57 protein-coding genes and 3 tRNA genes (2 of these 60 only partly in view) are annotated in these 55,332 nt (G+C 58.9%); 23 read left to right on the forward strand and 37 right to left on the reverse strand.

Going from position 1 to position 55,332, the window contains the following annotated elements:
• Window positions 1-863, reverse strand: the 5' portion of a protein-coding gene (hrcA, locus tag K3555_RS20240; RefSeq protein WP_259988619.1) for a heat-inducible transcriptional repressor HrcA. Its footprint begins 202 nt before the window's first position; the window shows 863 of its 1,065 coding nt (coding positions 1-863); the start codon lies at window positions 861-863; the stop codon falls past the left edge of the window.
• Between the two features lie 143 nt (window positions 864-1,006).
• On the opposite strand from hrcA, the gene rph reads away from it, so the two are divergent.
• Genes rph through K3555_RS20260 form a run of 4 tightly spaced genes read left to right on the forward strand, consistent with a single transcriptional unit; the run spans window position 1,007 to window position 3,836 of the window.
• The gene (rph, locus tag K3555_RS20245) at window positions 1,007-1,720 is read left to right on the forward strand and encodes a ribonuclease PH (RefSeq protein ID WP_259988621.1); all 714 of its coding nucleotides are present in this window, start codon (window positions 1,007-1,009) and stop codon (window positions 1,718-1,720) included.
• Window positions 1,717-2,331 (forward strand): RdgB/HAM1 family non-canonical purine NTP pyrophosphatase, encoded by a 615-nt coding sequence (gene rdgB, locus K3555_RS20250; RefSeq protein ID WP_260006807.1) that lies wholly within the window; start codon window positions 1,717-1,719, stop codon window positions 2,329-2,331. Before rph ends, rdgB begins: the two co-directional genes overlap by 4 nt.
• Window positions 2,324-3,478 carry a radical SAM family heme chaperone HemW gene (gene hemW, locus K3555_RS20255; protein WP_260006808.1) on the forward strand — a complete coding sequence of 385 codons (1,155 nt, stop codon included), beginning with the start codon at window positions 2,324-2,326 and terminating at the stop codon, window positions 3,476-3,478. Before rdgB ends, hemW begins: the two co-directional genes overlap by 8 nt.
• A 4-nt stretch (window positions 3,479-3,482) precedes the next feature.
• A complete protein-coding gene (locus K3555_RS20260) occupies window positions 3,483-3,836 on the forward strand; it encodes a YbaN family protein (protein ID WP_260006810.1) in 354 nt (117 codons plus the stop codon).
• On the opposite strand, the gene K3555_RS20265 is transcribed toward K3555_RS20260, so the two are convergent.
• The 7 genes from K3555_RS20265 to K3555_RS20295 form a co-directional block, all read right to left on the reverse strand.
• On the reverse strand, window positions 3,826-4,719 hold the full coding sequence (locus K3555_RS20265) for a ParB/RepB/Spo0J family partition protein (RefSeq protein WP_260006811.1): 894 nt from the start codon (window positions 4,717-4,719) through the stop codon (window positions 3,826-3,828). The genes K3555_RS20260 and K3555_RS20265 overlap by 11 nt on opposite strands.
• A gap of 26 nt (window positions 4,720-4,745) precedes the next feature.
• Window positions 4,746-5,555, reverse strand: coding sequence for a ParA family protein (locus K3555_RS20270; protein WP_259988631.1), 810 nt, complete (start codon window positions 5,553-5,555; stop codon window positions 4,746-4,748).
• The gene (gene rsmG / locus K3555_RS20275) at window positions 5,548-6,165 is read right to left on the reverse strand and encodes a 16S rRNA (guanine(527)-N(7))-methyltransferase RsmG (protein WP_260006812.1); all 618 of its coding nucleotides are present in this window, start codon (window positions 6,163-6,165) and stop codon (window positions 5,548-5,550) included. Before rsmG ends, K3555_RS20270 begins: the two co-directional genes overlap by 8 nt.
• Complete coding sequence (mnmG, locus tag K3555_RS20280) at window positions 6,162-8,036, reverse strand: tRNA uridine-5-carboxymethylaminomethyl(34) synthesis enzyme MnmG (RefSeq protein ID WP_260006813.1); 1,875 nt, start codon at window positions 8,034-8,036, stop codon at window positions 6,162-6,164. Before mnmG ends, rsmG begins: the two co-directional genes overlap by 4 nt.
• Before the next feature lie 13 nt (window positions 8,037-8,049).
• Window positions 8,050-9,336 (reverse strand): tRNA uridine-5-carboxymethylaminomethyl(34) synthesis GTPase MnmE, encoded by a 1,287-nt coding sequence (mnmE, locus tag K3555_RS20285; protein ID WP_260006814.1) that lies wholly within the window; start codon window positions 9,334-9,336, stop codon window positions 8,050-8,052.
• A 31-nt stretch (window positions 9,337-9,367) separates the two neighbouring features.
• Window positions 9,368-10,639 carry a transcription termination factor Rho gene (rho, locus tag K3555_RS20290; protein WP_259988637.1) on the reverse strand — a complete coding sequence of 424 codons (1,272 nt, stop codon included), beginning with the start codon at window positions 10,637-10,639 and terminating at the stop codon, window positions 9,368-9,370.
• Window positions 10,640-10,813: 174 nt separating this feature from the next.
• On the reverse strand, window positions 10,814-11,269 hold the full coding sequence (locus tag K3555_RS20295) for a CopD family protein (protein ID WP_260006815.1): 456 nt from the start codon (window positions 11,267-11,269) through the stop codon (window positions 10,814-10,816).
• Window positions 11,270-11,678: 409 nt separating this feature from the next.
• Between K3555_RS20295 and K3555_RS20300 the strand changes: the two genes are divergently transcribed.
• Genes K3555_RS20300 through dnaQ form a run of 4 tightly spaced genes read left to right on the forward strand, consistent with a single transcriptional unit; the run spans window position 11,679 to window position 14,416 of the window.
• Entirely contained in the window at window positions 11,679-12,278 is a 600-nt protein-coding gene (locus tag K3555_RS20300) for a nucleoside triphosphate pyrophosphatase (protein WP_260006816.1), read from the forward strand.
• Window positions 12,275-13,108, forward strand: coding sequence for a shikimate dehydrogenase (locus K3555_RS20305; RefSeq protein ID WP_260006817.1), 834 nt, complete (start codon window positions 12,275-12,277; stop codon window positions 13,106-13,108). The genes K3555_RS20300 and K3555_RS20305 overlap by 4 nt, the downstream gene beginning before the upstream one ends.
• Window positions 13,105-13,698: a dephospho-CoA kinase gene (gene coaE, locus K3555_RS20310; protein ID WP_260006818.1), complete on the forward strand. Its 594-nt coding sequence runs from the start codon at window positions 13,105-13,107 to the stop codon at window positions 13,696-13,698. The genes K3555_RS20305 and coaE overlap by 4 nt, the downstream gene beginning before the upstream one ends.
• Window positions 13,691-14,416, forward strand: coding sequence for a DNA polymerase III subunit epsilon (gene dnaQ / locus K3555_RS20315; protein WP_260006819.1), 726 nt, complete (start codon window positions 13,691-13,693; stop codon window positions 14,414-14,416). Before coaE ends, dnaQ begins: the two co-directional genes overlap by 8 nt.
• 72 nt (window positions 14,417-14,488) lie before the next feature.
• Here the strand turns inward: dnaQ and secB are convergent, their stop codons facing one another.
• Together secB and K3555_RS20325 are read right to left on the reverse strand one after the other, a co-directional pair.
• The gene (gene secB, locus K3555_RS20320; protein WP_259995804.1) at window positions 14,489-14,977 is read right to left on the reverse strand and encodes a protein-export chaperone SecB; all 489 of its coding nucleotides are present in this window, start codon (window positions 14,975-14,977) and stop codon (window positions 14,489-14,491) included.
• A 56-nt stretch (window positions 14,978-15,033) separates the two neighbouring features.
• Window positions 15,034-15,534 (reverse strand): FxsA family protein, encoded by a 501-nt coding sequence (locus tag K3555_RS20325; RefSeq protein WP_260006821.1) that lies wholly within the window; start codon window positions 15,532-15,534, stop codon window positions 15,034-15,036.
• 114 nt (window positions 15,535-15,648) lie between these two features.
• Between K3555_RS20325 and K3555_RS20330 the strand changes: the two genes are divergently transcribed.
• The 3 genes from K3555_RS20330 to K3555_RS20340 are packed head-to-tail and all read left to right on the forward strand — an operon-like array spanning window position 15,649 to window position 17,942.
• A complete protein-coding gene (locus K3555_RS20330) occupies window positions 15,649-16,305 on the forward strand; it encodes a Tim44/TimA family putative adaptor protein (RefSeq protein ID WP_259988653.1) in 657 nt (218 codons plus the stop codon).
• The gene (locus K3555_RS20335; protein ID WP_260006822.1) at window positions 16,302-17,354 is read left to right on the forward strand and encodes a murein transglycosylase A; all 1,053 of its coding nucleotides are present in this window, start codon (window positions 16,302-16,304) and stop codon (window positions 17,352-17,354) included. The genes K3555_RS20330 and K3555_RS20335 overlap by 4 nt, the downstream gene beginning before the upstream one ends.
• Window positions 17,355-17,942: a Smr/MutS family protein gene (locus tag K3555_RS20340; protein ID WP_129372673.1), complete on the forward strand. Its 588-nt coding sequence runs from the start codon at window positions 17,355-17,357 to the stop codon at window positions 17,940-17,942. It begins immediately after the preceding gene.
• 6 nt (window positions 17,943-17,948) lie between these two features.
• Here K3555_RS20340 and K3555_RS20345 read toward each other — a convergent pair whose 3' ends face one another.
• From K3555_RS20345 to hslV, 4 genes are all read right to left on the reverse strand, one after another.
• Window positions 17,949-19,064 (reverse strand): alpha/beta hydrolase, encoded by a 1,116-nt coding sequence (locus tag K3555_RS20345; RefSeq protein ID WP_260006823.1) that lies wholly within the window; start codon window positions 19,062-19,064, stop codon window positions 17,949-17,951.
• A gap of 77 nt (window positions 19,065-19,141) precedes the next feature.
• Window positions 19,142-20,452 carry an ATP-dependent protease ATPase subunit HslU gene (hslU, locus tag K3555_RS20350; protein ID WP_260006824.1) on the reverse strand — a complete coding sequence of 437 codons (1,311 nt, stop codon included), beginning with the start codon at window positions 20,450-20,452 and terminating at the stop codon, window positions 19,142-19,144.
• 13 nt (window positions 20,453-20,465) lie between these two features.
• Window positions 20,466-21,536 carry a hypothetical protein gene (locus K3555_RS20355; RefSeq protein WP_260006825.1) on the reverse strand — a complete coding sequence of 357 codons (1,071 nt, stop codon included), beginning with the start codon at window positions 21,534-21,536 and terminating at the stop codon, window positions 20,466-20,468.
• Between the two features lies 1 nt (window position 21,537).
• Window positions 21,538-22,101, reverse strand: a complete 564-nt coding sequence (hslV, locus tag K3555_RS20360) for an ATP-dependent protease subunit HslV (protein WP_259988675.1) — start codon at window positions 22,099-22,101, stop codon at window positions 21,538-21,540.
• A 220-nt stretch (window positions 22,102-22,321) separates the two neighbouring features.
• On the opposite strand from hslV, the gene K3555_RS20365 reads away from it, so the two are divergent.
• Complete coding sequence (locus K3555_RS20365; protein ID WP_260006827.1) at window positions 22,322-22,513, forward strand: DUF1127 domain-containing protein; 192 nt, start codon at window positions 22,322-22,324, stop codon at window positions 22,511-22,513.
• A gap of 52 nt (window positions 22,514-22,565) precedes the next feature.
• Here K3555_RS20365 and K3555_RS20370 read toward each other — a convergent pair whose 3' ends face one another.
• From K3555_RS20370 to regB, 10 genes are all read right to left on the reverse strand, one after another.
• On the reverse strand, window positions 22,566-22,937 hold the full coding sequence (locus tag K3555_RS20370; protein ID WP_260006828.1) for a Lin0512 family protein: 372 nt from the start codon (window positions 22,935-22,937) through the stop codon (window positions 22,566-22,568).
• Complete coding sequence (locus K3555_RS20375; protein WP_260006829.1) at window positions 22,934-23,281, reverse strand: Lin0512 family protein; 348 nt, start codon at window positions 23,279-23,281, stop codon at window positions 22,934-22,936. Before K3555_RS20375 ends, K3555_RS20370 begins: the two co-directional genes overlap by 4 nt.
• Window positions 23,282-23,439: 158 nt before the next feature.
• On the reverse strand, window positions 23,440-23,760 hold the full coding sequence (gene trxA, locus K3555_RS20380; RefSeq protein ID WP_027256960.1) for a thioredoxin: 321 nt from the start codon (window positions 23,758-23,760) through the stop codon (window positions 23,440-23,442).
• A 62-nt stretch (window positions 23,761-23,822) separates the two neighbouring features.
• Window positions 23,823-27,176, reverse strand: a complete 3,354-nt coding sequence (addA, locus tag K3555_RS20385) for a double-strand break repair helicase AddA (RefSeq protein ID WP_260006830.1) — start codon at window positions 27,174-27,176, stop codon at window positions 23,823-23,825.
• On the reverse strand, window positions 27,173-30,106 hold the full coding sequence (gene addB / locus K3555_RS20390) for a double-strand break repair protein AddB (protein ID WP_260006831.1): 2,934 nt from the start codon (window positions 30,104-30,106) through the stop codon (window positions 27,173-27,175). Before addB ends, addA begins: the two co-directional genes overlap by 4 nt.
• The gene (locus tag K3555_RS20395) at window positions 30,096-30,788 is read right to left on the reverse strand and encodes a nucleotidyltransferase family protein (protein ID WP_260006832.1); all 693 of its coding nucleotides are present in this window, start codon (window positions 30,786-30,788) and stop codon (window positions 30,096-30,098) included. The genes addB and K3555_RS20395 overlap by 11 nt, the downstream gene beginning before the upstream one ends.
• Entirely contained in the window at window positions 30,788-31,786 is a 999-nt protein-coding gene (locus K3555_RS20400) for an aminoglycoside phosphotransferase family protein (RefSeq protein ID WP_260006833.1), read from the reverse strand. The genes K3555_RS20395 and K3555_RS20400 overlap by 1 nt, the downstream gene beginning before the upstream one ends.
• Complete coding sequence (gene tsaE / locus K3555_RS20405; protein WP_260006834.1) at window positions 31,783-32,259, reverse strand: tRNA (adenosine(37)-N6)-threonylcarbamoyltransferase complex ATPase subunit type 1 TsaE; 477 nt, start codon at window positions 32,257-32,259, stop codon at window positions 31,783-31,785. Before tsaE ends, K3555_RS20400 begins: the two co-directional genes overlap by 4 nt.
• A 49-nt stretch (window positions 32,260-32,308) precedes the next feature.
• Complete coding sequence (locus K3555_RS20410) at window positions 32,309-33,856, reverse strand: PAS-domain containing protein (protein ID WP_260006835.1); 1,548 nt, start codon at window positions 33,854-33,856, stop codon at window positions 32,309-32,311.
• A gap of 89 nt (window positions 33,857-33,945) precedes the next feature.
• A complete protein-coding gene (gene regB, locus K3555_RS20415) occupies window positions 33,946-35,340 on the reverse strand; it encodes a sensor histidine kinase RegB (RefSeq protein ID WP_259988696.1) in 1,395 nt (464 codons plus the stop codon).
• A 116-nt stretch (window positions 35,341-35,456) separates the two neighbouring features.
• Here regB and K3555_RS20420 point away from each other — a divergent pair, with 116 nt between their 5' ends.
• Together K3555_RS20420 and K3555_RS20425 are read left to right on the forward strand one after the other, a co-directional pair.
• On the forward strand, window positions 35,457-36,077 hold the full coding sequence (locus tag K3555_RS20420) for an SCO family protein (protein ID WP_259988698.1): 621 nt from the start codon (window positions 35,457-35,459) through the stop codon (window positions 36,075-36,077).
• 80 nt (window positions 36,078-36,157) lie between these two features.
• Window positions 36,158-36,712 (forward strand): ActR/PrrA/RegA family redox response regulator transcription factor, encoded by a 555-nt coding sequence (locus tag K3555_RS20425; protein ID WP_129372688.1) that lies wholly within the window; start codon window positions 36,158-36,160, stop codon window positions 36,710-36,712.
• A gap of 3 nt (window positions 36,713-36,715) precedes the next feature.
• On the opposite strand, the gene K3555_RS20430 is transcribed toward K3555_RS20425, so the two are convergent.
• Window positions 36,716-37,312 carry an HD family hydrolase gene (locus K3555_RS20430; protein WP_260006836.1) on the reverse strand — a complete coding sequence of 199 codons (597 nt, stop codon included), beginning with the start codon at window positions 37,310-37,312 and terminating at the stop codon, window positions 36,716-36,718.
• Between the two features lie 235 nt (window positions 37,313-37,547).
• Between K3555_RS20430 and K3555_RS20435 the strand changes: the two genes are divergently transcribed.
• Together K3555_RS20435 and ahcY are read left to right on the forward strand one after the other, a co-directional pair.
• Window positions 37,548-37,862 carry a hypothetical protein gene (locus K3555_RS20435; protein WP_259988702.1) on the forward strand — a complete coding sequence of 105 codons (315 nt, stop codon included), beginning with the start codon at window positions 37,548-37,550 and terminating at the stop codon, window positions 37,860-37,862.
• Window positions 37,863-38,013: 151 nt separating this feature from the next.
• On the forward strand, window positions 38,014-39,402 hold the full coding sequence (ahcY, locus tag K3555_RS20440) for an adenosylhomocysteinase (protein WP_260006837.1): 1,389 nt from the start codon (window positions 38,014-38,016) through the stop codon (window positions 39,400-39,402).
• Window positions 39,403-39,473: 71 nt separating this feature from the next.
• On the opposite strand, the gene K3555_RS20445 is transcribed toward ahcY, so the two are convergent.
• From K3555_RS20445 to tsaD, 6 genes are all read right to left on the reverse strand, one after another.
• Window positions 39,474-40,121 (reverse strand): DUF899 family protein, encoded by a 648-nt coding sequence (locus tag K3555_RS20445; RefSeq protein ID WP_260006838.1) that lies wholly within the window; start codon window positions 40,119-40,121, stop codon window positions 39,474-39,476.
• Window positions 40,122-40,422: 301 nt separating this feature from the next.
• On the reverse strand, window positions 40,423-40,818 hold the full coding sequence (locus K3555_RS20450; protein WP_260006839.1) for a DUF1761 domain-containing protein: 396 nt from the start codon (window positions 40,816-40,818) through the stop codon (window positions 40,423-40,425).
• 46 nt (window positions 40,819-40,864) lie between these two features.
• Window positions 40,865-41,287, reverse strand: coding sequence for an EVE domain-containing protein (locus K3555_RS20455; protein ID WP_259995744.1), 423 nt, complete (start codon window positions 41,285-41,287; stop codon window positions 40,865-40,867).
• On the reverse strand, window positions 41,287-41,559 hold the full coding sequence (locus K3555_RS20460; protein ID WP_065268630.1) for a YciI family protein: 273 nt from the start codon (window positions 41,557-41,559) through the stop codon (window positions 41,287-41,289). The genes K3555_RS20455 and K3555_RS20460 overlap by 1 nt, the downstream gene beginning before the upstream one ends.
• Before the next feature lies 1 nt (window position 41,560).
• On the reverse strand, window positions 41,561-42,523 hold the full coding sequence (locus tag K3555_RS20465; protein ID WP_260006841.1) for an NAD(P)H-dependent glycerol-3-phosphate dehydrogenase: 963 nt from the start codon (window positions 42,521-42,523) through the stop codon (window positions 41,561-41,563).
• The gene (tsaD, locus tag K3555_RS20470) at window positions 42,520-43,617 is read right to left on the reverse strand and encodes a tRNA (adenosine(37)-N6)-threonylcarbamoyltransferase complex transferase subunit TsaD (RefSeq protein WP_260006842.1); all 1,098 of its coding nucleotides are present in this window, start codon (window positions 43,615-43,617) and stop codon (window positions 42,520-42,522) included. The genes K3555_RS20465 and tsaD overlap by 4 nt, the downstream gene beginning before the upstream one ends.
• An 88-nt stretch (window positions 43,618-43,705) precedes the next feature.
• Between tsaD and K3555_RS20475 the strand changes: the two genes are divergently transcribed.
• The 3 genes from K3555_RS20475 to K3555_RS20485 are packed head-to-tail and all read left to right on the forward strand — an operon-like array spanning window position 43,706 to window position 47,273.
• Window positions 43,706-44,416 (forward strand): uroporphyrinogen-III synthase, encoded by a 711-nt coding sequence (locus K3555_RS20475; RefSeq protein WP_260006843.1) that lies wholly within the window; start codon window positions 43,706-43,708, stop codon window positions 44,414-44,416.
• Between the two features lie 51 nt (window positions 44,417-44,467).
• Window positions 44,468-45,787, forward strand: a complete 1,320-nt coding sequence (locus K3555_RS20480) for a hypothetical protein (protein WP_260006845.1) — start codon at window positions 44,468-44,470, stop codon at window positions 45,785-45,787.
• Between the two features lie 10 nt (window positions 45,788-45,797).
• A complete protein-coding gene (locus K3555_RS20485; protein ID WP_260006846.1) occupies window positions 45,798-47,273 on the forward strand; it encodes a heme biosynthesis protein HemY in 1,476 nt (491 codons plus the stop codon).
• Window positions 47,274-47,415: 142 nt separating this feature from the next.
• On the opposite strand, the gene K3555_RS20490 is transcribed toward K3555_RS20485, so the two are convergent.
• The 3 genes from K3555_RS20490 to K3555_RS20500 form a co-directional block, all read right to left on the reverse strand.
• Window positions 47,416-47,502, reverse strand: a tRNA-Leu gene (locus K3555_RS20490).
• A gap of 446 nt (window positions 47,503-47,948) precedes the next feature.
• A tRNA-Thr gene (locus tag K3555_RS20495) sits at window positions 47,949-48,024 on the reverse strand.
• 38 nt (window positions 48,025-48,062) lie between these two features.
• The gene (locus tag K3555_RS20500; protein WP_260006847.1) at window positions 48,063-49,115 is read right to left on the reverse strand and encodes an AraC family transcriptional regulator; all 1,053 of its coding nucleotides are present in this window, start codon (window positions 49,113-49,115) and stop codon (window positions 48,063-48,065) included.
• 125 nt (window positions 49,116-49,240) lie between these two features.
• Here K3555_RS20500 and K3555_RS20505 point away from each other — a divergent pair, with 125 nt between their 5' ends.
• Window positions 49,241-49,684, forward strand: a complete 444-nt coding sequence (locus K3555_RS20505) for a cupin domain-containing protein (RefSeq protein ID WP_129372702.1) — start codon at window positions 49,241-49,243, stop codon at window positions 49,682-49,684.
• A gap of 11 nt (window positions 49,685-49,695) precedes the next feature.
• A complete protein-coding gene (locus tag K3555_RS20510; protein WP_260006848.1) occupies window positions 49,696-51,183 on the forward strand; it encodes an NAD(P)/FAD-dependent oxidoreductase in 1,488 nt (495 codons plus the stop codon).
• A gap of 92 nt (window positions 51,184-51,275) precedes the next feature.
• Here the strand turns inward: K3555_RS20510 and K3555_RS20515 are convergent.
• Together K3555_RS20515 and K3555_RS20520 are read right to left on the reverse strand one after the other, a co-directional pair.
• Window positions 51,276-51,362: transfer RNA gene (locus tag K3555_RS20515), tRNA-Leu, on the reverse strand.
• A gap of 98 nt (window positions 51,363-51,460) precedes the next feature.
• On the reverse strand, window positions 51,461-51,871 hold the full coding sequence (locus K3555_RS20520; protein ID WP_259992707.1) for a globin domain-containing protein: 411 nt from the start codon (window positions 51,869-51,871) through the stop codon (window positions 51,461-51,463).
• A gap of 228 nt (window positions 51,872-52,099) precedes the next feature.
• On the opposite strand from K3555_RS20520, the gene K3555_RS20525 reads away from it, so the two are divergent.
• Window positions 52,100-53,089 (forward strand): complex I NDUFA9 subunit family protein, encoded by a 990-nt coding sequence (locus K3555_RS20525; protein ID WP_260006849.1) that lies wholly within the window; start codon window positions 52,100-52,102, stop codon window positions 53,087-53,089.
• A gap of 61 nt (window positions 53,090-53,150) precedes the next feature.
• Here K3555_RS20525 and K3555_RS20530 read toward each other — a convergent pair whose 3' ends face one another.
• A complete protein-coding gene (locus K3555_RS20530) occupies window positions 53,151-53,957 on the reverse strand; it encodes an undecaprenyl-diphosphate phosphatase (protein ID WP_260006850.1) in 807 nt (268 codons plus the stop codon).
• Between the two features lie 241 nt (window positions 53,958-54,198).
• Here K3555_RS20530 and K3555_RS20535 point away from each other — a divergent pair, with 241 nt between their 5' ends.
• Window positions 54,199-55,332, forward strand: the 5' portion of a protein-coding gene (locus tag K3555_RS20535; RefSeq protein WP_260006851.1) for an NAD(P)-dependent oxidoreductase. The gene runs 306 nt beyond the window's last position; the window shows 1,134 of its 1,440 coding nt (coding positions 1-1,134); its start codon is at window positions 54,199-54,201; its stop codon lies off the right edge, out of view.

Below are 55,332 nucleotides of genomic sequence, written 5' to 3' on the forward strand. Positions count from 1 at the left end.
ACTCCATCGCCGTCTTCGGTCAGTTCCAGAAATTCGGCGATATCACGCTTGCGCTCTAAATCGTCAAACAAGGTCCGTATCCGCTCCAGCTCCTCCGCCGCACCAGTTTCGGCCAGAAGATTCGCCCGCCCGCGTACAATCAGCCGGGCCTGATCACTGTCGTCATCCTCCCAGACGGCCAGCCCGCTTTCGATCATCGCATGTGCCAAGCTATCGATTTCCTGCCGCCGTGCCGAGATCTCTTTTTGGATCTCCCGCTGCACCTCGCTCAGCGTGCGCCCTTCAATCAGGGCATTAAGGAAATTCGCAGCCTCGCGCATCGAACTGGGTGTCTGTCCCGGCGGCGGCTTAAACAGGCGGTTTTCAACATGGCCATCTGAGAACACCAGCACCACCAGCGCCCGGTCGTGCGCCAAAGAGACAAACTCGATATGCCGGATCTCCGCCTCATGTTTGGGCGTCAGCACCAATGAAGCACCTTGCGTCACACCGGACAGCGCCGCTCCGACCCGGTCCAGCATGCCTCCCACATCGCCGGCATTTTTGCCCAGCGTCGCGTCGATCTTCTTCCGGTCGTTTGCGTTCAGGTCGCCAACCTCCAGCAACCCATCGACAAACATCCGCAAGCCCATCTGAGTGGGCACCCTGCCAGCGCTTACATGCGGGCTATCCAGAAGGCCAAGGAATTCCAGGTCCTGCATTACGTTGCGAACCGTGGCTGCACTTACCTTTTCGCTCAGTGAGCGTGTCAGCGTGCGGCTGCCAACCGGATCGCCGCTCTCCAAATAGCTTTCGACCACCGTCCGGAAAACTTCCCGCGAGCGGTCATTCAGGTCTTGCAGGATATTGTTCGCGTCGCTCATCGATTTTCCAGCGTTTCTTGCGGATTCAACATAAGAACCCGAAGCTAGGTTGTCATTAAAGAGCAGCGTGGGAAAAGGTCAATCGGGCTTGCATAGCTTGGCGTCCGGGGGATATCCCCAAGCCAGCAAATAAAGGATGTGCCATGCGACCCTCAGGACGAGAACTGAATGAAATGCGCGCCGTGTCGATTGAGACCGGCTTCACCAAACACGCCGAGGGCTCCTGCCTGATCAAGATTGGCGATACCCACGTCCTGTGCACCGCCACCATCGAAGACCGGGTGCCGCCCTTTATCAAGGGAACCGGCCTTGGCTGGGTCACCGCTGAATACGGTATGCTTCCACGCGCCACCAATACCCGTATGCGCCGCGAGGCTGCATCGGGCAAGCAAGGCGGCCGCACGGTTGAAATCCAGCGTCTGATCGGCCGCGCATTGCGGGCCGGCGTCGACCGCGTCGCTTTGGGCGAGCGTCAGATCACCGTCGACTGTGACGTTCTGCAGGCCGATGGCGGCACCCGTTGCGCCTCGATCACCGGCGGCTGGGTCGCCCTGCGCCTGGCGGTTAACAAGCTGATGAAAGCCGGCGACGTCCACATCGACCCGCTGATGGATCCTGTTTCGGCCGTCTCCTGTGGTATCTATGCAGGCCAGCCGGTGCTGGATCTGGACTACCCGGAGGATTCCGAGGCCGGCGTTGACGGCAACTTTATCATGACTGGCTCGGGCAAGCTGATCGAAGTGCAGATGTCCGCCGAAGGCTCCCTGTTCTCCCGCGATCAGATGAACCAGCTGATGGATTTGGCCGCCAAGGGCACCACAGAGCTGGCAGAGATGCAAAAGGCCGCCTGCAAATGATCCGCAAACTGGAAGGCGGCAAGCTGCTTGTCGCCACCCACAACAAGGGCAAGCTGAACGAGATCACCGAGATACTCGCTCCCTTTGGTGTCAGCGTTGCCGGCGCCGGCGAAATGAACCTGCCGGAGCCGGAGGAAACCGAAGACACCTTTGTCGGCAATGCCCGCATCAAGGCCCATGCCGCGGCCAAGGCAACCGGCCTGCCAGCCTTGTCCGACGATTCCGGGATCACTATCGACGCTCTGAACGGTGCCCCGGGTGTCTACACCGCCGATTGGGCAGAAACCCCTAATGGCCGTGACTTCCAAATGGCGATGACCCGCGCCAATGACGAGCTGAACGCGGCCGGCCCCGAGGCCCCCCGCACGGCCCAGTTCCGCTGCACCCTTGTCATCGCCTGGCCCGACGGCCACGACGAGGTGTTCGAAGGCGTGATGCCGGGCCAGCTGATCTGGCCGATCCGCGGCGCGCATGGGTTTGGTTACGATCCGATGTTCCAGCCGGACGGTTACAGCATCACTTGCGCCGAAATGGATCCAGCGGAAAAGAACAGGATCAGCCATCGCGGCAAGGCAGTTGCCCAGTTCATCCGGGGCTGTTTCGGTGGATGACTGGCGCAACGGGGGCTTTGGCCTCTATGTGCACTGGCCCTTTTGTCAGGCCAAATGCCCCTATTGCGACTTCAACAGTCATGTCTCCGCAAAAATAGACCAAAAGCTGTGGGTTAGAGCCTACCTGAGCGAACTCGACAGACTCTCGGAACAGCTCTCAGGCCGTGTCCTCAACTCAATATTCTTCGGCGGCGGCACTCCCTCTCTGATGCAGCCGGAAACTGTCGCCGCTGTTATCGATCGGGCACGTGAAATCTGGCCCTTTGCCAATGACATAGAGATCTCTCTTGAAGCAAATCCCGGCTCGGTTGAGGCAGGTCGCTTTGCCGGCTACCGCGACGCCGGAGTCAACAGGATCTCTATGGGTATTCAAGCCCTGAATGACGAGGACCTGCGCCGGCTGGGACGTATTCACAGTGTCTCCGAAGCCAAAGCAGCCTTTGATATCGCCCGCAAATGCTTTGACCGGGTCAGCTTTGATTTGATTTATGCCCGTCAGGGCCAAACACTGAAAACCTGGGAAGCGGAACTTCGCGAAGCACTTTCCATGGCTATTGACCACCTGTCGCTCTACCAGCTGACAATTGAGGACGGCACCGCTTTTGGTGATCGCTACGCCCGGGGAAAACTGCGCGGTCTGCCGGCCGACGACACCTCTGCGGATATGTATCAGGCGACCCAGGACATCTGCGCGTCTTTTGGCATGGCTGGTTATGAAATCTCCAACCACGCCAAGCCGGGTTCGGAGTCCCGGCATAACCTGATCTACTGGCGATACGGTGACTACGCCGGGATCGGCCCCGGCGCTCATGGCCGTTTGAGTATTGATGGTACCCGGTACGCCACGGAAACCCATCTGGCCCCAGGTGCCTGGCTGGAAGCAGTCAGTAAGGGAAATGGAGAATCCCTACGCGACTCTCTTTCGCAGGAAGATGCTGTGGCTGAATACATGATGATGGGGATGCGCCTATCCGAAGGTCTGGATTTAGCACGGTACACTCAACTTTCAGGCGTTAATCTCCCCGTGAGTCGACTTAAGGATCTTGTACAGATGGGCATGATCACTATCTCAGAGAAGAGGCTTCGCGCGACTGATCAAGGACGCGCACTATTGAATGCAGTGCTCCGCGAACTGTTGATGGATTGAAACAATGCGTTTTATCTATGCCGGCCTAGGACTGTTCTGTGTCGGCTTGGCCGTCATCGGTATTGTTCTGCCCTTGCTTCCAACTGTCCCCTTCCTTCTCCTTGCCGCGTTCTTTTTTGCGAACTCATCTGAACGCCTGCACAGTTGGATCGTTGATCACAACATTTTTGGTCCTATGATTCTGGATTGGCGCGACCACGGCGCCATCCGGCCAGGCGCAAAAAAGGCGGCAACCGTTTCGATTGCCGCCGTCTTCGGACTATCTCTGCTTCTTGGTGCCCCTAGCTACATAGTAGGGATCCAGGCGGTTGTTCTCTCTTCTGTACTTCTCTTCATCTGGACCCGGCCTAGCGGCTGAGCAGATTGCACAGCTCATCCAGTTGATCCAGGTTTTCGTAGCTGATCGTTACGGCGCCCGCCTCCCCGCCAGGCTTATGATCGATAGCCACTTTCATTTTCAGAACTGCCGAAAGATCTCCTTCAAGAGCACGGGTATCTGCGTCCTTTTCCTGAGGCTTTCTCGATCTCCTTTCGGCAGACGTCTGAACTCCAGCGGCATCTTTCTTAACCAATGCTTCGGTCGCGCGGACAGACAGCCCACCCTTGACGATCTTCATGGCAAGATCTGAAGCATTGTCCGAAGTGATCAGTGCCCGGGCATGGCCAGCCGACAGCTTACGCTCCTGCACCAGGTTTTGAACATCATCCGGCAGGTGCAACAAGCGCACTAGATTAGCAATATGGCTCCGGCTTTTACCAAGTGCTTCGGCCATCCGTTCTTGCGTATGGCCGAACTTTTCCATCAGTTGCTTGTAGCTTTGCGCCTCTTCCAGCGCATTAAGATCCGAGCGCTGGATGTTTTCGATGATGGCCACTTCCATCATTTCAAGATCCGAGTAGTCCCGGATCAGTACTGGAACTTCATGCAACTGCGCGGCCTGTGAGGCGCGCCAGCGGCGTTCCCCCGCCACAATCTCGAATTTTCCGCCCGGCCGCGGCCGAACGATCAGCGGCTGCAGAACGCCCTTTTCCTTAATCGAGGCCGTCAGATCATCCAAATCTTCTTGCAAGAACTGCCGGCGCGGCTGATTTGGATTGGCAACGACATTTTCAATTGGCACCAGAATTTCTGCATTCCGTGGTGCCTCTGCCTGCGTGCTCACCGGTGCAGGGTTCACATCTGCCATCAACGCTGACAATCCCCGGCCCAGTCCGCGTGGTTTTGTTTTTTTGTCTGCCATGATTGCCTCCGGTAAGTATTCTGCATTTACGCCGCTATCTTGTGATGTTTAGTGAGGATTTCCTCTGCCAACGCCCGGTATGCCTGTGCGCCAAGAGAGTTTGTGTCATAGTTTAGAACCGGTTGCGCATAAGAAGGTGCCTCGCTCACCCGGACATTGCGGGGGATTTTTGTTTGAAACACCAAATCACCCAGATTATCCCGGGCGTCCTGTTCCACCTGCTGCGACAAGTTGTTGCGACGATCAAACATTGTCAGGACAATTCCTTCGATTCGAAGGTTTGGATTCGCTGACTGCCGAACTTCTCTAATTGTCAGCATGAGCTGGGTCACCCCTTCCAAGGCAAAAAACTCACTTTGCAACGGAACCAGAACCGAATGTGCCGCGACCATTGCGTTGACCGTCAATAGGTTCAGAGAAGGCGGACAATCAATCAGAACGTAGTCCCAGTCATATTCGTCCATCGCGGTTTGGCGTAGAGCATCATGCAGAAGGAAACTGCGCTTTTCATTGGTAAACAGTTCTATATCAGCCGAGCTGAGATCGACAGTCGCTGGGATGATACACAGATCCTCAATCTCCGTCGTTTGAATGACGTCACTCAGAGATGAGTCTTCAACCAAAAGATCATATGTAGTCAGATCCCGATCCGACGGTTCAATCCCAAGGCCAGTTGAAGCATTCCCTTGCGGGTCAAGGTCGACGACCAATACACGAAGCCCGGTTTCCACCAAAGCGGCCGCCAGATTTATGGCTGTCGTTGTCTTCCCAACCCCGCCTTTCTGATTTGCGACCGCGATAATACGAGGCCCCTCAGGGCGGGAATAATCAGACACGTGCCACTTCCCTTATTTTTAGGATTACTGCTTCTTGTTCTGTCAGGCTTTTAACCTGTTCTGCAACGAACTGCCATTGCTGCCTGGCGTTATCCACTTCTTTTTTCCAGCTCTCCCCCTTAGGGAACAACGCCACCCCTTCGGATGACAGATGACGCTCTGAAAATTCAAGCAATGTGGACAAATCCGCCAAGGCACGCGCAGACAGGATATCTGCTTCTTGAGGTTCAGTCTTTTCAATTCTTTCGGTCAAAACAGTCGTCTTGACAGCACATTCTCGTGCGGCTGTTCTAAGGAACGCAGATTTCCTCTGATCACTTTCGATCAATGTTACCTTCATATCAGGTGCTTCATCCGCAGCCAAAATAGCAACAATCAGCCCTGGGAAACCGCCACCGCTACCTATATCGACCCAATGTCCAACAGGATCTGCACAACGGAATACTTGAATGGAATCGGCGATATGGCGCATCCAAAGATGTTCCAAGCTCGACTTCGAAACGAGATTTATTTTCGGGTTCCACTTTTGTATGACCTGCTCAAAGGTTTCAAGCCTCTGCAATGTTTCACGTGAAACATCAAGTCCTTGAGGAGGTATCCCATTTCTCACGCGGATTTCCCCTTTTTCGGAAGGCCACGGCGCAAACGCGCGAGCAGAAGCGCAAGCGCAGCCGGTGTTATTCCGTCAATACGGGCGGCTTGCGCCAGTGTTTCTGGTCTGGACTGGGACAACTTAATTTGCAATTCCTTGGAAAGACCGTCAATTCCTTCAAATGAAAATTCGGCGGGGAAACGATATCCCTCATCCTTCTTCATCGCAGAAACTTCCCGTTCTTGGCGTGCAATGTAGTTAGCGTAGAGAGCATCACGCTCCAACTGCCGGCGATTTTCCTTTTTCACCCGCGCTAAGTCCGGCATCAGCGGAATAATGTCCTCAAAGGAGACTTCAGGAAACGCCAGAACATCCATTCCGCTGCGACGGTTTCCATCTTGGTTAACCCGTATTCCGGCCGAGGAAACCTCCTTGGGTGTAAATGCATGGGATTCCAGGATGCTCCGCCCTGAGATTAGACCCTCATTCTTCTCCTGAAACGCTATCCGCCGGCCATCGCCAACACAACCCAGCTCTATAGCCATGGGCGTTAGCCTTTGGTCAGCGTTATCTGCCCGTAAGGACAGACGAAACTCAGCACGGGATGTAAACATTCGGTAGGGCTCAGTGACACCGTTTGTAGTGAGATCATCGATCATTACGCCAATGTAGCTGGTTGACCGGCCAAACGTAACCGGCTCTTCTTCCTGCGCCATACGCGCAGCGTTCAAGCCGGCAACCAATCCCTGTGCTGCAGCTTCCTCGTACCCGGTTGTCCCATTTATCTGCCCGGCCAAGTACAAGCCTGGAATGTCCTTCAGAGACAGGTCCAGCTTCAATACCCGTGGGTCTACATAATCATACTCAATTGCATACCCGGGCTGAAGGATAGTTGCTCTCTCAAGCCCCTTGATAGACCGGACATACGCCTCCTGAACGTCTTGCGGCAGGCTTGTAGAGATGCCATTTGGGTAGACCTTGTGATCCGAAACACCCTCTGGTTCCAGAAAGATCTGATGCGATTCCTTGTCAGAGAAACGTACAATCTTATCTTCTATCGACGGACAGTATCGTGGGCCAACACCTTCAATGTGCCCGCCGTACATCGCTGACCGCTCCAGGTTTTTCCGGATGATGTCATGCGTCTGAGTATTGGTGTGAGTAATACCGCAGGAAACTTGCTTGGCGCTTATTGCGCTTGTCATAAATGAGAAGAAGACCGGGTCATCGTCCCCTGGCTGAGCCTCCAGACCATCCCAGTCGATTGTACGCCCGTCCAGCCGGGGTGGCGTTCCCGTCTTCAGCCGGCCTAGCGGCAGTTCAAAACTGTCCAGGCGTTCAGCTAGCCGAACGGAAGGTTTGTCACCAATCCGGCCTCCAGGTCTGGAGATGTCTCCGATGTGAATAACGCCACGTAGGAATGTTCCGGAGGTGAGAATAACTGCCTTTGCTGGAATTTCACTTCCGTCAGACAGCACAGCCCCAGTAACTTCTGTTCCCGACATGAGGAAATCAGTTACTTCACCTTCGAGAATATCCAGGTTCGGTTGCGCTTCGGTTAGCCTCAGGATCTCTTGACGGTAAATCGTTCGATCGGATTGCGCTCTTGGCCCCTGAACCGCTGGGCCTTTCCGACGATTCAGGAGACGGAATTGTATCCCGGCCAGATCAGCAACACGGCCCATTACGCCATCAAAGGCGTCGATTTCCCGAACAAGATGCCCCTTACCCAATCCGCCAATAGCGGGATTGCAGGACATCACACCGATCCCACTGCGGCTCAGTGTAATCAGTACCGTTTTCGCACCCATTCGTGCGGCGGCGTGAGCGGCTTCCGTGCCGGCGTGGCCACCACCTACGACAATCACATCGTACTTCGAATGTTTCACGTGAAACACTCCTTCACTTTCCCAGGCAGAAGCTCGAGAAAATCTCATCAAGGAGATTCTCCACACCGATCCGGCCCACTAGCGTCTCCAGCGCTCGGATCGCCGAGCGCATTTCTTCGGCGGCAATATCATAGAATTCCGAACCACGCGACAGGATAACCTGTGCTTCGGCCAGACTAACCAACGCAGACAGCATAGCATCCCGGTGGCGAGCGCGAGTCGCAATTCCGGCTTGAGTCGAGCGCTTTTGAAGAACCGATGAAATGTGTTCGACAAGCTTGTCGATTCCCTGACCCGACCTGCCTGAGATCGCATCTGCCGCGTTTTCGCGGAGGTCGGCCTTAGGGCGAAGACGGATATCACCATTCTCCATCTCGACGTCCAGAATATCACCATCTTCCGCCAAAAACACACGCATGTCCGCATCTTCGGCGCGCTTCCGCGCTAGAGCGATGCCAATACCCTCGACGTGATCGTCGGTATCCCGCAAACCTGCAGTGTCCAATAAAGTGACTGGCAAGCCGGCCAGATCCATACGCACTTCGATAATATCGCGGGTAGTCCCGGCAAACTCAGACGTGATCGCCGCCTCGCGGCCGGCCAGCGCATTCAGCAATGTGGATTTTCCGACATTGGGTGCACCAATGATGGCCACTTCGAACCCGCTGCGGATTCGCTCCGCAATTTTCACCCCGTCTGTCTCTCTTTCGAGGCCGGCTTGAACTTCAGACAGCAGCGCGGAGACTTCCGGGGTTACATCAACCGGCACTTCTTCGTCAGCGAAATCAATTGTTACTTCGATCAAGGAAGCCGCGCGGATCAGATTGGTGCGCCAGGTCTCAGCCAACTTCCCAAGCCCGCCGGCAAGAACAACCTGTGCCTGCTTGCGCTGCGCTTCTGTTTCCGCGTCAATCAAATCCGCGAGCCCCTCGACCTGAGCCAAGTCCAGGTTACCGTTTTCTAAAGCGCGACGAGTGAATTCACCCGGATCAGCCATCCGTAAACCCGTAAGGCGGCCTAGATTTTCAAGCACCGCTGTTACAACAGCCGTACTTCCATGTACTTGAAATTCAACGGTATCTTCTCCAGTGAAGCTCTTGGGAGCCGTAAAGCTCAGCACCAAAGCTTCATCCAGGCGCTCACCTGAATCATCTTGTAAGATACGCAGGCTTTTGCCCCGCGCCGGCAAAACGCCTCCGCAAAGCTGCGCGCCGGCTTCATGCGCCAATGGACCTGAGATGCGGATCACCGCAACTCCGGCCTTCCCCTGTGCGGAGGCCAGCGCAAAGATCGTGTCCATGGGATGGCCCTTTTTTACTCGCCCGCCCCGATCAGGTGTTCATCGAGTCGAAGAACTCGGTGTTCGACTTTGTCTGCTTCAGCTTGGACAGCAGGAACTCAATCGCATCTGTAGTTCCCATCGGATTCAGAATGCGGCGCAACACAAAGGTCTTGGCCAAATCGATCTTGTCGACCAACAGCTCCTCTTTCCGGGTACCGGACTTGAGGATGTCAATGGCAGGGAACACCCGCTTATCCGCAATCTTACGGTCCAGCACGATTTCCGAGTTACCGGTGCCTTTGAATTCTTCGAAGATCACTTCGTCCATACGTGAGCCGGTATCGATCAGCGCGGTGGCGATGATGGTCAGCGAACCACCTTCTTCGATGTTCCGGGCAGCACCAAAGAACCGCTTGGGCCGCTGCAGGGCGTTTGCATCAACACCGCCGGTCAAAACCTTGCCTGACGAAGGCACAACAGTGTTAAAGGCTCTACCAAGTCTTGTGATTGAATCCAGAAGGATAACAACATCTCGTTTATGCTCTACAAGACGTTTGGCTTTTTCGATGACCATTTCGGACACCGCCACGTGGCGTGTGGCAGGTTCATCAAAGGTGGAAGACACAACTTCGCCTTTCACCGAACGCTGCATGTCCGTCACTTCTTCCGGGCGCTCGTCGATGAGCAATACGATCAGGTAACACTCAGGATGGTTCTTCTCGATCGAATGCGCGATGTTCTGTAAGATCACCGTTTTACCGGTCCGCGGCGGCGCCACGATCAGCGACCGCTGGCCTTTGCCGATGGGTGCCACCAGATCGATCACCCGCGCTGAGCGATCCTTGATGGTGGGATCCTCGACTTCCATCTTCAGCCGTTCATCCGGATACAGAGGTGTGAGGTTGTCAAAGGCAATTTTGTGGCGTGCCTTCTCAGGCTCCTCAAAATTGATCGAGGTAACATTGGTCAGCGCAAAGTAGCGCTCTGTCTCCAGCGGCGCCTTGATTTGGCCGTCAACAGTGTCGCCGGTACGAAGAGAGTATTGGCGGATCATGTCGGGTGACACATAAATGTCGTCTGGCCCCGGCAAATAGTTGGCCTCAGGCGAACGCAGGAAACCAAAACCGTCCTGCAACACTTCTAGCACGCCGTCACCGCTGATATCCCAGCCCTCATCCGCGCGCTCACGCAGGATCTGGAACATCATCTCGCCCTTGCGCATAGTCGAGGCGTTTTCGATCTCCAGTTCCTCGGCCATAGCCAACAGAGCTTTTGGGCTTTTCGCCTTGAGGTCAGCGAGATTCAGGGATTGCACGGTCATATAGATACGGCCTCTACTCCCCCGTTTACCCAGGGGTTGGTCACACGACAGGATTGGAAAACACGGTGGCCCGGACGGGCCCGCTGAGTGCCATACATAGGGACTCGTTTCAGATGAGTCAAACGCCGGCTGCAGGCGTTCCGGGGTTGCCAGGCCCCTTTCCGTGCCTCTGCGCTAGAATTTGAAGATCACCGAGACAACAATCACCACCATCAGGACGGTTGGCACTTCGTTCATCATCCGGAACTGCCGGCCCGACAGTCTGTTCTTTCCTGCGGAAAAGTCGCGAAAGCGGAACAGCAGCCAATGGTGGAACCACGTCATGGCGATGACGGATACGCCCTTGCTCCACGGCCAAACATAGGTCCAGTCAACGATCCCAGGAGTCAGCACGATAAACAACCCTGCGGCCCAAGACACATACATTGCGGGGCGCATGATGATCCGGAGGAGCTTATCTTCCATTTGCAGAAAGATCGGCACTGTGTCCTGGACCTTCTCTGCCTGCTCCACGTGATACACGAACAAACGGGGGAGATAGAATAGCCCTGCCATCCAGCTGAGCACCGCCATGATGTGCAGTGATTTGGCATACGGGTAGAGCGTGAACATCAGGTCGCTCAGGTCCATGGGCAGTTCTCCCCGGTCAGATCTGATCACCCTAATAATTAAAGATATATTAGAAGGATGATGTTTTTGTAGTGTGCATGGATTCCGGTGGATAAGTGAATCCTCCTCCGCTTATCCCCAGCAGGGATAAGATTCCAGATGGGACGGGACAGGAGGCATGAAGTTTTTTAAACGCCTTAGAAATAAGGTGCATTCATGCTGTGTTCACTCTTCGATGCTTGGGGATAACGCCGGGATGATCCGGGGAGAGCCGGCATATCCACGAAAATAAAGTTATCCTGCCCCACAAAGGACGACTCAGCGAATTGAATCCCGGAATTTGCGTCAAGCCCGGGAGTCTTTACTTAACCGCGGAAAACCATACAAAACGTTCTGAAACCGTCTGCTTCTTTCCCACGGGGTTTTCCACATGACTGCCCACATAGTGCTGGCTTCAGGTTCCGAAATCCGGGCGCAACTGCTGCGTCAGGCCGGGATAGAATTTGAAACCGATGTACCGCGTCTGGACGAGCAGGCGATCAAATCCGCGCTCTTGGCTGAAGAGGCTCTGCCGCGCGATGTCGCCGATGCATTGGCGGAAGCCAAGGCACGCAAGATCAGCGGGAAGCGTCCTGGAAAGCTTGTGTTGGGATGTGATCAGGTACTTGATTTCGAAGGAAGGCTTCTTTCGAAACCTGTCAGTGCCGATGAAGCGGTGGCTCAGTTAAAGGAGATGCGGGGCAAACGGCACACACTTTTGTCTGCTGCCGTGATTTACCGCGACGGTGAGCCCATCTGGCGCCATGTCGGACAAGTCCGTCTGGTCATGCGGAAATGCACTGATGCATACCTTGAGGATTATGCCGCCCGGAACTGGCAAAGCATCCGCCATGCGGTGGGTGCATACAAGCTGGAAGAAGAAGGTGTGCGGCTGTTTGCCAGAATTGATGGCAGCTACTTTAATGTCTTGGGCTTGCCGCTGATGGAGCTTATCAGTTACTTGGGTTTGCAAGGGGTAATCGAGCAATGACAACAGCAAAAGTCCCGCTCGCCGGCGTGATCGGCTGTCCGGTTGGACACTCCAAATCACCGCAGCTGCACCGTCACTGGCTGAACACCCATGGCATTTCCGGCCACTATGTGCCGATGCATGTGGAACCTGATGATCTGGCCGAGACCGTCCGGATGATGCCTAAAATGGGGTTTGTTGGTGCAAACGTCACCATTCCGCACAAAGAAACGGTGATGGAGATTGCGGACCAGGTCACAGACCGGGCTAAGCTGATCGGCGCTGCAAACACGCTGATTTTTCGCAGGGATGGAACAATCCTGGCTGACAATACTGACGGCTACGGCTTCATCACCAATCTGCATCAGGGAGCACCGGATTGGGACCCGCAATCCGGCCCAGCAGTTCTGTTGGGTGCTGGGGGCGCCTGCCGCGCGGTTGTTGCCTCACTGCTGGAAGCTGGAGTGCCGGAGATCCTGCTGACCAACCGCACCCGCGGCCGGGCTGACCAGTTGCGTTCGGACTTCGGCAACCGTATCCGGGTGGTCGAATGGGTACAGGCCGGCAATGTCATCGAGGAAGGTGCGCTGATTGTGAACACCACCTCTTTGGGAATGGTCGGTAAACCGCGTCTGCGTGTTCCAATGGATGGGTTGCAGTCGAATGCGGTTGTGACTGATCTGATCTATGCGCCGCTGAAAACCGACTTGCTGCAGACGGCTGAGGAGGCTGGCTGCACTGTGGTTGATGGGCTGGGCATGTTGTTGCATCAGGCGGTGCCAGGGTTCGAACGCTGGTTCGGACACCGCCCGGAAGTGGATGCCGCAACGCGGGCGGCAGCTTTACGATGAGCTTCAGCCTCGGCCTTACCGGCTCTATCGGAATGGGCAAAAGTACCACTGCCAAGCTGTTCGCCGCCAGGGATTGTGCGGTTTGGGATGCAGATGCAGCCGTGCATCGGCTTTACAGCGCGGGAGGCGCAGCTGTTCAGGCAATGAAAACAGCTTTTCCTGATGCGATCGAGGATGACGCGGTAAACCGTGCTGTGTTGAAACGTATCATCGGGGAAAACCCTGATGCACTGAAGCATATCGAAGCCATCGTGCATCCGCTTGTCGCACAGGACCGCGCAGAGTTCCGCAAAGAAGCGCAAAACGATATCCTGGTCTTTGACATTCCACTGCTGTTTGAAACGGGTGGTGATGCAGAAATGGATGCGGTCGCTTGCGTGTTCGTGGATGCAGAGACACAAAAGGAGCGGGTTCTTGCCCGCGGAACAATGACGGTTGAGCAATTCGAGCATATCCTGCAGAAGCAGATGCCAATTGAGGAAAAACGCACCCGCGCCGATTACGTGATCGAAACGGACACCCTGGAGCACGCCCAGGCGCAGGTGACAGCAATCCTTGCAGACATCAGGAGCAAACAGGCCAATGCGTGAAATCGTTCTTGATACCGAAACCACCGGGTTTGATCCGTTTTCCGGTGACCGGATTGTAGAAATCGGTGCGGTAGAGCTGTTTAACCACATGCCCACTGGCAAGACGTACCACGAGTATATCAATCCGGAACGCTCCATGCCGGCCGAGGCGTTTTCGGTCCACGGCATCGGTCCTGACCTGCTGGAGCCGCCGCAAAAGCCTCAACCCGGCGCGGTGACGCTGCGGGACAAGCCGGTTTTTGCCAAGGTTGGGCAGAGTTTCCTGGATTTCGTGCAGGACTCAAAACTGGTCATTCACAACGCCAGCTTTGACATGAAGTTTCTGAACGCCGAGTTGGGCTGGATGGGCCTGCCAAAACTGCCGATGGAACAGGCGCTGGACACGCTGGCGATAGCGCGTAAGCGGTTTCCCGGCTCGCCGGCGACGCTGGACGCGCTGTGCCGGCGCTTCAACATCGACAACACCAACCGCACCTTGCACGGCGCCCTGCTCGACTCTGAAATTCTGGCCGATGTCTATCTGGAGCTTATCGGCGGCCGCCAGCCGGACTTTGGCCTGTCCGCACAGTCGGCTTCCGGCACTGCAAAGGTGGAAGATGACTGGCGCCCTGCCCCTCGCCCCTCGGCTTTGCCCCAGCGGATCACCGCAGAGGAGCTGGCAGCGCATGAAGAATTCGTGGCCAAGCTGGGCGAAGAGGCTTTGTGGAACGTCTCCTGACCGAAGTCAGATCCGCAAAAGAAAAACGCCGCTGAAATCCAGCGGCGTTTTCTATTCCGAATATCTGTAACGTTATTGGGTAGGGGCTGCTGCTGCCGCTTCGGTCTGACGGCGGGCCAGTTCGTTGCGATAGATCGCCACAAAATCAATGTTGTCCAGGTTCAACGGCGGGAAGCCGCCGTCGCGGGTCACATCCGACACGATGCGGCGCAGGAACGGGAAGGTCATGCGCGGGCATTCGATCAGCAGGAACGGGTGCAGCTGGTCTTCGGGCACGCCGGCGATGTTGAACACGCCGACATATTCCAGTTCCAGAACAAACAGGACGTTGCCGCCTTCCTTGTTCTTGGATTCAACAGTCAGTTTGGTGACAACTTCATACTGGTTCTCGGCCGAGCGTTTTTTCGCATCCAGGTTCACCTGAACGCTGACGTCGGGCTGCACTTCGCCGCCGGTGCCTTTTTGCGCCATCACGTTTTCAAACGACATGTCGCGGATGAACTGTCCCAGAACGTTCATCTGGACTTGCGGCTGCTGCTGGGCTTCGCCGTTTTCGGCCATCGGGATACTCCTGAAAATATGCTTTTGACCGTGCTTAGCAGCTTGGTCCGGGTAGCTCAACGGGGGCCGTCAACCCAGCCTGACGGAGTGTTTGGACGTTCACCTTGGGTCACATCTTCGAAATCTCCGTCAATGATATCATCCGGCTTGCCGGCGGTTCCAGGGTAGTTGCGGCCCTGCATGCTGCCGGGCCCCATCTGGAACTGCGCCACTGTTACGCGGGCCCGAATGTAGCGGTAAACTGCCAGCCGCACCGGCGGTATCAGCAGGGCAAAGCCAAAGGCGTCGGTAAAGAATCCAGGGGTCAGCAGCAGCGCGCCGGCGAACAGGATCATAGCCCCATGGGCCAAAGGTTCGGCCGGATCGGACATTTGCTGGAACGATGTGCGCAGTTGCCCCATTGCCATGCGGCCCTGGGTTTTCACCAGCCAAGTCCCCAGCACTGCAGTCAGAACCACGATGGCCAGCGTCGGCCACAACCCGATTGCGCTGCCAACTTGAATAAACAAAGCAATTTCAATGATGGGAACCATCAGAAAGGCCAGGAAGAGATACATGGAGTTTCCTTACGATCATACGCCCGGGCGGTAGACTTGCCCCCGCACGTCACCTACATAAGGTCTGACCGCTTTGGTTTCAAACAAAGCACGAACGCCTAGCATGAGGTATCCATGGAGTCGCCTGTGATTCAGCTTTTGGTTCTGGCCGGTATCGCCGTGTTTCTGATCTTGCGCTTGAAAAGCGTACTTGGGACACGCGAAGGTTTCGAAAAGCCACCGCTGCCGCAATCCGAAGCGCGGGGCCGCCGCCCCGATCTGGAAGTGATCGAAGGCGGCCCGGACCGCGACATCACCGATTATGTGGCCGAAGACAGCCCGCAAGCCCAGGCCCTGGCTGCGATGAAGCGGGTTGAGCCATCCTTCCAGGTCCAGGAATTCGTTCAGGGTGCACGCGGTGCATACGAAATGATCCTGATGGGCTTTGAGCATGGCAATCTGGACGACATCCAGCCGTTCCTGGCCGAGGATGTGTTCGAAAGCTTTGTAGATGCCGTTGCGCAGCGTGAGGATCAGGGGTTCAAGATCGAGGCTGAGTTTATCGGCGTGCGTGAAACCACTGTGGCGGATGCCACGCTTGACACACAAACGGGCCGCGCTGAGATCACCATGCGTTTTGTTGGTGAGATGACCTCCGTTGTCCGCGACCGCGGCGGCGACATTGTCGAAGGCGACCCCAAGGCAGTGAAGCGTCAGAAGGACACCTGGGTCTTTGCCCGCAACATGGGGGTCGATGACCCCAACTGGCAGCTGGTAGCGACGGACGCATGATTGCGGCGCTTCGGGGGGTACTTGGGGCAGCTGCAATCGCAGGTGCCGCGATGACCGCCTCCGGGGCGCATTCAGAAGCCGTGTCCAGCATCCTGGACTTTGCCCAGCTGGATGGCTGGGCAAAAGACGATCATGCTCAGGCACTTCAGGTTTTTCTGGGAACCTGCAAGGACTTGAAGGATCCCGACTGGGCTGCCTTGTGCAAAGCAGCGCAATCGCAGACCCCCGTAGGGGCAAGGGCGTTTTTCGAATTGTTCTTCCGCCCGGTTCTGATTGAGGATGGCAATCAGGCTCTGTTTACCGGCTATTTCGAGCCGGAGCTGAACGGGTCCCGCTACCCGACAGGCCGGTTTCGCTATCCCGTCTACAAGATGCCGCCTGAGGCCCGCGGCACCGGTTTGTGGCTGCCCCGGCGGGATATTCTGACCAGCGGTGTCATGGAAGCCCGCGGATTGGAGATTGCCTGGGTGGATGACCCGGTGGAGCTGTTTTTTCTGCAGATCCAGGGTTCTGGCCGGATCCGCTTGCCGGATGGCGCTATGATCCGGGTGGGTTATGGCGGTGCCAATGGCCACACTTATAAATCCATCGGCAAGGAATTGGTGCGCCGCGGTGTCTACAACGCCCATCAGGTCAGCGCCCAAGTGATCAAATCCTGGGTCCGGCGCAATCCGTCGGACGGCAAGGAGCTGCTGTTCCACAATCCGTCTTATGTGTTCTTTCGCGAAGTGCGCAAAGTGGCCGCTTCCAAAGGGCCGCTTGGTGCGATGAACCGTTCGGTCACGCCTATGCGTACCATTGCCGCCGATCCTGCATACACTCCGCTGGGTGCGCCGGTCTGGGTGGAGAAGGACGGGCATATGCCGCTGCGCCGTCTGATGGTGGTGCAGGATACCGGATCCGCCATCAAGGGCGCGCAGCGGGCTGACATTTTTGTCGGTACGGGTGATGCCGCCGGCGAGACTGCTGGAACCATGAAAGACCCTGGGCGGATGGTGGTTCTGCTGCCGATCCAGCGGGCCTATGCGATGCTGCCGGAAGACCTTTGAATGACACGGCGGAAACTGACAGGAGATGAGATCGACCTCTGGCACAAGGTCGTGAAACACGCAGAACGTATACATCCGGGCGCGCATTCCACACCCCCTGCTCCGCCGATGCCGAAACCCAAACCGGTCAAGCACCCTGAGCCGAGATTGGATCCGTTTGAGATTGGAAGCCGCGCCAAGCCCAAACCGCTGAAACACGATCTGAAGCCTTCGATTGCCCGCAGCCTGGCCGGCAATCCGGTGCAGATGGATGAGAAATCCTTCCGCCGCATGAAGCGCGGCAAACTTAGGCCGGAAGGAAAGCTGGACCTGCACGGCATGAGGATCGACTCGGCGCACCCTGCCCTCACCCGGTTTATCCTGTCTGCCCAGGCCTCCGGAAAACGGCTGGTGCTGGTGATCACCGGCAAGGGCAAGGACCGTGATGAGCCAGGCCCGATGCCGGTCCCGCGCGGGGTGCTGCGCCACAAGGTGCCGCAATGGCTGTCACTGCCGCCGCTGGCGCAAGCGGTGATGCAGGTCACCCCTGCCCATATCAGCCATGGCGGTGAAGGCGCCTATTACGTTTATCTCAGACGCAGCCGTTAATGGCGCTTATCTGTTGTCCGCAGGCGTGCTTTCCAGTGCAACCTTGATGGTGCTGTCCTGAATAACAATCTGACCCGGCAGAATCTTTTGCAGCAGGTCCTGGCTGTGCGTGAAGGTGTCTGCGGTTTCCCGCGCACCGTTCAATAGGGCAATCAGCGCCGGCGACGAGGCTGCCACAAAATGCTGCGATTCCGCTTCATCTGCAAAGGCTGTGGTGTCGATCACTTCCACCGGCAGACCGCTGACCGCGTCAATACTGTCCAGATTCCCCAGTCTTTCACGGCCATTCAGACCGCGCAGGCGCTGGGACAGGGTCAGGACGTTATCTTTTTGTGAAACGAAAATCAGGAACGGCTGCGGCACCTGCTTGAATCTCTGCATCTGGGATTTGAACACGTCGACATCCAGATCAGGTGACATCAGGATGACACCGCCCAGGTTCTGCGCTGTCCAGCCAGGCGTTTTGATCTCAATCTGGCGCAGGGTTTCCATCGTGAGCAGCCCGCCCATGGAATGGGCGACAACCACAATCCGTTCGACCGCGGACGCGCGCAGCTTGCGCAAGAGCGCCTCCAGCCCGTCGCGGGCAAACAGCACGCTGTCGCCATCGTAGGCATAACCCAGCGGACGGCCCTTGCTTGGCCAAGAGTATATCACCGTGGCCCCGGGTACGTTGATGTCATGAGTAAGCTGGGCAGCCCGGAAAGCGGTCTCGGCCTGGGTGGAGTTGAAGCCGTGAACAAAAACCGTGACTTCGCGCTCCTTTTTGGGAAACTTTGCCAGCTCTTGCTGCAGCCGGGCGGAAAAGGCCGCCTCTGTCGCAAACGTCTTTCGCCCTGCCATGGTGAATTCAGTGGAGGGGTCTGGCTTTGCGTAACCGAACTTCAGCGAGCCGGGCTTATGATCCGGCGGGATTGAAACTGTGAGTTCAAGCAGGCTGACTCCATCGGTGCGCTCTGACCCAAAGGTGCCATCCGGCAGCGGTTCGCGGTTTGTGGCTGCGAAAATGGTCTTGGGAGTGCCCAGTTCCAGCGCTTCTGGAACTGTTGGCGTAAAAGATCTGTCAGTACAGGCCGCCAGAAGGACCATGATCACACCGGAAATCAGGCGCAGCCCGTGCATATTGTTCACCTCAATCAATAGGCGGCAGGCTACTGCACCTGCCGCCAAAGTCCAGTGGCTGCGATAGGTAAGGTGTTTTAGAGCACGTAACGGCTGACATCCGCGGAACGGCCAAGCTCGCCGAGGTTTTTCTTCACAAAACTTGCGTCCACAGTGACCGCTTCGCCCGACCGGTCCGGCGCTGTAAAAGACAGCTCCTCAAAAACCCGCTCCATCACTGTGTAAAGCCGCCGTGCGCCGATGTTTTCCACGGCCTGGTTTACCTCGGCGGCAATCTTGGCCAATGCGGCGATACCGTCTTCGGTAAAGGTCACTTCAACCTCTTCCGTGCCCATCAAAGCAGTGTACTGCAGGGTCAATGCGTTGTCGGTCTCGGTCAGGATACGCACGAAATCCGCTTCGGTCAGCGCCCGCAGGCTTACCCGGATCGGCAGACGTCCCTGCAGCTCCGGCAGCAGATCCGAGGGTTTGGCGATATGGAACGCGCCGGAGGCAATGAACAGGATATGGTCGGTCTTGACCGGCCCGTGTTTGGTGCTGACAGTGGTGCCTTCGATCAGCGGCAGCAGATCGCGCTGCACGCCTTCCCGGCTGACGTCGCCGCCGCGGGTTTCCTGGCGCGCGCAGACTTTGTCGATTTCGTCCAGAAAAACGATGCCGTTCTGCTCCACCGACTCCAGCGCGATGCGGGTCACGGTTTCATCATCCAGCAGCTTGTCTGCCTCTTCGCTGATCAGCACCTCATAGCTTTCGGAAACGGTCAGCTTCTTGCGGGTGGTGCGGCTGCCCATCGCCTTGCCGAACAGATCGCCCAGGTTCAGCGCACCCATGTTGCCGCCGGGCTGGCCGGGTATTTCGAACATGTTGCCCATCGGGTTGGACGTGTCTGCAACATCCAGTTCGATCACGGTGTCGTCGAGTTCACCCGATTTCAGCTTCTTGCGGAACATTTCGCGGGTGGCTTCGCGCGCGTCTGAGCCGGCAATGGCTTCCAGCACCCGGTTCTCGGCAGCTTTCTGCGCGTTGGCTTTTACATCCTCGCGCATGAATTCGCGGGTCTGGGCGATGGCGCTATCTGCCAGATCCCGGATGATTTGCTCCACATCGCGGCCCACATATCCGACCTCAGTGAACTTGGTCGCCTCAATTTTGATGAAGGGCGCGCGTGCCAGTTTGGCGAGACGGCGGGAAATTTCGGTTTTGCCAACACCGGTTGGGCCGATCATCAGGATGTTCTTCGGGTACACCTCATCCCGCAGGTTATCAGCCAGCTGCTTGCGCCGCCAGCGGCTGCGCAGGGCCACGGCAACGGCACGTTTGGCTTCTTTCTGGCCGATGATGAAACGGTCCAGCTCAGAAACGATTTCGCGTGGGGTCAAATCAGTCATTGGTACTTCCGTTTCAGTGGGATGGCGGCAGCCGGTCAAGCGGCAGCACGCCAGACAAGAGGGAGAGCAGCGCAGCACGGATATGGCTCCAGAAAGCCCCCAAAGCGACCAGGAACACGCCGAGCGCCAGGATTGTAATTGCGGTGCCTTCACCGTTGAAAACAGTTCCTGCAAGGGTAACGCTATAGCCGATTGCGGCAATCAGGAACGAACGCCGGTCAATGATGATTGCGATCATGGCAAACAGCAGCAGCACACCGAGCAGCAGCATGTTGGACCCTGAGGTGCCGGCCTCCAGCAAGCTGAGCGCAATAGTATTCACCAGGGCCGGCGCCGCAACGACGTGCAGCCAGAAACCTTGGGCCGAGCGCCTGGTTACCCGGTGCGGATCGCTGAGATCAAAGGCCATGGCTGCTGCAAATACAGCAAATCCGACGGCGAGCGTGATCCAGGCAAACGGCCCGCTGGCCGACAGCAGGAAAAGGTCGCTTATGCCGGCAGGAGTGCCTGCCTGTATCGATCCTGACAACAGGGCGAGAACAAAGACACCCAAGGCGATCAGTGCCATGGCAAAGGGAACGCGAAAGCGCAGCCAGAAAACAGCAATGGCAACGGTGGCCAGCGCAAATGGCAGCGGCAGGCTCGAAAAATCGTTTTGCGCAATCATGAAGGGCTGGGAGTAGCCTGCAGAAAAACCGGTACCGGCGTTGCCGGCCCACAGAAGCGAGAGTGCGATCGCGGGTGCCACCATCCGGCGGCGGCGGATGAAGTATTCAGCCAGCATCCACAGCACGGCTGCACCGGCGATGGCAGAATAGACGGCCTTGTCCTGGTAGCCGCCGATTGACCCGGCCAGATCAACCGCTGTGAAGGCCATCCAGCCAGAGGCCAGAATTAACAGCCCGATCACAATGAAGATTTCATTGAATCCCTTGAACAGTTCAAAGGGTTCATCGCCAGGCGCCAGGTTTTCCCGTGCACCTCTGCGGCTGTGCGCCAATGCCAGAAGCGAGGCAGCTTGGGCCTCGGACAGCAAGCCGGACCCTACAGCAGCCCGCAGATCAATTTGATCAATCTGGGTCATGTCAGCCTTCCTGGCCTATGCTCTCAACTGTGAGGTTGCCATTGGTGTAGACGCAGATTTCGGCAGCGATGGCCATGGCATCGCGGGCCACTTGTTCGGCGGATTTGCCGCTGTCCATCATGCCGCGGGCGGCCGCCAGGGCAAAGTTTCCGCCGGAGCCGATGGCAGCCACGTTGTGCTCAGGCTCCAGCACGTCGCCGGCACCGGTGATCACGAACATGTCGGCACCATCGGTGACGATCAGCATGGCCTCCAGTTTCTGCAGGTATTTATCGGTGCGCCAGTCCTTGGCCAGTTCCACGCTTGCCCGCGCCAGCTGGCCTGGGGTTGCCTCAAGCTTGGCCTCCAGCCGTTCCAGCAGGGTGAATGCATCGGCTGTTGATCCGGCAAATCCCGCCACCACGTCAAATCCGCCCGGCGACAGGCGGCGCACCTTGCGGGCTGTGCCCTTGATCACCGTCTGGCCCAGCGACACCTGGCCGTCGCCGGCGATGACAACCTGGCCATCCTTCTTCACGCCGATGATGGTGGTGCCGTGCCAGCCGGGGAATTGATCGTCTGCCATTTGTGCCTCCGCTTTATTGCCCTCTATATGGAACCATCCCACCGCCGGCACAAGAGAACGCGCAAAGTCCACTGCCGGGCAGCAGCTGCATGGCTGTTCACTGCTATGCAGAAATTGCAATTCGGGGCTGATGAACCGGCAATTGTGAGACTCAGCTGCACATCCTACATGGGGCTCACAACCGGCACAGGGTCGGCTGTTTCTCAGAAGGACTAGCGCTATGACTACCGCAAACATCTATGCGCCGCTCGGAGCAGTCACCGTTCTCCGTGTGGTCGACACACTGATCAACGTGAAAACTGCTCTCGTGGAATGGAACGAGACCCGTGAAACCCGCAAGGCTTTGGCCCGGTTGTCGGACGCTCAGTTGGAAGACATCGGCATGAACCGCGCTGATATCGCCAAAATCTGATATCAGATGATCAACAGTTTTGAATGAGCCGCCCGCAACCGGGCGGCTTTGTTCATTTTTGAACGCTGGTTTTATACTTGCCAGCCTGATCCGGCAGCCAGGCCTCGATCGCAGCCGTGGCGACCACATGACGCGTTCCGGCTTCTGCGTCCTCTACATCCAGCCCACCCATCACGGCGCGCACATTGGCGCGGCCCCGCGGCAAATCCTGGGCCACCAGATCGCAATCCACTGCCTCCGGCTGCTGCACACCGATTGTCACGTCCACCCGCATTTCGCTGTGATCAATCCCGAGCTTAGCAAACAGCGTGATCGAGGAATGATGCAACGCGTCCTGCACCGCACGGCGGGCCGCCTTGGTGTAGTCCTGACCATACAGGTCATTTCCGGTGCCCATTTCCAGGATGATGCGTTTTTCGGTCATTCCGCTGCCTCCATGTCAAAGGACACAACCACGGCCGCATTGGCGATCACCGTGCAGCCGCCGTGGGGCTTTTCGATATTGAGACCACCCTCCACAACCCGGATGCTGGGTCGGCCATAGGGGAAGATCTCCAGCAGCGCATCCTTGTCCACGGCTTCGGGTTTCTGAACGCCGATCTCTGCGTCGATGATCATGTCTTCTTTCTGGAAATCAAACAGTTCCGCCATGCTGACGGAGTTGTGCCACAGCGCGTCCTTGATCGCGCGGCGGGCAGCTTCGGTGTAATCTTCGCGCCTGAGCGATGTGCCCATGCCGAATTCCACCAATACCCGAGTCTTGGCCATAGTGCCTCCTGTATCTGTTCCGGGCCGGACCGTTGCAGGCAATGAAGGCAATGGAAAGAGCCAGTTTACCGTCCGCAGATACACCAGCGCTTGCGGGCAAAAGAAAAGGGATGTCCCCGCGGGGACATCCCTCTGAAATCCAAAAAATGGGATCAGGCTCAGATCGAGTCTTCGATCCAGCTTTGCAGCGCGGCTTTGGGCGCGGCGCCGGCACGGTTCGAAACCACTTGCCCATCCTTGAAGATAAACAGCGCCGGAATACCGCGCACGCCCATGGCGGCGGCGGAGTTCGGGTTGTTGTCGACATCGACCTTGGCAATTTTCACCTTGCCGCCGAATTCTGCGGCCAGCTCTTCCAAAGCGGGGCCGATCTGCTTACAGGGACCGCACCACTCAGCCCAGAAATCCACCACAACGGGGATATCGGAGTTCTTGACTTCGGCGTCAAAAGTGGCGTCGGTGACGGCTACGGTGGACATATGCATGTCTCCATGAGTGTGTGGCAACTGGAGTTGGAACCTAGGTACGGCTTAACCGATCGTCAAGGTTCCATCCGCCGCAGAAGCGCGCCTGTCACAAGCTCGTGCGGCAGCTGCATCAGGGTTGCATTGCAGGTCCAAAGCAACGCGGTTTCAATGGCGCGATCCGGATAAATCTGTGCAAGCGCATGGGCATAGGCGCCCATCTGCCGCAGCAGGCCTTCGGGGCATTTTTCAGGCGTTTCAGGTACAGTTGCGTTGGATTTGAAATCCACTGCCAGGACTTTTTCCGGGGTTACGATCAGCCTGTCGATCACCCCATGCAGGCGCGAACCATGCAAATCTGCGGTAATAGGCACCTCGGCCAGAATGTCCGGCTTGAAGATATGAAGCAAATCAGCGTTTTTGAGAACGGCTGAGGCTTCGGCCAGAAGTTCGGCGCTGTCTTGTGCATCTTGCAGAAGGTTTTGCGCAAGCTTCGGCCAATCCCCCTCGGATCGGCCGGGCAGATGCTCCAGCAGCAGGTGCAGCCTGCTGCCGCGGGCTTTGGCGGCCTCCTCGTCCAAGCCCTGATCGCCCGGCAATGCCTTGGCCCCGCCCAAATCCGAAGGGCTGAGCGCCGGATCCGGTGCCGCATAAGGTTTGGCCAGCTGGTTAAAGACGTCAGGCAAGATGTGTTTCTCAACGTCCTGGGCAGCCGTTTCAATCAGCGGCAGCCCTTCCCAATCACCGTGTTGCAAACGTAACCCGGTACCGCCTTCGGTTTCAAATTCCACCGCTCCGCCGTCCCGCAATGCACGTTCCGACATACGGTACCAGCTATCGTTCTGCTCACCGATGTCGCCGGCTGCGGCGACGATAAGCCACTTTTCTGCCCGGGTTAGAGCCACATACAACAGGCGCAACCGTTCATTTTGAAGTTTTTCCTGGGCGGCTTCACGGGCCGCCAGCATGGTGGCTGGCATCTGGTCTTTGGGCAGCTTCCACACCGGGGTGCCATTTGCCAGCATAATTTCCGCATCGCGCGGCGCTTGGCGTTTGGCAGTATCCGGCAGGATCACAATAGGCGCTTCCAGGCCTTTGGAGCCATGCACCGACATCACCCGTATCATATTGCCGGCGGCACCCATCTGGCGTTTGATTTCCAGGTCGTCGGTCTGCATCCAGACCAGGAACCCGGTAAGACTGGGCACATCGGTGCGTTCATATGCCAGTGCCTGCGACAGCAGCGCGTTGATGCCGTCCTCGGCTTCCGGCCCCAGCCGGCCCAGCAGTTTCTGGCGGCCGCTGTGGCGTGTCAGGATGCGTTCGATCAGGTCATAGGGGCGCAGGAAATCAGCATTGGCGCGCAGGTCGTCCAGCACCGCCATGGTTTCGGGGAACGCCCCTGCCCGCTCGCGGAGCGCCGGCCACAGGTACAGCGCCTCACGCCGGTGGGCGAGGTCGAACAGTGCTTGCTCATTCCAGCCGAACAGCGGCGACTTCAGTGCTTCCGCCAGTGATAAGGAATCCTCCGGCAGGGCCAGGAACCGCAGCAGTGCTGCGATGTCCTTCACCGCCAGTTCCGCACCAACTTTCAACCGGTCAGCGCCGGCAATGGGCAGCTCGGCTTTCTTGCAGGCACGGATGATCTCAGAGAACAGATCAGACCGGCGCTGCACCAGAATCAGGAAATCACCTGCCTGAACCGGCCTGCGCTGGAAGGTGCCGCGTTCAGCGCCGTCCTCAGGGATTGTGACGCCGGTGCCGATCATCTGTTTGATCGACTGGGCGATACGTTCGGCCAGGATCACTGTGTGATGACGGCTGCTGGGCCGGTCAACGGGGCTGGTCCAATCCGGATCCTCGTCGTCCTCGACCTTTCCGACCACTGGCCAAAGGTCCACCCGGCCCGGCAGGTCGGATTTGAAGGCCCGGTGCAGCGCTTCCTTGCGAAAACCCGCGCGCGGGCTGTCCCGGAAGACGAGATCCACCAGTTTCAGGATCGCAGCAGAAGAGCGGAAAGAGAAATCGAGCGAGGCATCCTGCAGCCCGGCTCCGGTTTCCGCCAGCCGGTGCCCGAACTCTTGCTGCATCCGGTCAAAGGCATCCGGATCGGCACCTTGGAAAGAATAGATCGACTGTTTCTTGTCACCGACCACAAAGATCGTGCGTTCGACATCCGAGCGCGCACCAACGCCGGATGTGAATTCCTGCGCCAGTTTCTCAATCACGTCCCATTGCACAGGGCTGGTATCCTGTGCCTCGTCCACCAGAATGTGGTCGATGCCGCCATCCAGCCGGTACAGCACCCAGGCGGCAACGCCTGGATCGTTCAGCAATTGCCGGGCCTTCAGGATCAGGTCGTCAAAGTCGAGCCAGCCACGCAGCTGTTTGCGGTGCTCATACTCCGGCAGAAAGGCGGCGGCAAAGCGATGCAGATCATGGCTTTTGCGAGCGGCGGCCAGGGCCAGGCGTTTGGTGCGGGCATCCTCGATGCGCAGCATCAGCGGTTCCAGCTGGTCCATAAGCGAGAGATGCGATTCGCGTAGCTTTTTGGTTGGAAATTTGTCGATTTTGGCAGTGAACGGCTCTTTGGCGCTGGCGCCGGTGAGAAAGATGCTTTCCAGCGTACTCAAGTCGGCAAGAGCCGGCTTGGCTATGCCAGTCAGCTTTGCAGCTGCCTTTTGATCGGTCGCACCGCCCTGCCCCAGCATCTGGCGAGTGCGCTGCAGCAGTTCTTCCTCGCCGCCTAAATACACCAAGGCTTCCAGTGCGGCTTCGTCAAAACCCTCAGGCAGCTCAAACAGCTCTAGCAGCCCTTCCCAACCCAACGGCTGGCCAAAATCGGCGCGGCGCTGGCAGATGGAGGATGTCAGGGTCTCAAAATCGCTGTCGCTGACATGGCGCGCCAGGGAGTCGACTAGCGGGGCCTCGGACCCTTGGGCGAAATCCTCCATGATTTCCGCACGCAGCAGCTGGCCTGATCGGTCGTCCATCTCTGAAAATTGCGGGCTGACGCCGGCCTCCAGCGGGAAGCGGCGCAGAAGCGAGGCGCAGAAGGAATGGATGGTCTGGATTTTCAACCCGCCTGGCGTCTCAATTGCGCGGGCAAACAGGGTGCGGGCCTGTGCCAGGTCGCCGGCGGCGGTGTTGACCTCTCCCAGTTCGGTCAAGGCAGAGACCAGCGCCGGATCCCTCAGCATCGCCCATTCGCCCAGCCGTTTGAACAGCCGGTTCTGCATCTCGCTGGCAGCGGCCTTGGTGTAGGTCAGACACAGGATGTGCTGCGGCTGCACGCCCTTCAGCAAGAGCCGCGCCACCCGGTCGGTCAGAACTTTGGTTTTGCCAGAACCTGCATTGGCCGCCAGCCAGGTAGAGGCATCGGGGCGTGCGGCGCGGAACTGCGCCTCGGAGGCGGCGTCGCGGATGGTCATGACAAGTTCTCCGGCTGCGGCGTGGCGCTGCGATCCCATTCGCCGTAACGCGCAAGGTGGTCATAGTCGCCGGCGATGTCGTCGCGATACACCATGCGGCGGCTCGAATAGCCTTGTTCAGGCTCGAAATAAGCTCCGATCAGAGTGTGCAGCTCGTCCCAGACCTTGGCGGGCGGTTCTTCTTCCAGCGGCGCACGCACTTCTTTCATGCTGGATCCAAGCCCGATGAACAGGGCGCGGGCCACTTCCGCGGGGCCAAGGCCGTCAAAGGCGCCTTGCTCGGCCATGGCGGCTTCGATCAGCAGTTGCTTTTCGAACTTCTTCTGCTGCGATTCCGAGGGCGGCGCGCCGGTTTTATAGTCATAGAGATGCAGGAACCCGCGGTCGTCCATGTCGATCCGGTCGGCCCGGCAGGCGATGGTAAAATCCAGAGGGTCCAGCCGGGTGCTGCCTTTGGCCTCAAAGGCGACCGGTTTGGCACGTGCCTGGCGTTCCCGCTCAGCCAGCACAAAGTCTCCGGCGATCTTGCGGATGCGGCTGTGCCACAGGATGCGTGCAACCGGCCAGGGGACGTGGCTCTCCAGCAGCTGGCGGGTTTTGCCGATCAGGTGACCGGCAGTCAGCAGGGAAGGATCCGTTTGAGCTTCCTTGATGAACTGCTCAAACACCTCATGCACCACAATGCCGCGCAGCAAGGCGTCCGGCTCTTGCACCAGTGGGTTCAGAGGTTTCAACCGCAGTACGTGCTTGGCGTAAATCGCATAAGGGTCGCGGATCAAGCGGGGGATTTCCGTGATCGTGAGCCGGCGCGGGCGGGCGGCAACCGGTGGCCGCGGCGAGGGGCGCGGCACTTGCGGGATCGGTGTTGGCTCTTCCAGTACCTCTGCCCGGCCGAGCCACTGGCGGCCTTTCGTCCGCATAGCTTCCAGCGCATCCCGGCCGCCCTGATCCGGCAGTCCGGACAAGAGGTTGGTCAGCCGGTTCAGCCAGCGCGAGGGCACGGTGTCTGCTTCTTCCGAGCGTTCGGCGCGCGTCAGCCAGACTTCGGGTGCAGCGATGGCCTGTTGAAAGTCATGCGCTGACAGGCCAATGCGGCGTTCGGGCAGCAAGAGGCCGGCCTGGTTGCGCAGCTGGCGGTTCAGCCAAGGATCGGGGCTGGCGGCCTCTGGCCAGCTGCCTTCGTTGAGGCCGCCGAGTATCACCAGATCGGCACCTTGCACCCGCGCCTCCAAGGTGCCCCAGATCATGATTGAACCATAGGGCGCATCGCGGTCGCGCACCTCGCCCTGGCTCAGCAACGCACCCAGCAGATCGGCAAAATCGCGGGCGGACATGTCGCCGCCATAGGGGGCTTCGGCTTCCAGGTTTTCAATGCAAGAGCGCGCGGCCTGACCAGCCTTCTTGTCCCACAGTGTACTGCTGCCGTCTGATTGGCTGCCGGCAGCGATGTATTCAGCGCGCTCACGCAGACGCCGGACCCAATCGGTCAAGGGAAGGGTGCCTGCGATCTCCTGATCTGCGAAACAGGCGCTGAGCCAGGACGTCCAGCCTGGGGTCAGATTGCGTCCCTTTTCAAATCCGGCAAATGCTGCGGCATCGGGGAAGGGCGGACCGTTTCGGCGCAGCGACAGCTCCAGCTCGCGGGTTTGGCGCAGGTGATTGCCACGGTCCGCGCCATCGTGGGTCAGCGGGTGTTTCAGCAGTGTTAGCAGGCTGTCGCATGCCAGCGGTTTGCAGAACAGACCTGCCACATGGCGCAGGAAACGGCCTGGAGGCGACAGCTGCAGGGGCTGGCCGGCAGAATCGTCAGGAAGGATATCCCAGCGGTCCAGCGCTGCCGAGACCTGGCGGGTCAGCATCCGGTCCGGCGTAATGAGCGCGGCTGTTTGCCCGTCTTCCGCTGCTTGGCGCAGTCGAAGAGCAATGGCGAGCGCTTCGGCGCGGGGGTTGGGGGCCTCGATCAGGGTAACGTTATCTGTGGCCGGTTTCAGACCAGACAGATTTGGGCCTTCGCTCATCCAGGCATCGGTCACCGGGGCTGGACGCAAGGCAAGAGAGACCAGCTGATTGCGTTCAGAAGAGACTGGCGGTGCATCAGTCCAGCGCTGCACGTCACCTGGTGAAAGATCCAGGTCTTTCAATATCTTGTGGAAACGGTACTGTGGATGATCCTCCGAGATCATCGGATCATCCAGCCTGTCCCAAACATGATCCGGCTGGTCAAAGTCGAAGCCGGGAAGCACCACCGCGCCTTGCGGAAGCCGGGCGATGGCCTGCATCAGCATCAGTGTCGTCCCGCGCGAACCGGTGGAGCCGGCCAGGATCACTGGATGCGGCGGCGGATTCTCCTGCCATTGCCCGATCAGGTTCAGCACCGCCTGCCGCTGCCGCGCCTGGGCATCCATCGCACCTTCATGCAGGCCCGTGAACTCATCGGCGATCCCGATAAAGGCCTGCGCCCGCGCCCAGTGACCGGACATGTCTGCAACATCCAGATCGCGGATCGCATCGGTACTGACGCCTTCACCCTGCATCTCATCGATCAGCGCGGCAAGACTGTCGGATAAGTCATAAAGCGACGCCCTGGAGGCCAGGTCGGGCTGCGCATCCAATAGTTTTGCGATCAACTGTGACAGTTCCAGCCGCCGCCGCAGCGGCGGCAAAGCAGGCGGCAGCCCGTCCAGCGTGGCACGCTGTGCCAGATCAGTCAGCAGCAGCATGCGCGGCAGCAGCAGGGCGGGGCCATTGTCAAACAAGGTGCGGACACGCCGCGCCATACGGGAGGTGTTGATGATCAGTTCAACCCTTGCCAACGCATCGGGCGGCTGGCCCTGGCTGCGGATGCGCAGCCCATCGGCCAGTGCATGCGGGAAGTCGGCACCGCAGGGCAGGGCAAAGACGCGCGGTTTTGCGGAAGGTTCAAACATCATCTGCGGCTATCAGATCCTCGGCCAGTGTGATCCCCTCTGGATGGCCCACATCGCACCAGCGGCCAGGATATTCCAGAGCAAACAGCCGGTTTGCTTCGGCCATCCGGTTCCACAGGACATTCAGTGAGAACACCTGCTCCTCAATCTGGTTCAGATCCTGTGTTTTCAGGATCTGAACCCCGCCATAGACTAACTTTCCGCCACGGCTGATGCGGCCTTCGGCATCAGCCGCGAAATCCCCGCCACCGGTGCGGCCCGCTGCACGTTCCAGCGGCACACAGACCAGCAGTGCGTCCATGCGGTCGGGGTCCCAAGCCTGCAGGGCCAATTTCAATGGGTTCGGACCCTTCCATATGGCGTCGGTGTTCATGGTGAAAACCGGCCCGTCTCCCAACAGCGGCAAAGCCTGGCGCAGACCGCCGCCGGTGTCGAGAATCTCGGGGGATTCGAGACTGATGCGTACATTTTGAGGCTCTAAAAAGGCCTTTAGCGGCTCTGGCTTGTAATGCAGGTTTGCCACTATCCGGGCTGGCCGGATGGCTTGGGCGAGCTCCAGCGCATGGGCGATTAACGGCCGTCCTGAGACTTCGATCATCGGTTTCGGCTTGTCGCGGGTCAGCTCCCGCATCCGGGTTCCAAATCCAGCGGCAAACAGCATGACGGCATCAGGAGAGCGCTGCATCAGGGCTTCAGCCTATCCAGATTGTCCGGGGTTGGGGGTGGCAGGCTTTCACGCAGCAGATCCGCAACCGGAGCCAGTGCAGGATGCTCCAGCCCGCGAATGAAATGGTCCCACACCCGCGGGATCAGGTCCACGTAATGAGGTTTGCCGTATTCCAGGCTGAGCCTGGCAAAGACGCCAAGGATACGAAGATTCCGCTGCACGCCCAGAACGGCATAGGCGGTCCGGAAACCAGACTCATCCTCTCCGGTGGCAGACAAATACCGGTCAATCATCCGCATTTCGACGGTGGCCGGCACGTCGCGGCGGGCATCCTGCAGCAGCGACACCAGATCATATGCGCAGTGGCCGGCGCGGGCGTCCTGAAAGTCCAGCAAACCGACGCGCGCCACCCCGTCGCGGTCCGGCAGCCACAGCAGGTTTTCGGCGTGGTAGTCACGCTGAACCAGAACTGGATCGCCTTTGACAGTTTCACGCAGGATGTCTTCGAAGTGATCCTCGAACCTGGATTGCAAGTCAGGATCATGACCGCCGAGGATGCCGTCGCGGTATTTCACCAGCGCAAGACCGGCCATTTCAGCCATCATTCGCGGGCCATATGGTTCCAGATCCGGCGTCGTTGCTTGGTGCAAGGAAACGAGTGCATCGGTGGCCGCTTCATAGAGTTCCTTTTCCAGCGCCGGTTTCCGCAGGATGGCACGGGCAAAAAGATCATCACCCAGGTCTTCCAGCAGCAAAAAGCCATTTTCAACATCCTGAACCAGGATCTCCGGGGCGCTGAGACCCTGGGCATGCAGGTATTCGGCAATGCGGATGAAAGGGCGGACATCTTCGCCCTTTTCCGGCGGCGCGTCCATCAGCACAACGGTCTTACCATTGTCAGCCGTCAGCCGTTCATAGCGCCGGTTGGAGGCGTCCCCGGCCAGCGGGCCGCGTTGCCAGTTGCCATAAGGCGTGGCCGAGAGAAAGGTTTCGCACAGGGTGTTGCGGTCAGTCATGCGCAGATGCGCTCCATCAGGGGCCGCCATTTCATGTCGCTCCAGCTAAGCGTCAGATGGCGGCGGTCTTCATGTTCCGGATCCAGCGCCAGTTTCAGGCGAATGGCGTGGGCGGGGGTCAGTTCGGCCAGCCGATCGGGCCATTCGATCAGGCAGATGGCGCTGTCAAATGCTTCGATCAGACCCAGTTCTTCCAGCTCATCCAGAGACGACAGCCGGTAAAGGTCAGTGTGCCACAGCTCACCGGCGGGCACGTCATAGGTTTGCACCAGTGTGAAAGTGGGCGAAGGGACGTCCTCCGGCACGTCCATAAGCGATTGGATCAAATGGCGGGCGAAATGGGTTTTACCGGCGCCGATCACCCCTTCCAGCAACAGGCAATCGCCGGGGCGCAGGGCCCCGGCGATCTGTGCGGCCAATCGGGCCGTATCGTCCGGTGAGTTCAGCGTGCAGGACGCGGTATCCGTGGTCATGGCGCTAGAATGGCGCCGCCGCCGGTCTGCTGCAAGCCGGTTTCCGGACCTAGCCCTTGCTGATAGCGGGGAAGCGCTGTTGGCCTGCCGGCAAGGCCACGGTTTCCGGTGCCCGGAAGCTGACCATCGTAGCACCGTTCTGAATTGCGGAGACCTTGCAAATCATGCGCGTACCTTCGCGCAATTGGACATGCGACCACCAGGCTTCGCGCCCGTCTCCGCCAGCGACAAAATCGCGGATCTCACCCCAGACAGGGGTCGGCGCGCAGGTGTCCTGCCAGATCCGGCTGGCATCCATGATTGAGACTTTGGCAAAGCTGGCTTCCGGATCCATTGACCAGAGGCTGCCATAGGCACTGTTAGAGAAGGTCATGCTGCCATCGCTGGCAAAGACCGTAATCGCCTCGTCCATCTGGTCCATGATTGACTGGCCCATCTCAAGTTCTGAGCGGAACTGGCGGGTGAGTGTGACCTCGGCGGTGATGTCTTCGAACAGGAAGGCAATGGCGCCGTCCGGGTGCGGCCGGCCCGAAACCTTGTAGACGGATCCCGATGGCAGCGACCAGGTTTCCTGATAGCGGCCTTCAGCCGCGGCCTCCAAGAGGTCGGCCATCTGGTGGCGCCAGCTGGAGTAGCTTTTGGGTTCCGGCATCATCCGCTGGTCGCGCAGACGGTCGAAGAAGGTCAAAAGATTGGGCCGCGAGCTGAGGAAATTGGCGGGCAGGGCTGTGAGGTCGATCAGCACCGGATTGAACAGCACCAGCTGGCGGTTGCGGTCAAAAATCGCAAGACCGATCGACAGCTGGGCAAACGTCTTGGCCAGGGTCTGCACGAAATTGCGCTGGGCAACCTCGGCGTCGACCACCGCATTCACATCCACTGCGTGACACAGCCAGCCGGCTTCGGTTTCTGTGGTGGAAACGTTATACCACAGTTTTTTGTTGCTTTCCGGCAGCGGGATGTAGATCCGCTCCGGCTTGCCGCTGTTCATCGGGTCGTGCAGGTCGGTGAACAGGGGCTCGGCAAAGTCGGCATTGCGGCCGCGGATCTTCTGGCTGAGGTCGTCATAGGCGAGGTTGGACCAGGTAACGTTGCCCTCCTCCGACTGCAGCCAGACCGGGTAGGGCGCCTGATGCACGGCAGCGCGCAGTGTGGTCAGTTCCTGATCAAGGGATTTGTTCTGTTCCTCCAAGGTGCTGCGGCGCAGCTGCACGCGGGTGACCCCGTCGATCCATTCGCAATGCGCCTCGCGGCTTTCGGCAGAAGCGGTGCCGGAAAGAACGAGCGGGCCGACATCCTTGAGAAAGCCCGGTGACTGCGGCAGGCCCGGGTAGCTGCGGGCCAGCTGGTCGCGCAGCATGCCCCAGTCAAAGTTCTCCGCCTGGTCACCAATGAATTTCCGCGCGCCCGAAGACCAGCCGATCAGGCTGTTTTCGTCAAACAGGAACACCGCATCTGTGCGGCCGTCGCCGGCCAGCAGATCATGTTCCATGCCATTGCGGCGCGGATTGGGTGACAGCCACCAGACCGCCGCCGCCGCTGTTGCAGCACAAAGCGCTGCCAGTACAAACCATTCGATCGAAGCGAAGTCCTGCATGTCGTCCTGCCCAGTTCAGCTCTCGTTTACCCGCATGGTTCCCTAATAATGGTTAAATCAAGTTTAATTGGTTGCCCAAAAGTGAATAGTTAAATTTCTAAAGGTATATTTTTCCCAATGACAGGGCCGCCGTCTGCCATGGCGTCGATTTTTTTGCGTGGCCAGGCAACCTCGACAATGGCGCCGCGCCTTTCGCGGTAGGGGCTGAGGGTTTGGAAAGGGTCTGCGCCGTTGGCGAATCTCAGCTGTGCACCGGTGCGCTGCAGCAGCGTTTTGGCAATGAACAGACCCAGGCCCATGCCCTCGTACTCGGGCCGCTGCTTCAGCTCGTTTTCGCCCCGGCGGCGGCGCACAAACGGATCGCCAATGCGGCCCAGCAGATGCGGCGGAAATCCCTGGCCATCATCGCAGATCCGCAAAATGATCCGGTCGTTGTTCCAGGCAGCATCTATCCAGACGGTGGAGTGGGAGAAATCCACTGCATTCTGCACCAGGTTGCGCAACCCGTGGATGATCTCTGGCTTACGCATAACTGTTGGCTGCTGGAAGTCACCTCCCTCCAGCGGTTCCTCATGGTAGATAACGGATTTGCCGCGGTTCATGTGCGGCTCTGCCGCTTCGGTCACCAGGGTTGAAAACGGCGCCTGACGTAAATGCAGATCGTCATTGCCGACCCGGCCCATGCCGCGCAGGATGTCGCGGCAGCGGTCGGCCTGTTCACGGATCAGCGCGGCATCTTCGCGCAGGTCAGGGCGGTCGTCCAGCTCTTCGATCAGCTCGGCACTGGCGAGTTTTATGGTGGCCAGCGGTGTGCCCAGCTCATGCGCCGCTGCCGCCACCACGCCGCCCAGGTCGGTCAGCTTTTGCTCGCGCGACAGCGCCAGCTGGGTAGCGCTGAGCGCATCCGACATAGAGCGCATTTCGTTGCTGACCCGGAAGGAATAGGCGCCGATGAACAGAATGGCGATGACAATGGCGATCCAATTGCCGAAGATGAACACATCGGGAATGCGCAGGATGAATCCTTGTTCGGTGCGCAGCGGCAGGTGGAACTCTGCCATCAGGGTGACAAGAATGACAGCGGTGGCACCGATGATCAGGGTGGAGCGCAGCCCCATGACGGCGGCGGAAATCGTCACCGGCCCCAGCACCAGCAAGGCAAAGGGGTTGTTCAACCCACCGGTCAGATACACCAGGAAGGCCAGCTGCAGCAGATCGAACAGCACCATCAGGAAGTTCTCAAACTCGGTCAGGCGCTTGTTTTCCGGGAACGCGAAGATGGCGATCAGGTTCCCGGCGGCTGAAATGCCAATGGCCAGATAGCACAGGCCCAGCTCCAACTGCAGGTTAAAGCGGTGCTGCGCCACGGCAATGGCGGTGATCTGCCCAGCAATGGCCACCCAGCGCAGCAGGATCAGGGTCCGCAGGCGGATCCAATGGCTGTGTTCCTGGCCGCTTGTCAGCCTGAAGATGCGATCGCTCATAAGGTTCGTTGCTCCCGCAGATGTGACGCCGTGCGCCAGTTGCATCGGCTGTGTTTCTTGATAGGTCTGGCGCTGCAAACGATCAACAACCCTTCCCTGACGAAAAGTGTGATCTCATGACCCGCGTCTATGCTCTCTTTGCTGTTGCTTTTGTTGCTGCCCTTGTGGGTGGTGCCTGGTTTATGACCCGCGGAGGGGCTGGAGGCGACAAATTCGCACAGTGCCGCAGCAGCCAGATCGCTGGCGGCACTGATACCATCGGCGGGGCGTTCGAGCTGGTCAATGCCAAGGGTGAGACTGTCACCGACAAGGATGTGATCACCGAGCCGTCGATTGTCTACTTCGGCTACACTTTCTGTCCTGACGTCTGCCCGATGGATTCGGCCCGCAACGCGGATGCGGTCGATGTGCTGGCAGAGCGCGGCATCAGCGTGACGCCGGTGTTCATTTCCATCGACCCGGACCGCGATACCCCTGAAGCTGTTGGCGATTTCGCCGAAAACCTGCATGAAAAGATGATTGGGCTGACCGGGTCTCTGGACCAGGTGAAGGCCGCCAGCAAGGCGTATAAGACCTACTTTAAGAAGAACGAAGGGGATGAGGATTACTACCTCGTCGACCATTCTACCTTCTCTTACCTGGTACTGCCCGAGGACGGCTTTGTGGAATTCTTCCGCCGCGATGAAACGGCGGAGCAGATGGCCGACAAGACCGCCTGCTTCATCGAAAAAATCTGAGGCAGGATAGCTGTTTGACCTTTCCCCCTGCCCGGACATATTCTTGCGTGAACAGACAAAAACTTCGCGGAGGACCGGGCATGGCCGAAACTGCTCTGCAGGATATTGGACCAGACAAGACACTGCTGCTGGTTGATGATGACGAGCCGTTTCTGCGCCGTCTGGCCAAGGCAATGGAAAAACGCGGTTTCTCAGTTGAGACTGCGGGGTCGGTTGCCGCAGGCAGTGCCATTGCAACGGCCCGCCCGCCGGCTTTTGCGGTGGTGGATCTGCGGTTGGAAGACGGCAATGGTCTGGATGTGGTCGAAGTGCTGCGGGAAAAACGCCCGGATAGCCGGGTTGTGGTTCTGACCGGCTATGGTGCCATCGCCACGGCTGTTGCAGCGGTCAAGATTGGTGCGACGGATTACCTGTCCAAACCGGCCGATGCCACCGACATCATGAACGCTTTGCTGGCCAACGAAGATGTGCTGCCGCCGCCGCCGGAAAACCCGATGAGCGCCGACCGGGTGCGCTGGGAGCATATCCAGCGGATCTATGAGCTGTGCGACCGCAATGTCTCGGAAACCGCACGGCGGCTTAACATGCACCGCCGCACCCTGCAGCGGATCCTGGCCAAGCGCAGCCCGCGCTGAGGATCAGAGCTGCGCCATCAGCGCTGTATGGCGGCCCAGAAACGCCATACGGGTTTCCAGCGGCGGGCGCAGCACGATATTCAGCCCCGCGGTAACCTCCGGTTTCGGGCGGCCGAAGAACCGGCTGGCTTCCTTTTCCGAAAAGCCGGCGATCTGCACCGCTTCCATCCAGGCGCTGATCTTGTCGGCCCGCTTGATTTGCGCTTTCACAGTCTTGGGCAAGGCAGCGGGCAGACCAAACCGCAGGTGAATGGCCGCCGTCAGCCGCAAGTCCAGTTCGCCATATCCCGGCCCCACCGCAGCTTTGACTGGCGAGATCATATCCCCGATCACATATTCCGGCGCATCATGCAGCAGTGCTGCCAGCCGCCATTTGACCGGTGCCTTTGGGTTCATCCGGGTGAAAAGGTCCTCAACCAGCAGCGAATGCTCAGCCACGGAATAGGCAAAATCCCCCCTGGTCTGGCCGTTCCAGCGGGCAACAAATGCCAGTCCGTGGGCGATATCCTCGATCTCGATATCCACCGGTGTCGGGTCCAGCAGATCCAGACGGCGGCCGGACAGCATGCGCTGCCATGCGCGGGCGGGTTTTGAGGGCATGAGGGTTTCCTGTCGCTGCACTTACCCCATTGACTAACCGTTGCGCGGCAACCGGGCAATGCTTGCCGGGTTTGGCTGCCGGATGCCTGAACACAGGCAAAAAACGGAGTGTTTATGCCTTGTGAGTTTGAAACGGGCACTGCGCGGCCCAATATTATAGGTATACAAGGGGCACCGCCCCCTCTCTGCGGCAACCCCTTTTCGTGACGTGACACGCAATGGAAAGGAGTTTGTCATGTTTAAGCGTCTTCTTGGTATTTCTCTGTTATTCGGCATGGCTGCGACGGCGCCGCCAGCCTTGGCAGCCAGCTGCGGCGACCGCGAGGTCATGACCCAAAAGCTGGAAAGCGGATACTCCGAACGGCTGACCGCCGGCGGATTGCAGAAAAGCCGTCCTGAGGCCACAGTGATCGAGGTCTGGTCGTCGGATGAAACCGGAACTTTTACGGTTCTGGTCACACATGCGAATGGGGTCAGCTGCGTTGTTGCGACCGGTTCCTCATTCTTCCATATTTCGGAAAATACGTCGGACCCAGGCACGCCAAGCTGACATTGGCCGCCTGACAGGCTCCCCCCAACAGCCTGCTCCACCATAAAAAGCCAGAGCCATAAGCTCCGGCTGCGGGTATCTTCGTTGAATATCAACAATTGCAGTGCTAGGCCCTCCTGCAACTGTACTTGCAACTGGATTGGAGCTGGCAATGGCCGGGGATTATATCGTCAAGGACATCGCGCTGGCCGGGTTCGGCCGCAAAGAGCTGGACATCGCCGAAACTGAAATGCCGGGACTGATGTCCCTGCGCGCGGAATACGGCGAAAGCAAACCGCTGAAAGGCGCGCGCATTGTCGGCTCATTGCATATGACCATCCAGACGGCTGTGCTTATTGAGACGCTGGTGGCGTTGGGCGCCGATGTGCGCTGGGCGTCGTGCAACATCTTCTCGACCCAGGACCACGCTGCCGCGGCGATTGCCGAAGCTGGCATTCCGGTCTTTGCGATCAAGGGCCAGTCTCTGGAAGAGCATTGGGATTACTTGGATAAATCCTTCATGTTCGAGGAAGGCCCCAACCTGATCCTCGACGATGGCGGCGATGCTACCCTTTATGTTCTGCTGGGCGCGCGTGCCGAGGCGGGCGAGGATATCATTCCTGTGCCGCAGTCCGAAGAAGAAGCGGTCATCAAGGTGCAGATCCAGAAGCGCATGGAAGCATCCCCGGGCTGGTTCACCAAGACCCGCGATGCGATCCTGGGCGTGTCCGAGGAAACCACTACCGGCGTGCACCGCCTCTATGATCTGCAGAAGAACGGCCGGCTGCCGTTCCCGGCGATCAACGTGAATGACTCGGTCACCAAGTCGAAGTTCGACAACAAATACGGCTGTAAGGAATCGCTGGTCGACGGCATCCGCCGGGCCACCGACACCATGATGGCGGGCAAGGTCGCTGTGGTCTGCGGTTACGGTGACGTGGGCAAGGGCTCTGCCGCCTCCCTGCGTGGCGCAGGCGCCCGGGTGAAAGTCACCGAGGCCGACCCGATCTGCGCCCTGCAGGCCGCGATGGACGGTTTTGAAGTGGTGCTGCTGGAAGAGGAAGTCGGTTCCGCCGATATCTTCATCACCACCACCGGCAATAAGGACGTGATCCGCATCGAGCACATGCGCGAGATGAAGGACATGGCGATTGTCGGCAACATCGGCCATTTCGACAACGAGATCCAGGTCGCCGCGCTGAAAAACCACAAGTGGACCAACATCAAAGAACAGGTGGACATGATCGAGATGCCCTCGGGCAACCGCATGATTCTGCTGTCCGAAGGCCGCCTGCTGAACCTCGGTAATGCCACTGGCCATCCGAGTTTCGTGATGTCGGCCTCCTTTACCAACCAGGTGCTGGCCCAGATCGAATTGTGGACCCGCGGCGACCATTACAACAACGATGTCTACATTCTGCCCAAGCATCTGGACGAGAAAGTCGCCCGCCTGCACCTGGGCCGCATCGGCGTTAAGCTGACCCAGTTGAGCGCTGAGCAGGCCGCCTATATCGGCGTCAAGCCGGAAGGCCCGTTCAAGCCCGAGCATTATCGCTACTAATCGGTTCCTCTTTTCAAAAAATCAGCGCCGCTGGAGCAATCCTGCGGCGTTTTTTATTGCCGGGCCGCAGATCAGCGCTGGCTGGGCATATGGTCGCCGCGCCCTTCAGGAGTGAGGTCGAACAGGTTCCACATCGGCCACAACGCATCGACATGGCGCGGCTGCCAGGGGCTGGGCTCAAAGAGCATCTCCGATCCCCAGAAATGCCGGATGCCGTCGTCTGATCGGGTAAAGACATGCAGCATCGGCAGCTGCGCGCCCTCGCTGCTTTCACCCAAATAGTCCTGCTGATAGCTAGTGCCCGCAGCAGAATAGAGCGGCAGATCCTGCCAGCTCTTTGCGATCTGCAGTGCTGCAAGCCGTTCCGGCGATGATTGCGCGACAACCGCGAACCCCATGCGCGCGTGCACATGGGACACTTGCCCGCGCCAGCCATCAAGAATCGCTGCACACATCGGGCAGGCGGCCTTGCTGTCCGGCCCGTACATCAGAGAATAAACCGCAAGGGCACTGTGCTTGCCGAACAGGTCCAGCAAGGATGCTGAAGCGCCGCTTGTGCTGCGGAATTCATAAGTCTCTGCAACCCGCCCGCCGGCAGGCAAAGCCCGTCGCAGTGCGGCAACTTTTTCAGTTTGCGCGCGCAAACCGAGCTCAGCTTGCAACAGTTCATTGCGGGCCGTGCGGTAGGCGGCGCTCTCGTTAGGGATGCTTACGGGCATTGCGTGCCTTTCCTGGCTAGTGACTCTATTATTAACAATTATGTTAATTAATTTGGCGATCTGTCAAGAAGCTTCTCGTGTTCTGCGGTGTGACGCAGATTATGTGGCTAGCTTCCAGCGTCGCTGATTTAGCTCGCATTGTCAGGGTTATTGATTTGCGGAATCGTGTTTCAAAGAGCTACACATAAGACACCGGCCAGGACGGCCAGGTACCAGATTTTCAAACGCGTGTGGTGGATAGTGGAGCACGCGGGGTGGAAGGGAAGGTCCTGATTGTCCTCAGGTCCTTCCCTTTTTCAATTCAGAACAGGCTCAGCACCAGGCCAGCAATTGCGCAGGCCAGCGTCGCATAGCCGCCGTCAATCAACGTCAGCTTCACCGGCCGCATCCCATACATGTTGTTCAGGGCAATCCAGGGGCTGATGAAGAACAATCCGACACCTGCACCGCCAATCAGGCCCGCGCCAAGGGTCTCTATGCCGGATAGGGTGAACACATGGCGCATCATGCCAGCAACGATTAGCTGCAGCACAAAAGCCATCGCAAAAATCATCGGGCTCTGGCCGCCCTTCGGTTTTCCGTCGTCGTCACATTCAACACCAGCGGCCTCGACCCACGGTTTGGCGAGGGCGCCGTAATATCCTGCTCCCAGCGCAAATGCCGCCGCAGCCGCCACGATCACACTTAAGAATTCCATGCTGTTCTCCTCAATGGTTTCAGCCACTTAGGAACAGATTGGCAGATCAGCTGGGATCTGTCTCCCCCAGCGCGCAGATGGTGGCCCATTCCGCGTCGCTCACCGGCTGCACAGACAGGCGGGAGTTCCTGACCAATATCATCTCTTCCAGCTGCGGGTCGGACTTGATCTGGTCCAATGAAACCGGCTTAGCAAAAGGCCGCACCGCTTTGATGTCGACGCACTCCCAGCGGTCGTCTTCGGTGGTGCTGTCAGGATGGGCCTTGGCGCAGACTTCAACAATACCGACCACGGATTTTTCTTTCTGCGAATGATAGAAAAACCCGCGGTCGCCGATCTTCATTTCGCGCATGAAATTGCGCGCCTGGTAGTTGCGCACGCCGTCCCATTCTTCACCCGCATCACCTTTAGAGACCTGGTCGTCCCAGCCCCAGGTAGAGGGTTCGGATTTGAACAGCCAGTAGCGCATCAGCCGATGACCTTTTTCCAGGTGATCAATTCGACAGCTTCAAACAGGCCGGCCTTGTTGTATGGGTCGTTCTCTGCCCAGGCTTCACCTGCTGCCATGTCTTCGACATCCAGAATAACCAGAGATCCGGCCATATTGCCATCCTGATCCAGCAGCGGACCTGCCTGTGCAACGGCACCGGTGTCGTTGATATAGGCCAGATGGGCGTCGCGGTTGTCCAGCCGGGTCTGCAAATGGCCGGGCTTGTCACGGGCAATCAATGCGATCAGCATTTTATTCCTCTTTTAGTGGTCTTTTAAGCAAATGTGCCGCTGCTTCGCTGATCGTCAAGCGCTGATCTAGCAAATTGGTTACCGTAAGAGTGACCGGCATGTCCAAATTCATCCTCTGCGCTTGCTCCGCAACTGCCCGCGCGGTGGCTGCCCCTTCGACCGTGATGGTGGAATCGAAATCTTCGTCCCGGCCAATGGAAAGCCCCAGGCGGTAGTTTCGGGACAGGTCGGAACTGCAGGTCAATGTCAGATCACCAAAGCCCGAAAGCCCGGCCAGCGTCTCAGATTTCGCACCACAAGCCAGCGCTAAGCGTTGCATTTCAGCATACCCGCGCGTCATCAGTGCGGCGCGGGCACTGTCACCCAGCCCGGCCCCAATGACCGCTCCGCAGGCTATTGCCATCACGTTTTTCAAAGCGCCGCCGATTTCGGCTCCAATGGTGTCCGTGGTGCGGTAGAGGCGCAGGTTAGCCGTGGTCAGTTGCGCCTGCAGTGCCTTGCCCTGCTCTGCCTCTTTGCAGGCAAGGGTTAGTGCGGTTGGCAGCCCGCGCGCAATATCGGCGGCAAAGCTCGGCCCCGTCAGCAGCGCTGCGCTGGCATTCGGGAGAACTTCCTGGATGACCGCCACCGGGCCTAGGCCAGAGTCCAGCTCGATCCCCTTGCAACAGGCGACAAGCGTTTTTCCAGTCAAATGATCCTTGTGCTGTTCCAAGGCGCCACGCAGCGTTTGCATCGGTACCGCCAGCAGAAGGGCATCGGACTCGCAGGCTTTCCCGATATTGGATGTGATCAGCAGGTTCTTGGGCAGTTCAACGCCAGGCAGCCGGGTCCCGTTGCGGCGGCTGTCCTGCATCGCCTGGGCTTTCATCGCGTTGCGCGCCCACAGGGTCACCGGGCCTTTGCCTGCCAACGAGATTGCCAAAGCTGTGCCAAAGGCGCCGGATCCCAGAACTGAAACACTCATGCCTTGGCTCCCTTTCGGCCCGATCCGATCAGTGCCGGGCTGCTTTGATCCAGCGGCCAGCGGGGGCGGGCGGTCAGGTCCAGCCCGTCGCGGGCGCCCGCCTTGAACCGTTCCAGCCCGGCATAGGCGATCATCGCGGCGTTATCAGTGCACAGCCGCAGCGGCGGTGCGGTAAAGGCGGCACCTGTCTCGGCGCAAACAGTCTCTAACGCGGCGCGAATGGCGGTGTTTGCTGCAACGCCGCCGGCAACGGCCACGGTTGGCTGCTCGGGCTGTTCCTCCAGATACAGGCGGATAGCGCGGCGGGTCTTTTCGGCCAACGTATCCACCACAGCGGCTTGGAAACCGGCGCACAGATCGGCCCGGTTCTGTCGGGTAAGGCCGCCTTTTTCCGCCGCGATTTGGTCACGCATCCGCATCAATGCAGTTTTCAGGCCTGAAAAGGACAGGTTGCAATCCGGCCGGTCCAGCAAGGGGCGGGGAAAGCGGTAGCGCTTGGGATCGCCGTTTTCAGCCTCTGCCTGCACGGCCGGTCCGCCCGGTTGCGGCAGGCCCAGCAGGCGGGCGGTTTTGTCAAAGGCTTCGCCCGGGGCGTCGTCTATGGTGCCGCCGAGGCGGGTGAAATCCTCAGGCCCGCGCACCAGCAAGTATTGGCAGTGCCCGCCAGAGACCAGCAGCATCAGGTAAGGGTATGCAATCCCGTCTGTCAGCCGCGGCGTCAATGCATGGCCTGCCAGATGGTTCACGCCCACCAGCGGCAGGCCGGTGGCGGCAGCAATCCCCTTGGCGCACATGACGCCTGACATCACTCCGCCGATCAGCCCGGGGCCGGCTGTCACAGCGACCGCATCGATGTCTTTCAGGCTTAACCCGGCATCAGCCAGCGCATCCAGCACACAAATGTCCAGCTTCTCGGCGTGGGCACGGGCAGCAATCTCCGGCACCACGCCGCCAAAGGCACTGTGCAGCTCGGCCTGGCCGAACACGACCGAAGACAGAACCTCGGGCTGGGCGCCCTCCGATTGCCGCACCACCGCGGCGGCGGTATCGTCACAGCTGCTCTCCAGCCCCAGAATTGTCAGGGTCTTTGTCATGGCCTTACCGTTGCATCGCTTTGCCGCCGGGGCTACCACCTAAGCGGATTGCAAACAATCCCGGGAGCCCGCGATGGTGCCTTTGCTGATGACACGCCCGCTGGCAGCGGCAGAGCGGTTTGTGGCCGGGCTGCCCCAAGGGGCCCGTGCCGGGCTGCAAGTGATCTATGCGCCGCTGATGCAGATCCGGCCGATACAGGCGCAGATCAGTCTGGATGGCATGAAAGGCGTGATCTTCACATCGGCCAACGGGGTGGAAGCCGCTTCACGTGAAACTGCGGCGCGCCTGCCGGCTTTTTGTGTCGGTGAGCGCACGGCCAAGGCTGCGGCAGAGGCCGGCTGGCAGGCGGTGAGCCTGGGGCAATGCGCGGATGAATTGGTCGAAAGAATGCTGCTACAGCCGCCGGAAGCACCGCTGTTGCATCTCCGGGGCGCCCATGCGCGGGGCGGGATTGCGCAGCGGCTTACTGATGGCGGAATCCCCTGCCGTGCGCAAACCGTGTATGATCAGGTTCTTCTAGCGTTGTCAGAGGAGGCGCAAGCGGTGCTTTCTGCACAGAAAGATGTGATCGTGCCGCTTTTCTCTCCCAGAACGGCGAGACATTTTGCCAGTCAATGCGGGGATGCTGCGCATTTGCACCTGATTGCGCTGAGCCAGGCTGTTGCTGAACCATTGAAAAGCTTGAATTGCAAGGTGTTGCGCGTAAGTAAGGAACCTGATGCCGAAGCCATGGCAGAGGCTGTCTTTGATGCCGCAGCCCAGCTGTCCCGGCTTGAGGGCAAGGGGCGCGCAGAGTAGTGTCCGGCGTGTTCGCACGAATGTATATTTGGAATCGAGGGGGAGGCCGGCGTGGCTGACAAGAAAAATCCGGAAGACGTGATTGAGCCTGGCCCCGGTGAATCCCAACCGGTTGAAGGCACCGCTGAAGCGCTTCAACAGGATGTGATTGACGAAAGCGCCGCCGAAACGGTTGACGATTCTAAGGACACAGAGTTCGCAGTTTCCGAGACCGAGACCGAGACCGAGACCGAGACCGAGACCGAGACCGAGACCGAGACCGAGACCGAGACCGAGACCGAAATTGCGGCTTCTGACTGGGAGGCGGCTCCGGAAGAAAATGCTGTCTTTGAAACAGTGGAGCCAATAGCTCACGCAGAGCCGCCCCGCGAAATCGAACGGGTGGTAGAAAAGCGCGGTGGATTCGGCTCAGCCGTGCTGGGCGGCGCCGTGGCTGCGGTCATTGGGTTTGTCGTCGGCCAAGGCGGCTGGCTTGACAGCGTTCTGCCGGCTTCGCTGCAAAATCAGGGCACAGACCTGATGGCTCTGGAAGTCGGCCAATCGGACCTGCAGGCGGCTTTGGCCGCATTGAAGCAGCAGGTAGAGGCCAGCCAGCCCCCGGACATAACGCCCCTTACTGCGCAGATCCAAACTCTTGCCGCCGACATCGAACCGCTGAAAACCGCGCAGGCCCCGGATGCGGTGCTGCGTGCGGATCTGGAGACTTTGACCGCCCGTGTTGCGGCACTGGAAACCCGGCCGCTGGAAGGCGCCTCGCCCGAAGCTGTCGCCGCGTTTGAAGCTGAGCTGGGCAAGCTGCAAGACAGCTTGGCTGCGCAGCGTTCCGAAGTCGAACAGATGCTGGCAGACGCTCAGGCTATGGACGCGGCAAGTGCTGAAGCCGCACGGATTGCCAGCGCCCAGACGCAGCTGGCGCAGCTGCGTTCTGCCTTGGACACCGGTAACAGCTATGCGGCCAGTGTGCAGGAGCTTGCGGCCCTCGGCGTTGATGTTCCGGCAGCCTTGTCCGGCCCTGCGGAGAGCGGAGTAGCCTCGTTGTCTGCCTTGCGGGACGGGTTCGCACCGGCTGCCCGCGAGGCGCTGGCCTCTGCCCGCGAGGAGACAAAGGACGGCAGCGGCCTGCTGGATTACGTGAACCGCCATCTGGGTGCCCGCTCTGTCACTCCGAGGGACGGGGACGATACGGATGCGGTCCTGTCCCGCGCCGAAGCGGCTGTGGCCGGGGGTAAGCTGCAGGAAGCATTGGCAGAACTTTCTGCCCTGTCCGCCTCTGCCCGCGCTGCCCTGTCCAGCTGGGAAGCCGCTGCAAATGCGCGGGTGGCAGCCGTGACTGCCGCCACTGATCTGGCCCAAAGCCTGCAAGCCAAATAAGGAAGCCGCCATGCTCTGGTCGTTGTTGAAGATCCTCGTTTTCGTCGCGATTATCGCGCTTCTGGCATTTGGCGCGGGTCTGCTGATGGAAACTGCCGGCGGGGTGCAGATCACCGTAGCCGGCACTGAATACACTCTGGGTGCGCTGCAATCGGTGATTGCGCTGGGCGTACTGGTCTTTGGAGTCTGGCTGTTCCTCAAGCTGCTGTCGCTTCTGGTTGCCACGCTGCATTTTTTGAATGGTGATGAAACCGCCTTGTCACGGTATTGGGACAAGGGGCGCGAGCGCAAAGGCTATCAGGCGCTGGCCGATGGTCTGATGGCGCTGGCCTCCGGCGAGGGGCGTTTGGCGCTGGCCAAGGCGGCGCGGGCCGAGAAATACCTGCAAAAGCCGGATCTGACCGATCTGCTGGTGGCACAGGCCGCAGAGATGAGCGGCGACACTCGCAAAGCTGCCGAAGCCTATAAGCGGCTGCTGTCGAACCAGCCGACCCGCTTTGTCGGTGTGCGCGGGATCATGAAACAGAAGCTGTCCGAAGGCGACACGGAAACAGCTCTCCAGCTGGCCGAGAAAGCACTGGCGCTGCGTCCGAAACATGAGGAAGTGCAGGATACGCTTTTGCGTCTGCAAGCCCAGGCCGAGGATTGGGCCGGTGCCCGCAAGACACTGTCCACCAAGCTCAAGACCGGCACCCTGCCGCGCGACGTGTTCAAGCGCCGCGACGCGGTGCTGGCGCTGTCGGCCTCCAAGGGGATTCTGGACGAAGGCGCGACGGTCGAGCAGCAGGAGCAGGCAATCGAGGCCAACCGCTTGTCGCCGGATCTGGTGCCGGCCGCGGCAATGGCCGCCCGCGCCTATATCGCCAAGGGCAAGAAACGCCCGGCGGCCCGGCTGCTGAAAAAGACCTGGGAAAGCCAGCCGCACCCCGATCTGGCCCATGCTTTTGCAGAGATCGAACCGGAGGAAAGCGCTGCAGAGCGCGTCAAACGCTTTGACCAGCTGGCCCGGCTCAAACCGCAGGATGACGAGACCCGGCTGATGATGGCCGAGTTGAACATTGTCGCCGAAGACTTCCCCGAAGCCCGCCGCTGGCTGAATGATCTGGCCGAGCGTGCACCCGACGCCCGCGGGTTGACGCTGATGGCTGCGATCGAGCGCGGCGAAGGGGCCGGTGACAAGGTTGTGCAGGGCTGGCTGGCCAAGGCGCTGACTTCTCCGCGCGGGCCGCAATGGGTCTGTGATAGCTGCAACCATATTCACGCGGAATGGGCGCCGGTTTGCGAGCATTGCGCCAGCTTTGACACCCTGTCCTGGAAGCGGCCGGAAACGCCGGAAGTTGCCAGTCTTGCAGCAGCACATATGCTGCCGCTGATCATTGGTGCTCCGGAAGAAAAGGTCTCGGAGGCGGTGGAAGAGGCTGAGGTTCTGGAATCCAGTCAGGAACCAGTGTCAGAGGCTCAGGAGCAGATCAAAGAGCCCAATTGAGACAGCATATATAGCAAGGAATGGCGGGATTTCCTGCCGTTCCTTTAGCTCTCAGAGATGTGCGGCCATCAGCCTGCAGAAGCAAGCAAACCCGAGGATAGGGCGAGTGCCGGGCTGGAGGCGAAGTGCATTTTTCGGGGAATGGTGCCCAGGAGAGGACTCGAACCTCCACGTCCTTACGAACACTAGCACCTGAAGCTAGCGCGTCTACCAATTCCGCCACCTGGGCAGGTGTCGTGGGACCGGCGTATAAGCGGAGTCGCAGGCAGCGTCAAACGAAAATGGACCGGCCTGCCTGGCAAAACCCGGACTTCAATAATCACGACCGTATATTGCACAAGTTAAGACGAGTTGGCCGTGGAATTTCGGACCAGTGCCTAAGGCGGATCGGCTTGTGAGCAAGGCCATCATGATGACAAGAAACATACACAGTATGAGGCCTGGCCCTGGTTGTTGAAGGGGCTTGTCATCAGTCGGCCAAGGTAGGTGTGTGACGTCTGTATTGGTTAGATTACAATGCGGCACGTGTATCCTTCCCACGTCGCGAACATGGATTGCTAGTTCCTATACCAAGGTGCTGGAGAAGTGTTGCCCATGTACGTTGCGAAGGAGTTCCCATGTTCCGGGGCAGGCATCGTTGCCCTAGGTCAACGGGGGTATGGAATATGGAGGGGGTGGTGCCGGTGATAGGACTCGAACCTACGACCCCATCATTACGAATGACGTGCTCTACCAGCTGAGCTACACCGGCGCTGTTTTCTGCCTGTAGCGGAAAACGGTGCTGCCCGTTTAAACGCTGCTCGAATACCCCGCAAGTGGGGATCCTGCGGGTTTTTCTGGTTTTCTCCGTGCAGCGCAGGTAGTGCTGGGCAGCTCGCCAAACCGGTCGCGGTAGAGCTGGGAAAACCGGCCTAAGTGAGAAAAGCCGCAGTCATAAGCAATGCTGCTGACCGGCGTTTCAGGAGGCCGGGACAACAGCAGATAGCGAGCCAGATCCAGCCGCAAATCGCGCAGATACGCCACCGGCGTCAAACCAAAGGTTCGACGAAATCCGGTTTGCAGGCTGCGGATACTGCATCCTGCCGCGGCGGCTATTTCTAAAACAGTTACAGGATCTCCTGCATGCGTGTGAATAAAGTCCCGTGCACGGCGGATCTGATGGCTGCTGCCGGCTGCTGTCCGCGGTGACAGAAGATGGCAGATGTTGCTTTGCTGATAGGTCAGGAAGCCCAGGATCAGCTGCTCTTCGATCAAGCTTTGCTGCAGGCGGCTCCAGGTGCCGAACCCTGCCTGCGCGTCGGTGGCGTGGACACAGGCGGCAAATTGACGTGCCCAACGGTGCAAAGGCCCTTTTGATACGGGAACGGCAGTGTTGAAAATCACGGCTTCGGCCAGTGTAAGCCCGGCAGCGCGTTCCGCGATTTCATGCAAAGCTTTCCGGTCGATCTGCATAAGCAGCATCCGGCAATCGGCATGCCAGGTCATCCGGGTGGCCCGTGTCGGGTTCAGCACAGTGGCAACGCGGCAATCCGACTCCTCGGTTTCTGCTCCGTTGGCCACATGCGCATGGCCGTTGACCGGTACCTGCACCAGATAGAAATCCTGCAGCTCACCGGGGTCGATCTGCACCGTGGATCCATAGCTGAGGTAATTTAGAGAAAGGTGCTGTCCGCAGACGTGGTTGTGGCGGGTACCAAAGCCGCGGGCCTGCCCTGCTGGTTCCAGCCGGTGATCGCAGAATTTTTGCGCAACAAGCGAGCGGGCCTCATCAATGTCGCGGCTGTGGAATTGCCGCCACGCGCTCAAGGGCTCGCGCCTGGTTGATGCCTGTTGTGTGGTCATTGACGCAGCCTAACACGGTTGCCGGGTCAGGCAATCATGGCAGGCTGCGCTATTTTGCGCATTTTGGATAATCCATTTGTGGAGCCGCCCCTAGGCTGCTGGGAGGAAAAAAATGGGAGGAAAGCATGGCATTGGATCGGGGAATTACCAAGGCGGCCGAGGGGCTGGAGGGTCTGTCCTGGAACGTAGTTGGCCACACATACACGCCCAAGCTGCACAGCGAAAACGCATTTATCTGGCACGCACTGATCCCGGATGGCACATTTGTGCCGCCGCATATTCACCCCGCGCAGGATGAGTGGATCACCCTGTTAGAGGGCGCGCTGGAGGTGGAATTCGGCGGTGATGTTTTCCGGGCCGGGCCGGGCGACACTGTGCGGATGCCGATGGGTGTGGCGCATGGCATCTTTAACCGTTCGGGCGCGGCGGCCTCTTGTGTTTTTGGGGTAGCTCCGTCGCGCAAGCTGTTTGATTTGTTTTGTGCGCTGGACGGCGTGACCGACCCGGAAGAACTGGTGCGGATTTCGGCGCTGCATGAGGTCGACTTCCTGCCGCCCCCGGCGGAATGAGGGAGCGGAACATGGTAAAGCGCAAAACGGTTGCCGTGATCGGCGGCGGAATAAGCGGTCTGGCGGCAGCCAAGGCCTTTGCGGAAAAGGGGCATCAGGTTCTGGGGTTTGAACGCAGCCATGACCTGGGGGGAGTATGGGAGCCATCGCGCTCCTATCCTGGGGTGCAGACGCAATCGCCCAAGGAACTTTATTGCTATACCGACCACCCGATGCCGCAGGAGTACCCTGAATGGCCCAAGGGACCGCAGGTGCATGCCTATCTGCATTCTTACGCTCACAAGCACGACCTGCACCGGCATTTTCATTTGAACGCCGCTGTTCAGGAGATGGACCGGCGCCCGGACGGGCAGCCGGGCTGGCGGCTGGTGGTCAAGACGGACGGCGAAACCCGCGTGCAGGACGTGGATTTCGCTGTCGTCTGCACAGGCCAGTTTTCAGAGAAAAACATCCTCAGCCATCCCGGGCAGGAAGATTTTACGGCGCAAGGCGGGGAAGTTATGCATTCCTCAGAGTACCTCGACCCAGGCCATGCGCGCGGTAAGCGGGTTGTGGTGCTGGGCGGCTCAAAGTCCGCCACCGATGTGGCGGTGAATGCAGTGCAGAATGGTGCGCGGCAGGTGCATCTGGTCTACCGGCAGAATGTCTGGCGGATTCCGTATTTCGTCGGCGGCATCAATTTCAAGAAGCTGCTTTATATGCGGGCCCAAGAGGCACAGTTCAACGGTTGGGGCCGCAGCTGGCTGCACAAGGCAATCTATAGCCTGGCAAAACCGTTGATCTGGGTCAATTTCCGCGCGTTAGAGACGCTTTTGAAGCTGCAGCTGGGGTTGAAGAAGTGGGATATGGTGCCCGATATGCCCATCGAACAGGATGTATCCTGTTCGGTTCCGATTGTGACGCCGGGTCTGTTCGAAGGATTGAAAAGCGGCTCGATCATTCCGCGGCGCACAACGATTTCGCGGTATGAGGGCGATGAGGCAGTACTGGAAAACGGCGATAGAATCGGCGCTGACCTGGTGATCTCGGCAGTGGGCTGGAAGCTGGGCATCCCCTATCTGGCCCAGCGGCATCTGGACAAGCTGATCGAGGCTGATGGCCAGTACCGGACCTACCGGCTGTCCGTGAACCCGGACCTGCCGGAGATGGGATTTGTCGGTTTTAACTCCAGCTTTTGCACAATTCTATCGGCGGAGTTGGTGGCGAATTGGCTGGTCCGCTTTGCCGACGGCAAGCTGGAGAAGCAGCCCTCGCGGGCAGAGATGGAGGACAACATCCAAATGATGCTTGATTGGCGCCGCAAGGAACGGCCTGCCGCGCAGATCTATGGCGGACTGTGCTCGGCACCGTTCCATTTCAAGCATTTTGACGAGCTGCTGATGGATATGGGGGCGGCACAGTGGAAGCGTTCCAACCCGTTGGTTGAGCAATTTGCACCGCCGGATGCCGGCGCTTATGGCCGGTTTCTGGCGACGGCCCCGCAATACACGGCGGCCTGAAATCTGCCCTTGTGCCTGCCGGAAACGGCGGGCGCATTCACGCTTCAGCATATGCCTGTCTGAAGCTGGGAAGTGCAGAATTTTTCGGAGAATGGTGCCCAGGAGAGGACTCGAACCTCCACGTCCTTACGAACACTAGCACCTGAAGCTAGCGCGTCTACCAATTCCGCCACCTGGGCAGGTGTCGTGAGACCGGCGTATAAGGTGCTTCGTTGGGGGCGTCAAACAGAAAACCGCCGAACATCCAACCTAAGCTGGAATGCCGATCCAGACCGCCCTATCGACGTGTGAGAAAGTCCATCTTAAATGCCACATGAGTCAGGAATCTTACCCAGGCCTGCTGTGTTTCGCTGTTCCAGTCCGGGCCCAGCGTGTCGGCAAGGGCACTGGTGAAACTGCTTATGAAACCATGGAAATGGGCATCTGATACTTCAAGTTTGCGATGCTTTTCACCTTGCTGTTGCAAGATCGAATCCAACCGGCCGGAGTCATCCAGCGCTTCGGCGATATGGGTCAGCGAGGCCAGCAGTTTTCCCTCTTGCTGGGTCAGATCTTCATGAAACAGGCTCCGGATATCGGGGCAGACGGCAAAGAAATTTCCGTAGAATGCCGGCACAAAGGCTTCGATGTTCATCCGCTCGCTTTCAAAGCTTTGCCGGATCAACTTTTTGTCCTGTTCACTAACCATCAAGACTGACCTCCTGAACACGTGCAGATACTGATGTTACCGCTGCATCACCCCATGCTAGTGTTGGAGGGTTGAAAGCGGGGTTAACCAATCCGCCCAATTCACCGCAAGCTGTTAACGGCTCTTGCAGTTTCTGCCGCCATTGCAGCCGCAGCCCCGGTTTTGCGCCTTGTTTGGCGCCCCTTGCGGCGCTAGAGCTTAGGGGCAGCTAAGTTCAGGAGCCAAATGATGTCCAAACTGGTCACGATCTATGGCGGATCCGGTTTCGTGGGCCGCTACATTGCGCGGCGCATGGCCAAGGAAGGCTGGCGGGTACGGGTGGCCGTGCGCCGTCCCAACGAAGCCATGCATGTGAAGCCCTACGGCGTTCCGGGCCAGGTTGAACCGGTGTTCTGCAATATCCGCGATGATATGTCTGTTGCTGCGGTGATGCAGGGCGCAGATGCAGTTGTGAATTGCGTAGGTGTATTGAACGAACTCGGTAAAAACTCGTTTGGCGCCATCCATGCGGAAGGCGCAGGCCGTATTGCCCGCATCGCGTCGCAGCAGGGGGTGGCCAGCCTGGTGCATATCTCGGCGATTGGCGCCGATGCGGACGGTCCCAGCGAATATGCCAAAACCAAAGCCGCTGGAGAAGCCGCGGTGCTGCAAAGCTTTCCCGGTGCGGTGATTTTGCGCCCGTCGGTAATCTTCGGGACCGAGGACGGCTTCTTTAACCGCTTTGCCGGCATGACCCGGTTGTCGCCGATGTTGCCGATCGCTGCGGGGAGCATCGAATTCCAGCCGGTGTTTGCCGATGATGTGGCCAGGGCCGCGGTCATGGGGGCATTGGGCCAGGCCGAGCCCGGCATTTACGAACTTGGCGGTCCTGAAGTGAAAAGCTTCCGGGCGCTTATGGTGCAGATGCTTGAGGTGATTCACCGGCGCCGCCTGATACTGTCGCTGCCGCGCCCTGCCGCTTGGCTGGTGGCCTTCGGGTTCGACATGCTGCAGGCGGCCAGTTTTCAGATGATTGAGAACAAAGTGCTGACACGCGACCAGCTGCGGAGCTTGAAGGCGGACAATGTGGTGTCCGAGGGCGCCAAGGGTTTCGGTGATTTGGGTATCAGCCCGGTGACTGTGGGTTCGGTGTTGCCGGATTACCTGTGGAAATTCCGCCCCTCCGGCCAGTATGACGAGATGACGAACTCGGCCCGGAATCTGCGCAACGGCGCCTGATATTGTTACCGGTTTAAGGATTAGTAAGCGCGGGGATCTCCCCGCGTTTTTGATTCCAGGGTCAGCTGCCGTAGGCGATGGCCAGCAGGACAACACCCAGAATCACCCGGTAGATCACATAAGGCGTAAAGCTGACCGAGCGCAGCATCCGCATCATCAGACTAAGTGCGGCCAGCGCCGCCACCATCGCCAGCACCGCGGCAATGCCCGCATCGCGTATCAGAGCGGTGTTGGCCTCCAGTGCCACCTCGGTTCCCAGCAGCACACCTGAGGCGATGATGGTCGGGATCGACATCAGCATGGCAATGCGGGCGCCGTCCTCGCGGGTATAGCCCAGCTGCCGCGCACCAGTGATGGTGATGCCCGAGCGCGAGGTGCCTGGGATCAGCGCCAGCATCTGCCACAGCCCCATGACCAGCGCATCGCGGACGCCCCAGTCGCCAGCCTGTTTTACTTCGGCGCCTTTCTGGTCGGCCCAGTACAGCACCAACCCGAAGCCCAGCATGGTCCAGCCGATTACTGTCATTGATCGCAGCGCATCGCTGAGGCCGGTGAAATGCAGCACAGCCCCGAACAGGACTGTGGGAATGGTGGCGATGATCAGACCCAAGGCGAGTTTGGATCCCGGCGTATCCGTACGGCCGGTCAGGGCACGAGGCAGGCCGCCAAGCCCCTCACGCACGTCGCTCCAGAAGTAGATCATCACTGCCGCCAGGGTGCCTATATGCACAGCGACGTCGATCACCTGGCCTTGATCCTCCAGACCGGTCAATCCGGGAAGTAGAATCAGGTGGCCGGAGGAGGAAACTGGCAGGAATTCGGTGATGCCTTGGATCAACGCAATCAGGATCAGCTGAAAAAGCGGCATGCTGAAATCATCCTTCGCTGGCCGCGGATGGGCCGTAAACTGTCGCGACTCTGTATAAATCCCGGCTCTGGATTGGAAAGCGGATATTCAGGTCCGGTTCGGGCCTAATAATCCTGTACATTTCCGTGAAACACGGTATCAGAATTCAAGAGCTGGCTAAATAGGTCAGCAATATTGACATAAAGCGTACCCGTACCCGAAAAGGTGCCAGCGCAGCCAGACAAACGATGGAGTCCAGCCCGTGGCCAAGCAACCGATGCTGAAATTCGTGCAGATCGAACGCGACATGCCTCAAAAGCGTGACGCAAGTGTGCGCAAGGAAGACTTCAATGAGATTTACGCGGAGTATGCCGCAGTAAAGGCGGAAGAGCAGGCCAGCCGCTGCAGCCAATGCGGTGTGCCCTATTGCCAGAGCCACTGCCCGCTGCACAACAACATCCCCGACTGGCTGCACCTGACCGCAACCGGCCGTCTGGAAGAAGCCTACCAGACCTCGCAGGCCACCAACACCTTCCCGGAAATCTGCGGCCGCATTTGCCCGCAGGACCGCCTGTGCGAAGGCAACTGTGTGATCGAGCAGTCGGGCCATGGCACCGTGACCATCGGGTCGGTCGAGAAATACATCACCGACACCGCCTGGGAAAACGGCTGGGTGAAGCCCAATGTACCGCTGGCTGAGCGCAGTGAAAGCGTTGGCATCATTGGCGGCGGCCCCGGCGGGCTGGCCGCGGCGGATATGCTGCGCAAGGCTGGTATCCAGGTGACCGTCTACGACCGCTATGACCGCGCCGGCGGGTTGCTGATGTACGGCATTCCCAGCTTCAAGCTTGAAAAAGACGTGGTAGAGCGCCGCAATAAATTGCTGGCCGATGGCGGTGTGACCTTCGTGCTGAACTGCAACGTGGGCGAAGACATTTCGTTTGAAGAGATCCGCGCCAAACATAATGCGGTGATCATCGCCACTGGCGTTTATAAATCGCGTGACCTGGCGATGCCGGGCAGCGGTGCAGAAGGCATCGTCAAGGCAATCGACTTCCTGTGCGCGTCGAACAAGAAGAGTTTTGGCGACGAAGTTGCTGAGTTCGACAACGGCGACCTGAATGCAGCGGGCAAGAAGGTTGTGGTGATCGGCGGCGGCGACACCGCGATGGACTGCGTGCGGACCTCGATCCGCCAGGGTGCGACTTCGGTCAAATGCCTCTACCGCCGTGACCGTGCCAATATGCCGGGCTCGCAGCGCGAGACCCAGAACGCCGAGGAAGAAGGTGTGGTGTTTGAATGGCTATCGGCGCCCAAGGGTTTCACCGACGAGGGCGGCAAAGTCGCCGGCGTGATGGTTCAGAAGATGCGCCTGGGCCAGCCGGATGCCTCGGGA

Origin of the sequence: Leisingera sp. M527 (assembly GCF_025141525.1) — a bacterium.
GTDB lineage: Bacteria > Pseudomonadota > Alphaproteobacteria > Rhodobacterales > Rhodobacteraceae > Leisingera.

Coding starts and splice junctions, on each gene's coding strand:
- dnaQ (WP_260006819.1), top strand. CDS start 13,691: ATGCGTGAAATCGTTCTTGATACCGAAACCACCGGGTTTGATCCGTTT.
- K3555_RS20500 (WP_260006847.1), bottom strand. CDS start 49,115: ATGACCACACAACAGGCATCAACCAGGCGCGAGCCCTTGAGCGCGTGG.
- K3555_RS20365 (WP_260006827.1), top strand. CDS start 22,322: ATGACTACCGCAAACATCTATGCGCCGCTCGGAGCAGTCACCGTTCTC.
- addA (WP_260006830.1), bottom strand. CDS start 27,176: ATGACCATCCGCGACGCCGCCTCCGAGGCGCAGTTCCGCGCCGCACGC.
- K3555_RS20425 (WP_129372688.1), top strand. CDS start 36,158: ATGGCCGAAACTGCTCTGCAGGATATTGGACCAGACAAGACACTGCTG.
- ahcY (WP_260006837.1), top strand. CDS start 38,014: ATGGCCGGGGATTATATCGTCAAGGACATCGCGCTGGCCGGGTTCGGC.
- K3555_RS20340 (WP_129372673.1), top strand. CDS start 17,355: ATGACACGGCGGAAACTGACAGGAGATGAGATCGACCTCTGGCACAAG.
- hslU (WP_260006824.1), bottom strand. CDS start 20,452: ATGACTGATTTGACCCCACGCGAAATCGTTTCTGAGCTGGACCGTTTC.
- K3555_RS20370 (WP_260006828.1), bottom strand. CDS start 22,937: ATGACCGAAAAACGCATCATCCTGGAAATGGGCACCGGAAATGACCTG.
- K3555_RS20465 (WP_260006841.1), bottom strand. CDS start 42,523: ATGAGTGTTTCAGTTCTGGGATCCGGCGCCTTTGGCACAGCTTTGGCA.
- K3555_RS20475 (WP_260006843.1), top strand. CDS start 43,706: ATGACACGCCCGCTGGCAGCGGCAGAGCGGTTTGTGGCCGGGCTGCCC.
- K3555_RS20305 (WP_260006817.1), top strand. CDS start 12,275: ATGACAACAGCAAAAGTCCCGCTCGCCGGCGTGATCGGCTGTCCGGTT.
- rho (WP_259988637.1), bottom strand. CDS start 10,639: ATGACCGTGCAATCCCTGAATCTCGCTGACCTCAAGGCGAAAAGCCCA.
- tsaD (WP_260006842.1), bottom strand. CDS start 43,617: ATGACAAAGACCCTGACAATTCTGGGGCTGGAGAGCAGCTGTGACGAT.
- K3555_RS20460 (WP_065268630.1), bottom strand. CDS start 41,559: ATGCTGATCGCATTGATTGCCCGTGACAAGCCCGGCCATTTGCAGACC.
- K3555_RS20300 (WP_260006816.1), top strand. CDS start 11,679: ATGACTGCCCACATAGTGCTGGCTTCAGGTTCCGAAATCCGGGCGCAA.
- K3555_RS20395 (WP_260006832.1), bottom strand. CDS start 30,788: ATGCAGCGCTCTCCTGATGCCGTCATGCTGTTTGCCGCTGGATTTGGA.
- K3555_RS20430 (WP_260006836.1), bottom strand. CDS start 37,312: ATGCCCTCAAAACCCGCCCGCGCATGGCAGCGCATGCTGTCCGGCCGC.
- K3555_RS20450 (WP_260006839.1), bottom strand. CDS start 40,818: ATGGAATTCTTAAGTGTGATCGTGGCGGCTGCGGCGGCATTTGCGCTG.
- K3555_RS20525 (WP_260006849.1), top strand. CDS start 52,100: ATGTCCAAACTGGTCACGATCTATGGCGGATCCGGTTTCGTGGGCCGC.
- K3555_RS20510 (WP_260006848.1), top strand. CDS start 49,696: ATGGTAAAGCGCAAAACGGTTGCCGTGATCGGCGGCGGAATAAGCGGT.
- K3555_RS20355 (WP_260006825.1), bottom strand. CDS start 21,536: ATGACCCAGATTGATCAAATTGATCTGCGGGCTGCTGTAGGGTCCGGC.
- K3555_RS20485 (WP_260006846.1), top strand. CDS start 45,798: ATGCTCTGGTCGTTGTTGAAGATCCTCGTTTTCGTCGCGATTATCGCG.
- K3555_RS20375 (WP_260006829.1), bottom strand. CDS start 23,281: ATGGCCAAGACTCGGGTATTGGTGGAATTCGGCATGGGCACATCGCTC.
- K3555_RS20265 (WP_260006811.1), bottom strand. CDS start 4,719: ATGGCAGACAAAAAAACAAAACCACGCGGACTGGGCCGGGGATTGTCA.
- K3555_RS20435 (WP_259988702.1), top strand. CDS start 37,548: ATGTTTAAGCGTCTTCTTGGTATTTCTCTGTTATTCGGCATGGCTGCG.
- mnmE (WP_260006814.1), bottom strand. CDS start 9,336: ATGGACACGATCTTTGCGCTGGCCTCCGCACAGGGGAAGGCCGGAGTT.
- addB (WP_260006831.1), bottom strand. CDS start 30,106: ATGATGTTTGAACCTTCCGCAAAACCGCGCGTCTTTGCCCTGCCCTGC.
- K3555_RS20335 (WP_260006822.1), top strand. CDS start 16,302: ATGATTGCGGCGCTTCGGGGGGTACTTGGGGCAGCTGCAATCGCAGGT.
- regB (WP_259988696.1), bottom strand. CDS start 35,340: ATGAGCGATCGCATCTTCAGGCTGACAAGCGGCCAGGAACACAGCCAT.
- K3555_RS20260 (WP_260006810.1), top strand. CDS start 3,483: ATGCGTTTTATCTATGCCGGCCTAGGACTGTTCTGTGTCGGCTTGGCC.
- K3555_RS20325 (WP_260006821.1), bottom strand. CDS start 15,534: ATGTATCTCTTCCTGGCCTTTCTGATGGTTCCCATCATTGAAATTGCT.
- K3555_RS20330 (WP_259988653.1), top strand. CDS start 15,649: ATGGAGTCGCCTGTGATTCAGCTTTTGGTTCTGGCCGGTATCGCCGTG.
- K3555_RS20530 (WP_260006850.1), bottom strand. CDS start 53,957: ATGCCGCTTTTTCAGCTGATCCTGATTGCGTTGATCCAAGGCATCACC.
- K3555_RS20420 (WP_259988698.1), top strand. CDS start 35,457: ATGACCCGCGTCTATGCTCTCTTTGCTGTTGCTTTTGTTGCTGCCCTT.
- K3555_RS20400 (WP_260006833.1), bottom strand. CDS start 31,786: ATGACTGACCGCAACACCCTGTGCGAAACCTTTCTCTCGGCCACGCCT.
- K3555_RS20520 (WP_259992707.1), bottom strand. CDS start 51,871: ATGGTTAGTGAACAGGACAAAAAGTTGATCCGGCAAAGCTTTGAAAGC.
- K3555_RS20445 (WP_260006838.1), bottom strand. CDS start 40,121: ATGCCCGTAAGCATCCCTAACGAGAGCGCCGCCTACCGCACGGCCCGC.
- K3555_RS20345 (WP_260006823.1), bottom strand. CDS start 19,064: ATGCACGGGCTGCGCCTGATTTCCGGTGTGATCATGGTCCTTCTGGCG.
- K3555_RS20455 (WP_259995744.1), bottom strand. CDS start 41,287: ATGCGCTACTGGCTGTTCAAATCCGAACCCTCTACCTGGGGCTGGGAC.
- K3555_RS20410 (WP_260006835.1), bottom strand. CDS start 33,856: ATGCAGGACTTCGCTTCGATCGAATGGTTTGTACTGGCAGCGCTTTGT.
- rdgB (WP_260006807.1), top strand. CDS start 1,717: ATGATCCGCAAACTGGAAGGCGGCAAGCTGCTTGTCGCCACCCACAAC.
- rph (WP_259988621.1), top strand. CDS start 1,007: ATGCGACCCTCAGGACGAGAACTGAATGAAATGCGCGCCGTGTCGATT.
- K3555_RS20295 (WP_260006815.1), bottom strand. CDS start 11,269: ATGGACCTGAGCGACCTGATGTTCACGCTCTACCCGTATGCCAAATCA.
- hslV (WP_259988675.1), bottom strand. CDS start 22,101: ATGGCAGACGATCAATTCCCCGGCTGGCACGGCACCACCATCATCGGC.
- secB (WP_259995804.1), bottom strand. CDS start 14,977: ATGGCCGAAAACGGCGAAGCCCAGCAGCAGCCGCAAGTCCAGATGAAC.
- coaE (WP_260006818.1), top strand. CDS start 13,105: ATGAGCTTCAGCCTCGGCCTTACCGGCTCTATCGGAATGGGCAAAAGT.
- K3555_RS20505 (WP_129372702.1), top strand. CDS start 49,241: ATGGCATTGGATCGGGGAATTACCAAGGCGGCCGAGGGGCTGGAGGGT.
- tsaE (WP_260006834.1), bottom strand. CDS start 32,259: ATGACCACGGATACCGCGTCCTGCACGCTGAACTCACCGGACGATACG.
- trxA (WP_027256960.1), bottom strand. CDS start 23,760: ATGTCCACCGTAGCCGTCACCGACGCCACTTTTGACGCCGAAGTCAAG.